Here is a 56,748-nt window from a genome sequence, read left to right as displayed (position 1 = left end):
CCGGCGCGCGCCGTCGGCGTACCGCTCGGAGGCGGCCGGCTACGCGGCGGTCGCGGCCGTGCTCACCGAGACGGTGGACGCGGGCCGCACGGTCGAGGCGCACCGTCTCGGGCCGGAGCGGATCGCTCTGTCGGAGCGCCGGATCTCGCAGTGGGTCGCGTGGGAGCGGTACACGCTGTTCCTGCGGACGGTCCTGTTCCCCGTCATCAACGTCACCTTCGTGACGATCCTCGGCTCGGTGCTGCTGATCGGCGGGTACTGCGTGCTGCAGGGCTGGATGTCGGTCGGTCAGCTGACCACGGGCGCCCTGCTCGCGCAGATGCTGGTCGATCCGATCGGCCTGATCCTGCGCTGGTACGACGAACTGCAGGTCGCCCAGGTCTCGCTGGGCCGGCTGGTGGGCGTACGGGAGATCGAGGCGGACGCCGGGGACGCGAAGGTGGCTCCCGAGGGCCGGAACGTGCGGGCCGAGGAGGTCCACTTCGGCTACCGGGAGGGCGTGGACGTCCTGCACCAGGTGTCGATGTCCGTGCCGCCGGGCACCCGGATGGCGCTCGTCGGGCCCTCGGGCGCCGGCAAGTCCACCCTGGGACGGCTGCTCGCGGGCATCTACGCACCCCGGACCGGCGAGGTCACCCTCGGCGGGGCACGGCTGTCGCGGATGCCCGCGGAGCGGGTGCGCGAGCACGTGGCGCTGGTCAACCAGGAGCACCACGTGTTCGTGGGCTCGCTGCGCGACAACCTCCGCCTCGCGCGGACGGGCGCCGACGACGCCGAGCTGTGGGCGGCGCTGGGCGCGGTCGACGCGGACGGCTGGGCGCGGGCTATGGAGGCCGGCCTGGACACCGAGGTCGGTTCCGGCGGCACGGCACTGACCCCGGCGCAGGCGCAGCAGATCGCGCTGGCCCGGCTGGTGCTGGCGGACCCGCACACGCTGGTGCTGGACGAGGCCACCTCGCTGCTGGACCCGCGTGCGGCGCGGCACTTGGAGCGTTCGCTCGCCCGGGTGCTGGACGGGCGCACGGTCATCGCCATCGCCCACCGGCTGCACACCGCGCACGACGCGGACGTGATCGCGGTGGTCGAGGGCGGCCGGATCAGCGAACTGGGCTCGCACGACGAGCTGGTCGCGGCGGACGGCGCGTACGCGGCGCTGTGGCGGTCCTGGCACGGGTGACCCCGGCCGGCGGTTCGCCGGCCGGCGGTTCGCCGTCCGGCGCTCCCGCCCGTCACCTGCCGGACGGATCCTCGGGGTCGGCCCCCTGCGGGCCGGCCACAGGGCCGCCGGTCACGGGGCCGCCGGTCACCACGAGGTTGCCGTCCGGGGTGCGCCGCGCGAGGTGGCCGGTGCGGAGGTGGCCGTCGGCGGTGAAGGAGCGTGCGTTGTGCCCGGGCGCCCGGTAGTAGCCCCGCGGGGTGTGCGGGCCCCGGGCGAGGAGCTCGCCGGGCTCGCCGTCGGGCACCTCCTTGCCGTCGGCGTCGACGAGGCGGATCTCGTCGCCGGGCGAGAGCGGACGGCCCTGTGTGGTGAACACGGTCTCGTCCGGATCGTCGGGCCGGGTGAGCACGAGCGGCCCCTCGGCCATGCCGAACACCTGCTGCAGGCGACAGCCGAGTACGGGACCCATCCGTTCGGCGGTCGCCCGGTCCACGGGCGCGCCGCCGATCTGCACGAGACGCAGACTGCTCACGTCGGCCCGGATCTCGGGCAGTGCGTCGAGCCAGAGACGGGCCACGGCGGGCACCAGTGAGGTGACGGTGACCCGCTCCCGCTCGATGACCGGGAGGCACTGCGCCGGTCCCGGGTCCTCGACCAGGACGACGGTGCCGCCGGCGGAGAGGGTGCCGACGATGCCGGGGCAGCCGAAGGCGAAGTTGGACTCGGCGGGCAGCGCGGCGAGGTACACGTCGTCCTCGGTGAGCGAGATCAGTTCGGCGGCGGTCTGCGCCTGGTGGAGGTAGTCGTTGTGGGTCCGCGGAACGATCCTGGGCTCCTCGCCGGCACCGCCGGACAGCAGGAGGAACGCCACCTGGCCGGCGCTCTGTGCGAGCGCCCGGTAGGGCGGGGAGTCGATGGAGCCCAGCGGGAAGTAGTGGCAGCCCGACGGGTCGGTCGTGAAGCCGCCGTACGGGGACGAGGTGCCCGGCGCCTCGAAGGGGAACACCCGCCGCAGGAAGGGTCCTCGGGCCGCGATGTCCGCGGCCATCGCCGTGTGGTCGAAGCCCTGGTGGACCGAGGGACCGACGTAGCCGACGGCCTGGGTGGTCCACGCGACGGGGGACACCTCGGACGCGCGGTGCGAGACCGGGCACAGGACGGGGACGATGCCGGCGCGCATCAGCGCGAAGACGGTGACGACGAACTCGGGCACGTTCGGCAGCTGGACGAGGACCCGCTGCCCGGGCCGCAGGCCGCGCAGGCGGAAACCTGCGGCCATGCGGTCCACGCGCCGGTTCAGGTTCGCGTAGGTGATGCGGGTGGCGCCGTGCACGAGGGCGGTCCGCGGTCCGTACTGCAGGGCCCAGCCGCGCAGCAGGCTGTCCAGCGTATGGCCGCGCCAGTGTCCGGCCATCCAGTAGCGGTCGACGAACTCCTCGGGCCAGGGCGTGCAGCCCTCGAGCATGCGTGTCATTCGCTTCCTTCCCCCGCCGTCCCGACCCTGGCCACCCAATCCGTCAACATCCCTGCGCACAATGCGCTTTCCTGACCATGGACGCTTAATTCGATCAGCAGAACGCCCAAGGCGCGCCTCTGACCAGGGGGAACGGTCCGGGCTGCCGGGCTGACGGACTGGCGGGACGGCGGGCTAGGAGCCGAGGAGCGGCAGGGCGGGGAAGGCGTGGTCCTGCCAGATCAGGCGGGAGGCCTCCTCCGGGTAGGCGGCGAGGGTCGGCCGGGTGCCGAAGAGCTGCACGAGGCGCTGCCCGGCGTCGTACGCGGGCCAGCCGGGGTCGCCGTGGGCCGCGAACGCCGTCCAGGCGCCCCGCATGCGCGCGGACAGCTCCTCCGCCTCCGGGAACGGGCTCTCACCGATCAGCACGGCGGGCTGGCCGCGCTCCAGGTTGCCGAAGACCAGCGGCACGTCGAGGCCGTGGCAGGCGCCGAGGGCGCCGCCCATGCCCGGGGCCGACCAGATCAGCTCGTAGACGTGGGCACGGCCGCCGGCGGCCGTCTGGGCCTGGGCGAGGTGGAGGGACGGCATGCGGAACAGCCAGTCGGAACCGACCAGCTCGTAGAGCTCGTCCGGGCCCGCGGCCGGATGGGCCTCGCGGTAGCGGAGTGCGGCGTCCTGACCGGGGCCGAAGACGCGCAGGGCGGTCTGCGCCTGCTCCGGAGTGACCTGACCGAGCAGTCCGTCGAGTGCGGTGAGCAGCCGCGTTTCGTCGCGGGTGTGGCCGACGAGGAGTTCGATGTCCCGGCCGGCGCCTTCGGCCAGGGCCTGCCACGGCGTGACGGGCAGGGTCTCGCCGTCGACGACCGGGGAGAAGGGGATCGCCCGGTGCGCGACGGGGCCCCAGCGATCCGTCCACCGGTCCATCTTGGCGCCGACCGCGTCACCGGCGGCGGACAGCCGGGCGGGGTCCACCCCGGCCAGATCGGCCGACGTGGGCCGCAGTCCCAGCTCGGCGGCGCAGGCGGCGGCGATGTCGGCGGCGAGCTCCGGCGAGAAGAAGGTGCCCTGCACGCTCTGCGCGACGGCCCGGCCGAAGAGACCGGCCGCCCGCGGCATCGCCAGCAGAGCGGCGACCGATCCGGCCCCTGCCGACTGGCCGAAGACGGTGACGCGGCCCGGGTCACCTCCGAAGGCCCCGATGTTGTCGCGCACCCACTCCAGGGCGGCGACCTGGTCCAGCAGGCCCCGGTTGGCGGGCGCTCCCTCGATCTGCCCGAACCCCTCCGGGCCCACGCGGTAGTTGAACGTCACCACGACGACACCGCCGTCACGGGCCAGGCGGCCGCCGTCGTACTCGGGAAGGCCCGACATGCCGATCGAGTAGGCGCCGCCCTGGATCCACACCATCACCGGCAGCCCCGCGCCCGGGCCCGGCTCGGGCGACCAGACGTTGACCGTGAGCCAGTCCTCGCCCGCCGCGTCCCGGGCGAGCGCGTCCATGCCGAAGTGGCCGCCCTGCGGGGGCGGCGGGCCGTACGACACCGCGGGCCGCACCCCGTCCCATCCCCGTACGGGCCTCGGTGCGGCGAAACGCAGCGGGCCGACCGGCGGCTCGGCGAACGGGATGCCGCGGAAGACCGCCACACCCTCCTCGCGGGCGCCTCGCAGCGCCCCGCCCGTCACGCGGACTTCCGGCTGGGACCCGGAGGCCTCGGACGCGACAACGCTCATCACAGCTCCCTCGCTGGGCGGCCCGGACGTTCCGGATCATCCCCGCCGCCGCACGCTGTGCGCCAGCGATTTAGGGAGCTGCCGGCGCGAGCCGGAAGGCGGATCTAGATGAACCCGAGGGCCGAGGCGCCGCCGAAGCCGCCCAGCAGGACGAAGACCGGCATGAGGACCTTGAGCTCCACCCAGCTGCCGGCGCGGAAGCGCATCATCTTCGGCGGGCCGATCGGGTACCAGCGCTTGCCCGCGATCGGGATGGGCCACAGGACCGGGCAGCCGGAGACGGTCAGCGCGTCGCCGATGTCGTGGACCAGGGCGCCGAGCACGATCGGCAGGCCCAGCCAGAGGTACTCCTGGCCCGGGCCGGTGAACAGCCAGCCCGCTCCGTTGCCGGGCTGGTCGAGCACTCCGGCCAGGATCCACGCGCTGGTCGCACCGAGCAGCCAGACCAGGACGTCGCTGGACATCCGGGCCGCCCGCCACAGCAGGCCTTCGACCGCCAGCACCAGGTGCACGAAGAGCAGGGCGAGCACGCCCCAGCGGTCGGCGGTGACGGCGAGCACGGAGGCTCCGCCGCCTATCAGGACGGCCCAGAGCCAGGTGTGCGTCAGCGTGCGGTGGCCGCCGGTGCGGCGGGCGTCCTTCTTGGAGCGGGTGGACTTGTAGACGGCGTAGGAGATCTTATCGACGACCTCGCACAGGCCCCTGGAGAGCGGGCCGAAGGCGCGCGAGATCGTCGCCGACTTGTGGTCGAGGTCCGGGGCCAGGGCCGCACCGGCGCAGATCAGCGCGCCGACGACGAGGACGGGCCACGGCATGGGGTGTCCGGCCGCCGCGGTCGCAGCCCCCACCCCCAGCCAGGCCGCTGCCCCGGACAGTGAGTGCGCCGGACCCATCATGGTCGTTTCCCGCCCCGCTGGTGTTGTGGTCGGGCCCCGTCGACCGTTTCGTTCGGGCCCCATCGACGGCACAGCGTACCGTCGACGATCTTCCTTCCGTCCGCCGGTTCCCTGATCCGGGGGGAAGCCAGGCAAGATGGGGGGTGTGACCCTCATTGATCAGCTCCCGCCGAACGCCGACCCCGACGCCCTCTTCGAGGCTTTCTCCTCGTGGGCGGAGGACCAGGGCATCACCCTGTACCCGGCTCAGGAGGAGGCGCTGATCGAGGTCGTCTCCGGGGCGAACGTGGTCCTGTCCACGCCGACCGGCTCCGGCAAGAGCCTCGTCGCGGCCGGCGCCCACTTCACGGCCCTGGCCCAGGACAAGGTCACCTTCTACACCGCTCCGATCAAGGCCCTGGTGTCGGAGAAGTTCTTCGACCTGTGCAAGCTCTTCGGCACCGAGAACGTCGGCATGCTGACCGGCGACGCCTCCGTGAACGCGGACGCCCCGGTGATCTGCTGCACCGCCGAGGTGCTGGCCTCCATCGCCCTGCGCGACGGGAAGCACGCCGACATCGGCCAGGTCGTGATGGACGAGTTCCACTTCTATGCCGAGCCGGACCGCGGCTGGGCCTGGCAGATCCCGCTGCTGGAGCTGCCGCAGGCACAGTTCGTCCTGATGTCGGCGACCCTCGGCGACATGAAGCGGTTCGAGGAGGACCTGACCCGGCGCACGGGCCGGCCCACCTCGGTGGTCCGCTCCGCGACCCGGCCCGTACCGCTGTCCTACGAGTACGTCACCACGCCGATCACCGACACGATCACCGAGCTGCTGGAGACCCGGCAGGCTCCGGTCTACATCGTGCACTTCACCCAGGCCCAGGCGGTCGAGCGGGCTCAGTCGCTCATGAGCATCAACATGTGCACCCGCGAGGAGAAGGACAAGATCCAGGACCTGATCGGCAACTTCCGCTTCACCACCAAGTTCGGCCAGAACCTCTCCCGATACGTCCGGCACGGGATCGGCGTGCACCACGCCGGCATGCTGCCCAAGTACCGCCGCCTGGTGGAGAAGCTCGCCCAGGCCGGTCTGCTGAAGGTCATCTGCGGTACGGACACCCTCGGGGTCGGGGTCAACGTCCCGATCCGTACGGTGCTGTTCACCGCGCTCACCAAGTACGACGGCAACCGGGTCCGGACGCTGCGCGCCCGCGAGTTCCACCAGATCGCCGGCCGCGCCGGGCGGGCCGGCTTCGACACGGCGGGCTACGTGGTCGCGCAGGCGCCCGAGCACGTCATCGAGAACGAGAAGGCCCTCGCGAAGGCGGGCGACGACCCGAAGAAGCGCCGCAAGGTGGTGCGCAAGAAGGCCCCGGAGGGCTTCGTCGCCTGGTCGGACACCACGTTCGAGAAGCTCATCGCCGCCGACCCGGAGCCGCTGACCTCGCGCTTCAAGGTCACCAACATCATGCTGCTGTCGGTCATCGCCCGGCCCGGCGATGCCTTCAAGGCGATGCGTCACCTCCTCGAGGACAACCACGAGCCCCGCAAGGCCCAGCTGCGGCACATCCGCCGGGCCATCGCGATCTACCGCTCGCTGCTGGACGGCGGTGTGGTCGAGAAGCTCGACACCCCGGACGCCGAGGGCCGCACCATCCGGCTCACCGTCGACCTCCAGCAGGACTTCGCGCTCAACCAGCCGCTGTCCACCTTCGCGCTGGCCTCCTTCGACCTGCTCGACCCGGAGTCGCCCTCCTACGCGCTGGACATGGTGTCCGTCGTGGAGTCCACGCTGGACGACCCGCGCCAGATCCTGGCCGCCCAGCAGAACAAGGAACGGGGCATCCAGGTCGGCCAGATGAAGGCCGACGGCATCGAGTACGAGGAGCGGATGGAGCGTCTCCAGGACGTCACCTATCCCAAGCCGCTCGAAGAGCTGCTCTTCCACGCCTACGACGTGTACGCCAAGAGCCACCCGTGGGTGCGGGACCACCCCGTCTCCCCGAAGTCGATCATCCGCGACATGTACGAACGCGCGATGACCTTCACCGAGTTCACCTCCTTCTACGAGCTGGCCCGTACCGAGGGCATCGTGCTGCGCTACCTGGCGAGCGCGTTCAAGGCGCTCGACCACACCATCCCCGACGACCTCAAGTCCGAGGACCTCCAGGACCTGATCGAATGGCTCGGCGAACTGGTCCGCCAGGTCGACTCCAGCCTGCTCGACGAGTGGGAGCAGCTGGCGAACCCGGAGGTGGAGACGGCGGAGCAGGCCCAGGAGAAGGCCGACCAGGTCAAGCCGGTCACCGCGAACGCGCGCGCCTTCCGCGTCCTGGTCCGCAACGCGATGTTCCGCCGGGTGGAGCTGGCCGCCCTCGACCACGTCAACGTGCTGGGCGAGCTGGACGCCGAGTCCGGCTGGGACGCCGACGCCTGGGGCGAGGCCATGGACGGCTACTGGGACGAGTACGACGACCTGGGCACCGGCCCCGACGCGCGCGGCCCCAAGCTGCTCCAGATCGAGGAGGACACGGCGCACGGCCTGTGGCGCGTCCGCCAGACCTTCGCCGACCCCAACGGGGACCATGGCTGGGGCATCAGCGCCGAGGTCGACCTCGCGGCCTCCGACGAGGAGGGCCGGGCCGTCATCCGGGTCACCTCGGTCGGCGAGCTCGGCGCCCTCTGACCCGATCCGGCATCCCGCCGGCCCGCCCGGACCCGACAGTGGAGATCCTCTGATGACGAACCCCGCCGAGAGACTGGTCGATCTGCTCGATCTGGAGCAGATCGAGGTCAACATCTTCCGCGGCGCCAGCCCGCAGGAGTCCCTCCAGCGCGTCTTCGGCGGCCAGGTCGCCGGCCAGGCGCTGGTGGCGGCGGGCCGCACCGTCGAGAGCGACCGCCCGGTCCACTCGCTGCACGCGTACTTCCTGCGCCCCGGCATCCCCGGGGTGCCGATCGTGTACCAGGTGGAGCGGGTGCGCGACGGGCGGTCCTTCACCACGCGCCGGGTCACCGCGGTCCAGCAGGGCAAGACGATCTTCAATCTCACCGCCTCCTTCCATCATCCGGAGGAGGGCGGCATCGAACACCAGCTGCCTCCTCACCATGTCCCCCACCCCGACACGCTCCCCAAGGTCGCGGACGAGATCCGCGAGCACCTCGGGGCGCTGCCGGAGACGCTGGAGCGGATGGCCCGCCGCCAGCCCTTCGACATCCGGTACGTGAACCGGCTCCGCTGGTCTCCGGAGGAGCTCAAGGGCGCCGACCCCCGCAGCGCGGTGTGGATGCGCGCGGTCGGCCCGCTGGGCGACGACCCGCTCGTGCACACCTGCGCCCTGACCTACGCCAGTGACATGACCCTCCTCGATGCCGTGCGCATCCCCGTGGAGCCCCTGTGGGGCATGCGCGGTTTCGACATGGCCTCGCTCGACCACGCCATGTGGTTCCACCGGCCGTTCCGGGCGGACGAGTGGTTCCTGTACGACCAGGAGTCACCCATCGCGCACGGCGGGCGCGGTCTCGCCCGGGGCCGCATCTACGACGTGGAGGGCAGGCTGCTGGTCTCCGTGGTCCAGGAGGGCCTGTTCCGTCCGTACGCCGCCAAGCCGTCCGATCCGGCCCGGTCGTCCGAGGCCGCCCCGAAGAACTGAGCGCACCCATGGCCACCTCCGCCGTCCCCTGCCCCTGCGGGCTGCCCGCCCCGTACCCGGAGTGCTGCGGCCGCTTCCACTCCGGCGCCCAGCAGGCACCCACCGCCGAGCGCCTGATGCGCTCCCGGTTCAGCGCCTTCGCCGTCGGCGACACCGCCTACCTGCTGCGCTCCTGGCACCCCTTGACCCGTCCCGCCCATCTCGACTTGGACCCCGGGCAGCGCTGGGAGCGGCTGGAGATCCTCGCCACCGAGCGCGGCGGGATGTTCGAGACGGAGGGCTCGGTGGAGTTCCGCGCCCACTACCGCGAGGGCCGGCACACCGGCTCGCTGCACGAGCACAGCAGCTTCTCCCGCGAGGCCGGGGCCTGGGTCTACGTCGGCCCCCTCTCCCCCGTCGACTTCGACTGATCCCGCGCGCCCGTCAGGGCGAAGTCCAGGCTGGTGCGGTACCAGTGGACCTCTTCCGGCGGCCCGGCCTCCAGCAGCCGCAGCGCCACCGCCGCGGACGCCGGGACCTGCGGATGCCCGTACGGCGGGGGCGGTGCGAGCGCGGCCAGGACGATCCGCTCCGCCGGGTCGGGCACGGCCTCCCGCAACTCGTCCTCCGGGAGTACCGAGGCCAGTACCGCGGCGCGCTCCCAGGGGTCGGCGGTCCGTCTCAGCAGCAGCCCGACGTGCCGCCCGCGCCACCGGCGCGGGCGCAGATCTGCCCTGGCCGCCATCAGCTCCCGGTCGGCCGGGGATGCGACCCCGCTCAGCATCCCGGGCTCCCGCGCCGCGAACGTTCGCAGTTCCGCGGCCAGGTAGAGCCACACCACGGCCCGGTACCGGTTGATCCGGTAGCCGACCGGGGTGACGTGCCCACAGCGTGCGAGGCGGGTGAACCGGCTGGGGCCGACCCCCAGCACCTCGGCCGCCGCCCCCGCTCCGGCCACGGCCTCGACCCGCTCGCGCAGCGCGTCCGGTCCGCCCGCTGCCGTCCTGGCCCGGTCCAGCTCCGCCCGTGCGTAGCGGGCGGCCCCGCCCGTCGCCGGCCGCCCCGCCCGTACGATCCCCAGTTGGACGGCCCTGGCGAACTCGCTGCGGCTCAGCCCCAGTTCCCCGGCGGCCTGCACGCCTCCCACCAGCGCGCCCGCCTCACGGCCGCCGCCTTCGACAGCCGCGGCCTGCTCCGCGGGCCCGGTCACCTCGGCGTGCCGCAGCATGGTCCCCATCTGCATCATCACGGTCCTCCCCCACGAGCAGCGATTACTCTGTGTGAAGACCGTAACTCAGTGCAACGACATCCTGTGCGGCCTGTGGACAACTCTCCGGGCCGGCCCCCGCCCCGCCCGAGTCAGCCGCCGGTGATGCGCCGCTCCGCGACGCCCAAGTGCTCGCCCACCCGGTTGACCAGCAGCGTCATCTCGTACGCGACCTGGCCGATGTCCGCCTCGGCCGCGCTCAGCACGCACAGGCTGCTGCCCGCGCCCGCCGCCATGACGAAGAGGACCCCCTCGTCGTACTCGACCATCGTCTGCCGGACCTCGCCGGCCCTGAAGTGGCGCCCGGATCCCTTCGCCAGGCTCTGCAGACCGGCCGCGACGGCGGCCAGGTGTTCGGCGTCCTCCCGCGCCAGTCCCGCGCTCGCCCCCGTCACCAGGCCGTCGTTGGACAGCACCACCGCGTGCCGCACCTGCTGGACCCTGCGCGTCAGGTCGTCCAGCAGCCAGTCCAGTTGCTTGTCCAGTGCCATTCCCAGCCCCTCCCCGTTGACGTGGCCTCCCGGCCGCGCCCCACCCCGCGCACTTGTGCCGCAAGCCTTCCCCACCAGGGCCTTTCGGGCAAGGAGGATGTCCCCATGGCGAAGAAGATGACTCAAGAGGAATGGCGGGCGTTCGTCTCCCATTCCACCCGCACCGGAAAGCTGTCCACCGTCCGGGAGGACGGCAGCCCGCACATCGCTCCCATCTGGTTTGTACTCGACGGCGATTCCTTCGTGTTCAACACCGGCAAGGACACCGTCAAGGGACGCAACCTGGCCCGCGACGGCCGGGTCGCGCTCTGCGTGGACGACGACCGGCCGCCGTTCTCGTACGTCGTGCTCCAGGGCCGCGCCGAGATCAGCGGATACTCCGACGACGCGGACGAGTTGCTCACCTGGGCGACCCGGATCGGCGCCCGCTACATGGGCGAGGAGCGCGCGGAGTCCTTCGGCCGCCGCAATGCCGTCCCGAGCGAACTCCTCGTCCGGGTCCCGATCGACAAGGTGATCGCCCTCGCCGCAATCGCGGACTGACCGGTCCAGGGCGGAGCCGCGAGCCGGTTCACACGGAATCGGCCTGCGGCTCCACCAAGTCCAGCAGCCGGGCGGTGTGCACCCGTCCGGCGTACTCGACCAGCCTGATCAGCACTTCCTTCCCCGAGTCCTTGTCCCGCGCGTCACACAGCACCACCGGCGTCCCCTGTTCCAGGTCCAGCGCCAGCGACACGTCGTGCGCCCCGTACCTCCGCGCGTCCGTGAAGCAGTTGACGGCCACCACGAAGGGGATGCGCCGGTGCTCGAAGTAGTCCACCGCCGGGAAGCAGTCCTCCAGCCGCCGCGTGTCGGCGAGCACCACCGCGCCGAGCGCACCCTGCGACAACTCGTCCCACAGGAACCAGAACCGGTCCTGCCCCGGGGTGCCGAACAGGTACAGGGCCAGCCCGGACCGGATGGTGATCCGCCCGAAGTCCATGGCCACGGTCGTCGTCGTCTTCTGGTCCACGCCGCCCGTGTCGTCGACCAGTTCGCCCGCCTCGCTCAGCAGTTCCTCCGTCCGCAGCGGACGGATCTCGCTCACCGCACCCACCAGTGTGGTCTTGCCGACCCCGAAGCCGCCCGCCACCAGGATCTTCAGTGCGAGCGAGGCCAGTTCGGCGTCCTCCTCGGGGTCGGGATCCACATCCACCTCCACGTCCACGTCGACGTCCGGGCCCGGACCCGGTCCGGCATGTCCGTTGTCGTGCTGTCCCATCAAAGCGCTCGCAATCCCTCGATGACTTCCCGCAGAATCCGCTCGTCCGGCAGCTGTGCCGGCGGTACCGGCCGGCTGACCTTGACGTGCCCGCCCTCCAGCAGGTCCCCCAGCAGGACCCGCACCACCCCCACCGGCAGGTCGGCGTCGGCGGCGAGTTCCGCCACCGACTGGGTCTCGGACCGGCAGAGTCCGAGCAGCGCCCGGTGTTCGGGGCCGAGCAGCGACTCGGCCGCCTCGTCCGCACCCTCCGGGTCCACGACGACCAGCGCGATCAGATCGAAGCGGACCCCGTGGGGTCCCGGCTTCGTACGCCCGCCGGTCATGGCGTACGGACGGACGAGCGGGCCCGCGTCGGCGTCGTACCACTGGCCGTTCATGTGCCGGACCGCCGCCCTCAGCCGGCGGCCGGCGGCCGCGCCGCGAACCGGGGCGGCGTGTAGAGGTGCTCGCCGACGCGCTTCACCAGCCGGGCCATCTCGTAGGCGATCAGGCCGATGTCGGCGCTGGCCGCGCTGAGCACGGCGAGGCAGGAGCCGTCTCCGGCGGCCGCGACGAAGAGGAAGCCCTCGTCCATCTCGACCATCGTCTGGCGCACGCCCCCGGCGTGGAAGTGCCGGCCCGCGCCCTTGGCCAGGCTGTGGAAGCCGGAGGCCACGGCCGCCAGGTGCTCGGCGTCCTCCCGGCTGAGCGCGCTGGAGGCGCCGACCGCCAGCCCGTCGTTGGAGAGGACCACGGCGTGCCGGACCTCACGGACCCGGCGCACCATGTCGTCCAGCAGCCAGTCCAGTTCGCCCGACCTGCGGACGCCGTCGAGGTCGATCCTCTGGTGTTCGATCATCACAGTTCTCCTTCGCTGCCTGCGTGGGGGGAGTTCTCCTCGGCGCCGCGGACCCACCCGGCCCGGTAGGCCGCCATCCGGTCCCGGGCCTGCTCCGGGCTGCGGCCCGGCGGGTCCTCGGGAACGCGGGCACCGGCGGGGGCCTCGGGGGCCGGGGCCTCCCGGAGCTGCGGGACGAGGCTGGCCTGGCGCACCCGGCGCGGCAGTTCCGTCACCGAGGCCGAGGGGGCCGACGCCGCCTGGGTACGGGCGACCGCGCCGCCGGGGGTGCGCGGCCGCAGCGGCGCCACCGGGGCCGGGCGCTGCTCCTCGGGGGCGGGGGCGGGGGTCCGGGCCGGAGCCGGGGCCGAGACCGGTGCAGGGACCGGGCCTGGCGCCGGGATGCCGCGCGGGTCCTCCCGTACCGCCGAGCCGGGCGTGTCCTCCCGTACGACGGTCATGGTGTGCGGCGGCGCCGCCGGCTCCGGTGGCCGTGCCGCCGCCGGACGCTCACGGCCGGGGGCGGTGGCGGGGCCGTCGGCGCCGACCGTGAGGGCGCCCTGGAGCATGGAGTTCGGCAGGAGCACCACCGCGGTGGTGCCGCCGTAGGGCGACGTGCGCAGGTGCACCTTCACTCCGTGACGGGCCGCGAGGCGGCTGACCACGAAGAGACCGAGCCGGTCGCTGTCGAAGAGGTCGAGCGCCTCGGACTGCTCGATGCGCCGGTTGGCGTCGGCGAGGGTTTCGCGTCCCATGCCGAGCCCGCGGTCCTCGACCTCCAGGACGTAGCCGGCACCGACGGGTTCGCCGCTGACCCGGACCTTGGTGTGGGGCGGGGAGAACTGTGCGGCGTTCTCGATGAGTTCGGCGAGCAGGTGGGTGAGGTCGGCGACGGCGCCCCCGACCACGGCGGCCTCGGCGAGCTGGCGGACCTCGATGCGCGGGTACTCCTCGATCTCGGAGACCGCGGCCCGTACGACGTTGGTGAGGGGGACCGGCAACCGCCAGGCCCGGCCCGGGGCCGCGCCCGACAGGATGATCAGACTTTCCGCGTGCCGGCGCATCCGGGTGGTGAGGTGGTCGAGGCGGAAGAGGTCGCCGAGCTCGCTCGGGTCGTCGGCGCGCCGCTCCATCGAGTCGAGCAGGGTGAGCTGCTTGTGCACGAGGACCTGGCTGCGGCGGGCGAGGTTGACGAAGACGCCGGAGATCCCGCTGGCGAGCTCCGCCCGCTCGACGGCGGCGCTGAGCGCGGCCCGGTGGACGGTGCCGAGCGCCTCGCCGACCTGGGTGATCTCGTCGTCGGCGGGCGGCCCGGGCGGGGTCTCGGCGGTGACGTCGATGTCCTCGCCGGCGCGCAGCCGTTCCATCGCCTGCGGGAGTTTGCGGTGGGCGATCTCCAGGGCCGTGTTGCGCAGCGAGACCAGCTCCACGACCAGCGCGCGTCCGATCCGTACGGAGATGACGAGCGAGGCGGCGACGGCCGCCAGGCCCAGCAGTACGGCGGCGCCGGCCGGGCTCAGCGCCCCTTCGGCGAGCGGGTCGGCCCGGTCGGTGGCCGCGGCGTGCGCGGCCTCCTCGATCTCCAGCATCGAGGCGCCGATGGCGGTGTGGGCGGCCTCCCAGCCGGCGGGCGCCCCCCGGCTGTCCTTGGAGGTGCCGGTGGCCAGCGCCCGGTCCTCGGCGCCGGTGAGGTCGGCGTAGGCGGCGCTCTTGGCGACGGACTGCCAGGCGGCCTGCTGCGCGGTGGGGAGGTCGCGGGCCGCTGACTCGGTCAGCGCACGGCGCGCCTCGACGGCGCCGGTCAGCTGCCGAAGCGTTTCGGCGCTACGCGGGCCCGGTACGGCGAGCAGGGCGTCCTCACGCGACAGGAGTTCCCCGGCGCGGGCGAATTCGAGCAGGACGCGGGCGTCGGGGCCGAGTTCGGCGTCCTCGCCACCGGTCAGGGCGCCGCCGACGGCGAGGGCGGAGTCGACCACGCGGGTGTAGATCTCGTAGGCCGCCTCGGGGGTGGCGCGGCGGTCGGTGATGTCCTTGCGGGCCGATCCCAGGTCCTCGGCGGCGGCGACGAACGTGCCGAGGCGGACCACGATGTCGGAGCGGTAGTCGCCGGAGTCGGCGACGGTGTGCCGGTCGCCGAGCCGCAGCCGCCGGACGGCGGTGTCGGTGCGGCGGGCCTGCTGGTCCAGGGTGCCCGGGTCGGCGGTGGGGTCGGCGAGGAGGCGGACGGCGGCCCGGCGCTCGGCCTGGAGTTCGGTGACGGCAGCGGCGACGGGGGTGCGTATCTCGGCGTCGGCCTGGTGGATGCGGCTGAGACGGGCGATGTCCTGGGCGGTGGTGACGGTGGCGAAGGCCCAGAGGGCGAGGAGCGAGACGACCGGGACCATCAGCAGCGAGACGATCTTCGCGCGGACGGTGGCGGGGCGCAGCCGCAGGCGAGGTCCGCGTTCGCTCGGGGCGGCTCGGGTGCCCGGGAGGGGCTGGTGGGCGCGGTGCTCCGCCGTTTCCTCGGCCGGCGGTCCGGCGTGGGCCCGGCGGCCGCGTGCCGGGGGCGCGGGCAGCCGCGGCGCCGCTGCTTCCGGTTTTCTGCGGGGTGTTCGCATGGGCTCCTCGTTCCGGGCGGTGCCTACGGGTGCGGTGGCGGGTGTGGGGGTGAGTGGGGGGCGAGGGTCCGCGGGGGGCGGCGGCGGCTCCGGACGGGACAGTGCAGGAGGCCGGCTGCTCAGTGCGCGGTTGCGGTGTGCTCCCCGAGGTGCTGGGCGGCCGAAGCGGAAGCGGCCCGCTCGACGGCCGTCGGGGAGAGCGCGACGAAGGCCGCCGTGATGAACAGGTAGGAGCCCAGGCCCACGGCGAGCGGGAAGATGAACTGCATGGCCGTGGCGCCGGGCAGGGCCGCGTCCGAGGGGCTGACGCTGACCGCGACGGCCATCATCCCGGTGTAGTGCATGCTGCTGACCGCGGCGCCCATGACGAGCGAGGCGACGGCGACGGCCACCGGTGACTTGATGTTGAGCGCGGCCCACAGGGCGGCGGTGGCCGCGATCACGGCGATGGCGACGGAGAGGCCCACGGTGAGCGGGTCGTAGGAGACCTCGCCGTGCAGGCGCAGGGCCGCCATTCCCAGGTAGTGCATGCTGGCGACGCCCAGCCCGGTGGTGAGGCCGCCCAGGACGAGCGACCGCCCGCGGTCCTTGTCGTAGCCCACGGCGAAGACCCCGGCGCCGACGACCAGCATGGCGACGAGCAGGCTGAGGATGGTGAGCGGCACGTTGTAGTGGATCTCGGTGCCGCTGACCTCGAAGCCGAGCATCGCGACGAAGTGCATCGTCCAGATGCCGGTGCCGATGGCGGAGGCCGCGGTGAGGAGCCAGTTGCGGCGGGAGGCGCCCGTCGCGGCGAGCGCGCGGACGGTGCAGCGCAGCCCGAGGGCGGCGCCGATCGAAGCCATCACGTATGACAGCGCGGGTGTCAGCCACCCGTAGGCGGCGTGGTCCAGATGTCCCAGGTGTCCCATGGCCAACGGACGCTAGTCCGGGTGAGAGCGCGAACTGGGGGCGCATTTCGAAACACGCTGGAACTGCTGGAATATGACAGAGCTACGTTCATCTTCGATCACACCACGTGCCACCTTGCGCACGGTCCGCAGGCACACCGGCGTACGCCGGTGCGGGATCATGGGCGCATGAGCGAAGACCAGACACACGTGCAGGAGTTCTTCGGAGCGCGCGCCGCCGACTGGGACCGCAAGTTCCCCGGCGACGGGCCCGCCTTCGCCGCCGCCGTGGCCGAGTTCGGACTGCGGCGCGGGGAGCGCGTGCTCGACGCGGGCTGCGGCACCGGCCGGGCCCTGACCGCGCTCCGGGCCGCCGTGGGGCCCTCCGGAACGGTGCTCGGCGCCGACCTCACCCCGCAGATGCTGGCCGCCGCGCAGCGGGCCGGGCGGGGCGCCGAGGGCGCCCTGCTGCTCGCCGACGTGGCCCGGCTGCCGCTGCGCGACGGGGTGCTGGACGCGGTGTTCGCGGCCGGGCTCATCGCCCACCTGCCGGACCCGGGGGCGAACCTGCGCGAGCTCGCCCGGGTGGTCCGCCCCGGCGGCCGGCTCGCACTCTTTCACCCGATCGGGCGAGCGGCCCTCGCCGCTCGCCACGGCCGCGAGCTGACCTCCGAGGACATGCGGGCCGAACACAACCTCGGCCCGCTGCTGGCGGGTTCGGGCTGGGATATGACCTCGTACGCCGACGAGGACGCCCGCTTCCTCGCGCTGGCCGTACGCCACCCGTGACATGCGTGCGTACGTCGGCCCCGCGCCCGGGATCCGCGGACGCCCCCGGGATCACGCCGGAGGCTGTGCCTCCGCTCCGGCGGGCCGGCGGGGATGCGGTACGGGGCAGCCGCCCGAGCCGGGCACCGGAAACGTGCCGAGCTCACCCACGTCGTAGCCGCCGGGGTAGCCCTTGATCTCCGGGTTCTGGCGGGCGTAGTGCGGGTCCCGGCGCGGGGGCAGCAGGCGCACCGCGCGGCCGCGCAGCCGCAGGGCGCCGCGGACCAGCCGCCGGACCGGGGGGCGCGGGGCCTCGTACCGGAAGGCGCCCAGCAGCGGCTCGTCGAGGAGCGCGAGGCTCGCGCGGCGCACGGCGGGTGCGAGCGGCGTCGGGTACCAGGAGGCCATCAGGTCGAGCGTGGAGTCGGCGACCTTGCGGGCGCCCTCGTCCCACCCGAAGTGGGCCTCCTCGTAGGCGTTCAGGGTGTCCTCGAACTCCTCGTAGGAGTCCGGGATGTCCGTGATGCCCAGGTGGCGGCCGAGGGTTGCGTAGTAGTTCGCGCAGGCCCGGCGCTCGTGGTGGGTCAGCGGGCGCCAGCCGTAGACGTCGAGCCACCGCGCCGGGATCACCACGAAGGTGCAGAGGACGTAGCGCATGTCCTCGTTGGAGATGTCGTAGCTGCGGTGCATCTGGTTGACGCGGCGGATCGCGGTGCGCGCGGTGTCGCTGTCGAAGCCGTGCTCGACGACCGCGTCGAGGAGCAGCGCCGTGTCGTCGTAGCGCTTCTGGGGCCGGTCGGTGAACTCGGCGGTCTCGGCCAGCAGACCGCCGATGCTGGGCACGGCATATGTCCGGAAGAGGGCGAGTTCCAGAGCCCGGGTGAAGTCCCAGGGGAACTCGTAGGTGGCGGTGAGCCGGTAGATGGCGAGGAAGTCCTTGTCGGGGTCGAGACGGAGGATTTCCCTCAGCCGGTCGTAACGCTGCACCGGGTGTCCCTTTCTGTGGCGGGTTCCCAACTCTACGTGCAGGTAGCAGCCTTGGAAATCGTCGCCCGCCAGCTCTCGACGCACGGGTTACCCGCTGGTTAAGGTGCGCCGACGAAAGAGCTACCAGGAGGCCAGGTGTCCGACGACGAGGGTGACGGCTCCCTGTATGTGCTGACCGCCGTGCTACTGACGCCCGCGCAGTTCCCCAGCATCCTGGGCGACGACTTCCCCGAGGCCTGCTCCCTGCTCGGCGTGGCGCCCAAGGGTGACGGGTACGGGCTGGTGCTCGGCCAGGACGAGGAGGGTGCGCGCTGGACGGTCGTCGTGGACGACGTCTCGCTCGTGGCCACGGCCATCGCCTCCTGGGACTGCGGGATGGAGTACGACCTGTCCCCCGACGAGCGGTCGATCGTGGTCTCGCTGGCGGGCTGGCCGCTGGAGCTGTCGGTGGCGGCGGCCGGGATCCCCGAGCCGCACGATCCGGAGCAGGGCGCCGACGGCACGGGGCGGGTACCGCTGGCGCCGCCTTCCGCCGAGGCGTGGGGACCGGTGCAGCGACGGATGGGCGCGGACCAGATCGCGCGGGAGTGGTCGGACTGGCGCGAACGCGTGGCCACGGACGGCGGGGCGGCCGCTGCCGCGCACCCCGGGCTCGCACGGGCGCTGGAGGAGGCCCTGGCGTACACGCGGACCCCGCCGCCGCCCGGCCGGGTGCGGTCCTCGTTCGCCGGCGAGGGGGCGCGGACCCTGCGGGTGGACGGGCCGGGCTGGTCGCTGGTGGGGCGGACCGGCGATGCGGCCTTCATCCTGCTGGACGAGGAGCCGAGCGAGGTGCTCGCGGTCCCCCAGGAGGGGGATCCCGGCCTGCCGGAGCTGCTGACGGCACTGGACCGGATTGCGGTCCGCCCGGCGTGACGCGGCCGGCCCGGCAGGGCGCGGCGCGGCGCGGCTCAGCCCGGCAGGGCGGGGCCGGCAGGGCGGGGCCGGCAGGGCGGGGCCGGCAGCGCGCCGTCCGGACGTCCACGTGGTGGGACCGGACGGGCTCGATCGCACGCCGGTCCTCCGACTGACGGCGTACGTGGGCGAGTTCGGGCCACGGGGTGAGCCGCGGCAGCCGGAGGGGGCGACGGCCTTGATCCACGGCCCTTGCCGAGCGGTCGGCCGGCGCCTGGCGAGCCGGCGCGACCAGCGACAACGACCCATGATCGAAAAGAACCGGCCAGGCGGGCCGAAAATCGCTCTGGATCCCCTTCCTCCGGAATGATCGAATCGGCCAGTCACGCGGCTCAAAGGGTGCGCACCTCACCCCTTCAGCCCATTCCACGACGGAGGCCGCTCTTGAATTCCATGTCGTACCTGGACCTGCACCGGGAAGTCTCGCAGGACATCGATGCGGAGATCGAAACCGCCCTGGAGCGGCTCGGTCCGCTTGCGGGCACCACACGGAACACAGTGGCCAAGCTCCTGGAGCAAAGGAAACTGAGACATCCCCTCTCGGTGCTGCCTCTGCTCACGCACGCCATAGAAACGGGAAATCCGGGGCCAGCCATTCCGCTATCCGCCGTCCACCTGCTGTGGTGGACCTCGGCCTGCTACCTCGACGACCTGGCCGACGCCAACGGCGCGTCCATCTCCGGCCAGCTCACCGACAACGAGGCCCTGCTCGCCTCCGTCATCACCGGCAACGCGCTCCCGATTCAGATCATCCTGTCGCAGGCGCTCCCAGAGGAGGCTCGCAGCGCGCTCGTAACGGAACTCCTGCACGGGTGGATCATTGGCGTCGACGGACAGATCGACGACATGCGCGGGGACATCTGCAGCGCCTCGCGGAAATCGGTGATCGAGACGTATCGCGGCAAATCCGGCGCGCCTTTCGGAATGATCACGGCAATGGCCGCGATCTTTTCGGGAACGACCACCGAGAAGGTGGAGCTGTGGCGTGAATTCGGCTACGTCTTCGGCATCCTGTGGCAGATTTTCAACGACCAGGAAGACATCCTTTCCGGTCGGGACGAGGACCTGCTCAACGGCACGGTGACGTACCTGCTCGCCTCCGTGATCGAGGACGCCTCTCCCGCTTCCCGCGAGCACCTGCTGGGGCTGTGCACCGCCGCCGGACGCTCCATTCCGGCCAGGGCGGAACTCGCGAGCCTCCTGCGGACGCCCATCGCCCTCGACCGCTACCGGGCGGAGATCGACGGATTCCGCGCCGAGGCGTACCGCATCCTGGAGGAGCTGGGCGGCGACGAGACCTACTTGCAGGTGCTCCGGCACCTCGTGGACCACGCGTCGCAGATGCTGCTCGAAGCGGACCTCGCGCCGGCCGCCGCCAGCGACGCCGCCTGATCCCGCCGCCCGGGCGGGCCGCCCCGAAACGCCCGCCCCGCGGCCGCACCTGCCGGGCTCCGCACCGCATCCGGAGCCCGGCCTCTCCGCCGGGCGACCGGGCAGGAACGTACGGCCCGGGCCGCCACCCGGGCCGGTTGTATCCCGGCCGGCCGCGTCCCGGCCTACTGTGTCCCGGCCTGCCGTGTCCCGGCCTACTGTGTCCCGGCCTGCCGTGTCCCTTCCGGATGCGCCCGCGCCAGGTGTGTCCGTGCCGCTGCCGCCGTCAGCGGCCGATCTGCTTCCTGGATATTCCCCGCACCCGACGCCGCTGGGAGGAGTCCAACAGGAAGTAGGCCGCAGCCGGCACTCCGATCAGGACCAGCAGCCCGGCCCAGAACCCCACCGTCCAGAACAACACGATGGCTGCCACGACTCCGGCAACCGCGACTTTTCCGCTCGTGGACATCTGCGGACACCTCCTCCTGGGGTCGACCACTACCCCCCTCAACGTGCCGCCGCGACCGCGCGTTCCCCGACACGCGAACGGTCTTCGAAGTCGGCCGGTTCGCGGCCCCGCCCCCGCCGCCGGGCCGCCGCGGTGGGGTACTCTCGGCCGCCCTGCCCCCGGTAGTCAACTTTGAGGAATGCGTGCGCTCCGAGATCTCCGGCCTCCTCCACCGCTCCGCCGTCTTCCTCCCCGGCGAGCCGGCCCGCACCGGCCGGATCGCCCTCTGGCCAGTGGACGGGGAGTTCCTCGACGCCGCCCGCGTCAGTGCCGAGACCGCCGCCCGCACCGGTGACGATGCCGGCGGGGTCCAAGGCGGGGTCCAAGAAGTCACCGTCGTCACCTCCGACCTGCGCCGGACCCCCGTGACCGCGCTCGTGCTGCCCGTGGCCGAGGCCCTGCCCCTGCTCACGCGCGCCCGGGCCGCCGCCGCGGCAGCCGAGGCCCAGGCCGACAGCGACGGCTCCGGCGACACCGGCCCCTCCGGTGCGGCGTTCTGGGGCGCCGCAGCGCTGCTGGCCCTGCGGTTCGCCGCGCAGGGCCGGCTCCTGCCCGGGCTGAGCCCCGCCGGCCACGACGCCTGGCGGATCGGCCCGCTGGAGGCCGCCGACCTCGACGAGGTCCGGGAACTGGCCGCCGCCATGCCGCCCGGCGCCCACTGCCTCCCGCTGGACGTGGACGGGCCGCCCAGGCTGCCCACCCCGGAGCCGCTGCTCCGCGCCTTCCTCGACGCCGTCGCCGACACCCTGCCCCGCTCCCCCGCCGCCGCCGAGGCCGCCGGCGGGCCCGCCTTCGCCGCCCGGCCGCCGCGGCTCCACCCCGAGCTGCGCGACTGGGCCGCCGAGGTGGCCGCCGGCCACGACGCCGGAGTACGGATCTCCCTGCGGATCGAGCTCGACCGGCCCCTCGACCCGACTCTCGCCCCGACTCTCGACCGGCCCCTCGACCAGGGCAGCGGCCTCGCGGCCGCCCGCGCGGCCGCCCGCTCTCCCGCCTTCCGTGCCGTTCTCCAGATGCACAGCCTGGGCGACTCCGCCCTGGTCGCCGATGCCGCCGACGTCTGGGCCGGGGCCGGAGCCGCCGCGGCCGCCTTCCCGCCCGGCGCCCGGCTGGACGCCCTCCGCGCCCTGCGCCGCGCCGCCCGGCTGTGGCCCCCGCTCGCCCCGCTGCTGGGCGCGGCCGTCCCGGACTCCGTCGACCTCGCCGACGAGAGGTCACCGAGCTGCTCGGCGGAGCCGCCGACGCGCTCGCCGCCGACGGGGTCCAGGTGCACTGGCCGCGCGGGCTCGCCCGCAGCCTGAGGACCCGCGCCGTCGTGGGCTCCCCCGACACCGTGGGGCCCGGGCTTCCCTCCGGTCTGCTCTCCCCCGGCGCCCTGCTCTCCTTCAGCTGGCGCCACGCCCTCGGCGACCAGGGCGATCTCACCCGCGCCGAGCTCGACCGGCTGGCCGAGGCGAAACGGCCACTGGTCCGGCTGCGCGACCAGTGGGTCCTGATCGACCCGGCCGAGGCCCGCCGCGCCCGCGCCCGCCAGGACCTCGACGTGGCGGCCGCGGACGCGCTGGCCGCCGTACTCACCGGGTCGGCGGAGATCGGCGGCGCGCGGGTCGACGTAGAGGCCGCCGGTGCGATGGAGCGGCTGCGCGCACAACTCACCGCCGACCCGCGGGACGCCGGTCCGCAGGCATCCGACGACCTCCCCGCACCGCCGGAGCTGCGGGCCACCCTGCGCGCGTACCAGCTGCGCGGCCTGCGCTGGCTGGCCCGGATGACCTCGCTCGGCCTCGGTGCCTGCCTCGCCGACGACATGGGCCTCGGCAAGACCATCACCCTCATCGCGCTCCACCTGCACCGCAACCGGCAGGACGCGGCCACCGCCGGGCCCACGTTGGTGGTGTGCCCTGCTTCGTTGCTGGGCAACTGGCAGCGGGAGATCGAGAGGTTCGCGCCCGGCACCCCCGTACGCCGGTTCCACGGTCCCGGCCGCAGCCTCGCGGGCCTCACCGCTTCCGCCGGTCCCACCGCTTCCGCCACTCCCACCGGTCCCACCAGTCCCACCAGTCCCACCGGGGGCTTCGTGCTCACCACGTACGGCACGATGCGTCTGGACGCGCCCGCACTCGCCGCCATCGGCTGGGGCATGGTCGTGGCCGACGAGGCGCAGCACGTCAAGAACCCGCATTCCTCGACCGCCAAGGCCCTGCGCACCATCCCGGCCCGGGCCCGCGTGGCCCTGACCGGCACCCCCGTCGAGAACAACCTCTCCGAGCTGTGGGCCGTCCTCGACTGGACCACGCCCGGGCTCCTCGGCCGCCTCGGTACCTTCCGCTCCCGCTACGCCGAACCCGTCGAGAGCGGCCGCGACCCGCAGGCGGCGGCGCGGCTGGCCTCGCTCGTCCGGCCGTTCCTGCTGCGGCGCAAGAAGTCCGACCCCGGCATCGCCCCCGAGCTCCCGCCCAAGACCGAGACCGACCACACCGTGGCCCTCACCAGCGAACAGACCGCGCTCTACGAGGCCGTCGTACGCGAGACCCTCGCCGCGATCTCGGAGGCGGACGGGATGGAGCGCCGCGGTCTGGTCGTCAAGCTGCTGACCTCCCTCAAACAGATCTGCAACCACCCGGCCCACTTCCTGGGCGAGCACGGTTCGGGGGAGCACGCGGACCGGGGAACCGCCCAGGCCGCCCGCTCCGGCAAGCTGGAGCTCCTCGACGAACTCCTCGACACGATCCTGGCCGAGGGCGGTTCGGTCCTCGTCTTCACCCAGTACGTGGCGATGGCCAGGATCCTGGAGAAGCACCTCGCCGGACGCGGGATCGCCTCCCAGCTGCTGCACGGGGGGACTCCCGTGCCGCGCCGTGAGGAGCTCGTCGACCGCTTCCAGGCGGGCGAGGTCCCCGTCTTCCTGCTGTCCCTGAAGGCGGCGGGCACGGGGCTGAACCTGACCCGGGCCGGCCACGTCGTCCACTTCGACCGCTGGTGGAACCCGGCCGTCGAGGAACAGGCCACCGACCGCGCCTACCGCATCGGCCAGACCCAGCCCGTACAGGTCCACCGGATCATCGCCGAAGGCACCGTGGAGGACCGCATCGCCCGGCTCCTGGAGCGCAAACGCGCGCTGGCCGACGCCGTCCTCGCGGGCGGTGAGGGCGCGCTGACCGAACTGACCGATGCCGAACTGGCCGAACTCGTGGCGCTCCGCGCGCCGCACGGGGAGTGAGCGATGACCACCCACGACCCGCACGGGCGGCACGAGAAGCACGGGCAGCGCGGGCAGCACGAGAAGCGCGGGCAACAGGAGAAGACGTTCCCGGCGCTCCCGCCCGCCCCCGGCCGCGCCTTCGCCCGCACCTGGTGGGGCCACGCCTGGCTGCGCGCCCTGGAGGACAGCGCGCTGGACGGGGAGCAGGTCAGGCAGGGCCGCCGGTACGCGCGCTCGGGCGCGGTGGGCGCGGTCTCGGTGCGCCCCGGCGGGCTCACCGCAGTGGTGCGCGACCGGGACGGCACGGCGCACCGGACGGACGTACTGGTGCAGGAGTTCACGGAAGCGGAATGGGACCGGCTGCTGGGTCTGGCGGCCGAGGAGTCGGGGTACATCGCGGCACTGCTCGACCGGGAGGTGCCACCGGAGCTGGCCGAGGGCGCGGCGGCCGCCGGAGTGGAACTGCTGCCCGGCATCGGGGACCTCGATCCGCGCTGCGACTGCGGCGAGTGGGACCACTGCCCGCACACGGCCGCGCTCTGCTACCAGGTGGCCCGACTGCTGGACCAGGACCCCTTCGTGCTGCTGCTCCTGCGCGGGCGCGGCGAGCGCGACCTGGTGGGCGAGCTGGAGGAGCGCAGCACGGCGGGCGCGCAGGCCCCCCGGGTGCCGCCCGCCGACGGTGGTGTCCCGGCGGCGCAGGCGTACGCGGCGCGGCGCCCGCTGCCGCCGCTGCCCCCGCCGCCCCGGCTGCCGGACGCGCCGGGGCAGCCGCCGACGCTGGACACCGAGGGCGGGACGGAACCGGAACTCGACGTGGACGCGGTGGAGTTCCTGGCGCAGGCGGCCGCGGACGAGGCGTACCGGCTGCTGGCGCAGGCGCTGGCTCCGGGCCACGCCGACCGCACCGCGCCGGCCCCGCTCACGGTCGCCGAAGACGCCGTACGACTCACGGGCGAGGCCGATGACGTCCGGGTCCGCTCCCGCCTGGCCGCGGCTACCGGACGCAGCCGGGCGGACATGGAACTGGCCGTACGCGCCTGGGGCTTCGGTGCGGCCCCTGGCCTGGCCGCGCTGGAGGACGACTGGACGCCGGACCGGACGACGCTGGCCCGAGCCCGGGCGGCCCTGGCCGCGGCCTGGGCGGACGAGGAGGCTCCGGTGCTCCGCCGGGTCCGCGCCCGCTGGACGGAGGCGGGCACCGGCCGCCAGCTCCGGCTGGGCCGCGAGGGGCGCTGGTGGCCGTATCGGCGTGAGGGGGGCCGGTGGATCCCGGCGGGCCCGTCGGCGCCGGACCCGGCCTCGGCGCTGGAGGCCCGTCCCGCCGGGTGAGGTTCCCGCTCGCACCGGCCGGCGTGGCGCGGGGCAGCGGCCGGCCGGCCCGAGACTGTCGCCGTGGCCGACGCGGTGCCAGGCAGTGGCCGACGCGGCGCGGAGGCAGTGGCCGACGTACGGCTTGCCGCGGCCCCGTGCCGGGACGACGATGGAGCGCTCCGGGTACGGCGGCAGGCGGGAGGGTGACATGGGCGATCCGTCGGTGGCGCTGGCGGGCGGGGCGGATCCGGCCGCGCGTACGCGCGAACTGCGGCGGGCGCATGCCGCGTTCACGCGGGACGGCCGGGTCGAGGCGCCGGTCCGGGCGGTCATCGCGCGGTCCTGGCGGCGGTGCGCCCGGGCCCGGCTGAGCCCGGAGTGCGCACCACGGGTGGAGCTCGCGGAGGCGGAGCTGAGGTCGTACCGCGAGGAGCACCCGCTGGCCCGGGCGATGCCGCTGTTCCGGGACCTCGTCGGGGCGTTCGCCGCGCACGGGGCGCATCTTCTGGCGGTGTGCGACGCGCGGGGCAGCCTGCTGTGGGTCGAGGGCGAACCGGGCACGCTGCGGCGGGCGGAGCGGCTCGGCTTCGTGCCGGGTGCGCGCTGGGCGGAGACGGCGATGGGCACCAACGCGCCCGGCACCGCGGTCGCGGTGGGCGAGCCGGTGCAGGTCTTCGGGGCCGAGCACTTCAGCCGCCGGGTGCACCCGTGGACCTGCGCGGCGGCCCCGGTACGGGATCCGCGGACGGGCGGGGTGCTGGGCGCGGTGGACATCACCGGCGGCGACGGCCTCGCCCACCCCCACTCCCTCGCCTTCGTGCAGGCGGTCGCCCGGGCTGCGGAGGCCCAGCTGACGCTGCTCTCCCCCGGCCCGCCGACCGCCGGGGACACGCTGACCGCCCTGGGCCGGGACCAGGCGCTGCTGGTCGCGGGCGGGCGCAGGGTGCGGCTCGGCCGGCGGCACAGCGAGATCATGGCCCTGCTCGCACACCATCCCGAGGGCTTGTCGGGCGAGGAGCTGGCGATCGCCTTGTACGAGGACGAGTCGGTGTCACCGGTGACGTTGCGCGCCGAGATCTCCCGGCTGCGCGCGCTGCTCGGCCCCGCGGCGCCGCTCTCGCGCCCCTACCGTGCGGCCGGTCCGCTGGCCGCCGATTTCACCGCGCTGACCCGGCAGTTGGCCGCCGGAGCGGTCTCCGCGGCGCTCCACCACTACCCCGGTCCGCTGCTGCCCGCTTCGACGGCGCCCGGCATCGTGCGGCTGCGCCGCCGGATCGAGGACCAGGCGCGGGCCGCCGTGATCGCCCGGGCCGATGCCGGACTGCTGACCGACTGGGTGTGCAGCCCGTGGGGCGCGGACGACCCGGAGGCCTGGCGGGCGCTGGCGGCGGCGCTGCCGCCCGCAGGCCGGTCTGCCGCACTGGCCCGCGTACGAGCCCTGGACCGTGAGCTCGGTGCGCGGGGGGACGGCGTGGCAGCGGCGGCGCGGCCTCGCGGACGGCGTGCAACGTATCCGCAACCTGCCCGCTCCTAGCCTCCACCCGAGCGCCGTCCGACGGTGGGCGGCGCCCGGCAAAGGGGAGGACACCATGGCCCGTTACGCTGCGCCCGGTACCGAGGGGGCGCTCATGTCGTACGCGTCCCGCTACGGCCACTTCATCGGCGGCGAGTACGTCGAGCCCGCCCTCGGCCGCTACTTCGACAACCCCTCTCCCGTCAACGGGCAGCCGTTCACCGAGGTCGCGCGCGGCAGCGCCGAGGACGTGGAGCGGGCGCTGGACGCGGCCCACGCGGCCGCGCCGGCGTGGGGGCGCACCTCCATCACCGAGCGGTCGACGATCCTGCTGCGGATCGCGGACCGGATGGAGCAGAACCTGGAGTCGCTCGCCCTCGCCGAGAGCTGGGAGAACGGCAAGCCGATCCGCGAGACGCTGGCCGCCGACATCCCTCTCGCGATCGACCAGTTCCGCTACTTCGCGGGGGCGCTGCGCGCACAGGAGGGGGCGCTCAGCCAGATCGACGAGGACACGGTCGCCTACCACTTCCACGAGCCGCTGGGCGTGGTCGGCCAGATCATCCCGTGGAACTTCCCCATCCTGATGGCGGTGTGGAAGCTGGCCCCGGCGCTGGCGGCCGGCAACACCGTGGTACTGAAGCCGGCCGAGCAGACCCCTGCCTCGGTCCACTACTGGCTGAGCCTGGTGGCCGACCTGCTGCCGGCGGGCGTGGTGAACATCGTCAACGGCTTCGGCGAGGAGGCAGGCAAGCCGCTCGCGTCCAGCCCGCGCGTGGCGAAGATCGCCTTCACCGGGGAGACCGCGACGGGGCGGCTGATCATGCAGTACGCGGCCGAGCACCTGAAGCCGGTCACCCTGGAACTCGGCGGCAAGAGCCCGAACCTCTTCTTCGACGACATCTGGTCGACGGACGACGACCTGCGCGACAAGGCCCTGGAGGGCTTCGCCATGTTCGCGCTCAACCAGGGCGAGGTGTGCACGAGCCCGTCGCGGGCCCTGATCGAGCGGGGCCGGTACGGGGACTTCCTCGACGCGGCCGTGGCCCGCACCGAACTGATCGTGCCGGGGCACCCGTTGGACACGGACACGATGATCGGCGCGCAGGCCTCCGAGGAGCAGCTGAAGAAGGTCCTGTCGTACGTGGAGATCGGCCAGCAGGAGGGGGCGAAGATCCTCACGGGCGGCGGCCGCATCGACCACGGCGGCGACCTGGCCGGCGGCTACTACGTCCAGCCGACCATCTTCGAGGGCGACAACCGCATGCGGATCTTCCAGGACGAGATCTTCGGCCCGGTGGTGTCGGTGACGTCGTTCCAGGACTTCGACGACGCCGTACGGATCGCCAACGACACGGCGTACGGCCTGGGCGCGGGCGTCTGGACCCGCGACATCAACACGGCCTACCGCGCGGGCCGCGCGATCCAGGCGGGCCGGGTCTGGACGAACTGCTACCACGCCTACCCGGCCCACGCCGCCTTCGGCGGCTACAAGCAGTCCGGCATCGGACGCGAAACCCACAAGATGATGCTGGAGCACTACCAGCAGACGAAGAACATTCTTTGCAGCTACTCCCCCAAGAAACTTGGGCTCTTCTAGGGAGCGAAGTTACCCGGGGCGGGTACGTCGTCGCACCCGCCCCGGCCGAATTGGGTCACCCGGTCGATCGCGCGAGGAACTTGTCGATCGCCGTGGCGACTTCCGGGTGGGCGAGGTACTCCTCGATGCTGTGGGCCCGGTCGCTCGCGTTCACCACGGCGTGCTCCTCCGTCAGCTTGCCCCAGACGCGCTCCAGCGGGCAGCCGATGGCCACCGCGTCGGTCGGGCACCAGGCGTTGACCCACTCGCTGACGGTCCCGGGGCGGTTGGTGCCCGGCGGGGCAAGCCGGCTGTTGACCGCGTTCATCCCCAGCGGGCTTCCCGCGGTGACGAGAAGGGTGACCTTCATGCCCGGGGGGAGCCGGTTGGCGACGAGGTCCATGCCGACCACCGTGCCGAGGCTGTGGGTCACCAGGACCAGCTCGCCGTCTTGCGGGATCTCCTCGAATACACGGTCCAGGACGGCATTGCGGACCGCCTGATCACTGAGGTAGGCGTCCACGTCACGGAAGATGGTAGCGATGGCCAACGCGTCCACGTCGGTCTTGGCCGCCAGCCAGCTCAGGGCGCCCTGGAGGGATCCGACGAGCGTACTGCCGAGGTTCTCCGTGGCCGTCTGCCCGTCCTGCGGCATGCCGGCCAGGACCGCCGCCTCCATGACGAGCTGCTCGTATGTCCCCTCCTCGGACCGGGCAGCGAAGGCCTCCGCCGCCGCCACGGCGGGCGCGTCGGCGTAGGAGGCGGAAAGCGCCTCGTGCTGCCCGATGACTTCGACGATCCGGTCACCGTAATACGGGAACCAGACGTTCGCCGGGTCGACGGTGGGGAGCCCTGCGCGGGTGAGTCCGTGGTTGAGTCCCCCGGTCCAGCCGCGGCGGAGCAGCTCAGGATTCTTGCCCTGCTGGCTCCGGCCGTGCAGGAAGACCATGTGCCGCTCGCCTCCGAAGGCGTCCTTCGGGGCGCTCAGACCGACGTGGGCCCCGGCAGGCGCACGGACGGCGCCGGGGGCCGCGAGGCCCGGGGCGGCGACGACCGCGACGGCCTCCTGCGGGGTGGGGGCTTGGGCTACGGCCGGTGCGGCCGGCGTCTCCACCGGGCCGACGGCGGCGTCCTGCCGGAGCCCGGATTCGGGGCCCATCTCCGCCAGCAGCGCACGCCGCTCGGGTGGCAGCGGCAACGTGGCAAGGTGCTTGAGGATCGAGCTGGTGCGGGCGCCTTCGTTCGAGACGTAGTCGATGGTGTCGTCGCTGTCGACGCCCCTCCGCCAGATCTGGCCGTCCTTGCGCAGGATGCGGTTTTGGGTGTCCGTGTTCGGCACGCCCATGTGGTGCAGCGCCACGACCTCCCACTGATCGTTGAAGACCGGGGATCCGGAATTGCCGGGCTCGGTGTCGGTCCGGTAGTGGAGGAAGTCGTCCAGCCGCTGCACGAGGGAGTTGTCACGGAGCGCGATTTCCTTGAGGCGGCCCATCGGGTGGCCGATGATGTTCACCGGTTCGTTCTGGACCAGCTTGCCCTGCTGATTGCTGAGCTGGTTCCATCCGAATCTCGTGCCTGCGAGGCTGCCGTCGGCGGCGGGATTGACCGCCACCAGCGCGTAGTCGAGATGCTTGTCCGCCGCGAAGAACGTATCGGGGGCGAATTCGAACCGGATCGCGGCGTCGGGTGCGTTGCCGATGGTGACCTGGGCGTTGAACTCCAGGAAGCAGAGCCGTGCTGTCTCCGCGTTCGGCACCACGTGGTGGTTGGTGAGCAGCAGCCGGGGCGAGACCAGGAAGCCGGTGCCGTGCGGCCGTTCGAGGCCGTTGCGGAGGATCGAGATCCGGGCGACGGTGGCGGCCGCGCGGGCACCCCGTGGCAGGAAGCTCCACGGCTGGAGATCCTTGGTGAGACCGATGACCCGCTCCAGGGTTTCGGGCACGTCCAGCGCCTCCGCGTGGACACTCTCCACCGCCGCCGCCGGTGGAACCCCGCCCCGCTCGAGCAGCCGGTTGACCCGGGAGGCGATCCGCTCCGGGGTATCCGGGTACCGCACCCCGGCTTCCAGCTTCGCCTCGATCTCCTTCCGCTCCACGGCCGCCTCGCGATACCGCTGCGCTGCCGCGGTCCGTTGTTCCTGCTCTTCCCCGGATTCATTGGTTGGGAGCACGTCACTCACCGTTCTGTTCCTGAGGTTTTGCCGACGCCTTCCAGAAGGCGGACATGCTCCTCGATGCCGCAACAAGAACGGGTGCGGCCACGACTCCGGTACGCGGGGCGAACCGCAAGCACCGCTCCCGGTCCCCTGGGCGATGCCCTGCCGCGGAAAGATCCGGGGCGCTGCGCCGGACGGGTGGGGACGGGCGGCGTTGCACCGTGGTGCTCCACCGCCCCGGGATCACTCCGGCCGCCGGCCCCGGTCGTCCTCCCGCAGCTCGCGGACGCCGGAAGCCGCCGGCAGCACCAGAACCAGCAGCGCCGACCGGCCCAGCCGGCCACGGGCGCCGGGGTCGAAGGCCATCAGCACGAGTACCAGCACGATGCCTGCGACCTCCACCCACGAGAGATTCGGGAAGCCGCGCATCCGCGCTACCAGCAGGTGCGGCGCCTCGCGCTCCAGGCGACGCCGCAGCACCGGATGGATTGCCGCCACCGTAAGCCACGGGTAGAGCATCGCTCCCCCATGGCCTTGGCCAGGAACGGCAGGATCTGCTCCGGCCGGCGTTGATCGTGAGGCTCCGAAAAGCCCGCGTACGCCGACCGATCCGTTCCACACCTCGCGCGCACGGCTTCCTGATGTGCCGTTCGCAGACGACGAAGTCCGCGTACCCGGGCGCGCAGGACAGGCCGTCCCGGCGTTCGCCCGTCTGCCCGGCTCCGCACGACAGCGGCCCTGGGCTGGGGCAGCGTCGTGAGGAGTGCACGGAAATCCCCCGGGAAGAGGCTCGCATGGACGAGGTCGAACAGTACGAGCGCTACGCCGGCGGCAGCCCGGAGGCGGAGCGGCTGGTCTTCGAGCGGCTGGCGCGTGAGCTCCTGCGGGTGCAGCTCAAGGTGAGGAGGCGCAGCGGCGCCGCCGCTGTCGACCGCACCTTCCACGCCAAGGCGGTCCTCGGCGTGGAGAACGCCCGGCTGAGGTTCCGCGAGGACCTTCCCGAGGCCCTGCGGGCGGGTTTCGCCAGGCCCGGAGCCGAGTACCCGGTCACGGTCCGGCTGTCCAACGCGAGCGGGGTCCGACAGCCCGACTTCGCGCCAGATCTGCGCGGGGCGGCGCTGCGCGTCGAGGTGGGCCCCGGTGAGACCCACGATCTGCTGATGACGAGCTTCCCGGTCTCCCACGCCCGCGACGCGGGTGAGTTCGTCGCCTTCGCCAAGGCCATGGCAGGTGCCGACTCGCGGCTGCGCAAGGGATACGCCCTGTTCCTCAAGCTGCCCCTGGCGGTCGGCTGGCCCGCGGCCGCCCGTATGCGGCGCAACGTCGTCGCGGGAACCAGGCGCAGCGTACGCAGCCTGGCCCTGGAGACGTACTGGAGCCGCGGCGCGATCCTGTGGGGCGGCAGCGGACCGGTGCGCTATCAGCTGCGGCCCGCCGCGGACGCCCCGCCGGCCCCAGCCGCGTCGGGCACCGATCCCGACTACCTGCGGCGCGAGCTCTCCCAGCGGCTGCGTCAGGCGGACGTCGTCCTCGAGCTGTGCGTGCAGCGCTACGTAGACGCCCGGCGCACCCCCGTAGAGGACGGCGCGGCCGAGTGGCGGGAGGAGGTCACACCTGTCCTGCCGGTCGCCACCCTGACCATCCCGCGCCAGGACATCCACACCGCCGAAGCCCGCGCCTGCGCGTCGCGGGTCGACCTGCTGGCGTTCAACCCGTGGCACACCGCGGAGGGCTTCCGGCCCCTGGGCAACCTCAACCGTGCGCGCAAGGCCGCCTACGAGGCCAGCAGCGCCCACCGCCTGGGCCGGCGCTTCCTGACCGTCGAGCCACGGCGCAACGCCGTGCTCGGGGCACCGCTGCGGGCCGTCTTCCGCACCGTCAACCGCTTCGTCCCGTGGCACCGGCTGCCCACCCCGCTCGGACTGCTCAACCTCATGGCCTTCCGGCAGACGCTGCGCCGGCACAACCTCATCGACACCGAGGTCCACGAGGCTCCACCCGAAGCCGGTCCGGTGGAAGCCCCGCCCGAGGAGGAGCTGCTGATCAGGCGGAGTTACGACGGCTCGTACAACGATCTGTCGGCGCCGCGGATGGGCGCTGTCGGCGCGACCTTCGGCCGCACCATGCCGCCCGTTTACCGACCGGACCGATTCGACACCCCCAACCCGGTCACCGTCAGCAGGGAGCTGCTGCAGCGCGACGCGTTCATCCCCGCGACGTCGCTGAACGTCATCGCCGCGGCGTGGATCCAGTTCCAGGTGCACGACTGGGTCAACCACAGGAGGTTTCCGGTCGGCACCAGGAGCGTCGAGGTGCCGATGCCGCCCGGCGCCACCTGGCAGAACACCCCGGGCGGGACTCGGGAGAAGGTGATGCGCTTCGGCGAGGACGAGTCGGTGCTTCCACCCGGCGGCGGGCGGCCGCCGATCCTGTTCGCCAGCGGCGTCTCCCACTGGTGGGACGGTTCGGAGGTCTACGGCGGCGACCAGTCCGTTGCGATGTCCCTGCGTGAGCCTGATGGCGGCGCCGGACTGCGGCTGGAGGACGGACATCTGCCGAGCAGCCCGGACGGCCTCCCGATCACCGGGTTCAGCGACAACTGGTGGCTCGGCCTCAGCGCCGTGCACACCCTGTTCGCCCGTGAGCACAACGCGGTGTGCGAAGCCCTGCGGCACGAGTATCCGCACATGGGCGAGGACCGCGTGTACCACACGGCGCGGCTGATCGTCTCCGCCCTGATCGCCAAGATCCACACGGTCGAGTGGACTCCCGCGATCCTCGCCACCAAGACGCTCGACATCGGCATGAAGACCAACTGGCAGGGGCCGCCGAAGAAGTGGCTCGACCAGCTGGGCGTCTGGTTGCTGGAGGCGAACGGGCAGGGCGGCATTCCCAAGACCCTGCCCGACCACCACGGTGCCCCGTACTCCCTCACGGAGGAGTTCGTCACCGTCTACCGGATGCACCCGCTGATCCCCGATGACTACGAGTTCGTCGACCACCGGTTCGGCCGCAGGCTCGACACCCTGGGCTTCGACGACCTGCAGGGCGCCGCCGCGGAGCCGCTCATGCGCAAGACCGGTCTCGTGAACTCCCTGTACTCGCTGGGCATCGCCAACCCGGGAGCCATCACCCTGCACAACTTCCCGCGCGCACTCCAGACGTTCCGGCGGAACGGGGAGGTGATCGACCTGTCCGTGGTCGACCTGGTGCGCACACGACGCCGTGGCGTCCCGCGCTACAACGACTTCCGGGCCGGCCTGCACAAGCCGCGGATCCGGCGGTTCGAGGACCTCTCCTCCGATCCGGAGACGGTCGCACGACTGCGCGACGTCTACCGATCGGTGGACGACATCGACACCGTGGTGGGGCTTTTCGCCGAGAACCCGCCCGCGGGATTCGGCTTCAGCGACACCGCCTTCCGCGTCTTCATCCTGATGGCCAGCCGGCGGCTGCAGAGCGACCGTTTCCTCACGGTGGACTTCCGGCCGGAGATCTATACGCCGCTCGGCATGGACTGGATCGAACGGGGCGGCATGACCAGCGTCATCCTGCGGCACTGCCCCGAGCTGGCAAGCGTCCTGCCGCGCGCGGCCAGCGCGTTCGCGCCCTGGCGCCCGGTCCAGCCCGTCCGGAACAACACCGGCCCCGGCCGCGGCTGAACGGGAGAAGACCATGCCCTCACCCGACCGTGCCGGTCACCCCGGCCTGGAAGCCCTGCTCGCCCGTCCACTGCTGGAGACGGTCTTCAAGCGGCGCACCCACCGTGTCAGCAGAGGCGCCTCCGTGCCGGCCGGGTCGATGAGCCATCGGTCCCCGCACCGGCCAGAGCCGCTGGGCGAGCTGGAGGAGGCGGTCATCATCGCCCTCACCGGCTGCTCGGGGCTCACCATGCCCGACCGGCCCTTCGAGGACCCCCGCGATCACAAACCCATCATGTCCAAGCCCAACCTGAACATGGCGGGGCGGACCGCGGGCAGCCCGGACAACGCGCAGGCCACCCACTTCTTCATGATCAACGACAGTGGCACGTACTACCTGCGGAAGCTGCCCCCTTCCCCGGGGGATGCCTTCGACCCCGGCACACTGATCGAACGGGCGCGCCAGTCGAAGGTGCGGGTACTGGACCACCGGCTGGACGTCGCCGAGGGGATGCGCGACTTCCCGGCCTACCTCGACTCCAACCGGTTCCTGTCCAATCTCCCGGGCACCACGCTCTTCCTGCCGGTGGTCGACCTCTCCCATCAGTACATCAACGCGCTGATGTACCTGCTGACCCAGCCCGAGGGAGCGCGGCCCACGCTCGTCGACGACCGCAACTTCTACCGCCCGGCCGGGGTGCAGAAGTGGATCAAGAACGGCTTCCTCAACCCCGCCGTCAAACTGCCGCTCGGCGCCATGGGACCGATGCGTACCCAGGTCGAGGCCGATCTGCTGCTACAGAACATGATGCTGGTCGCGGACGCCATGGGACTCGGTGCCTGGATCCACGCGACGATCAGCCCCCAGATCATGCTGGGCGACCCGAAGTTCTCGCGGGCCTACGGCCGCATGCTGGGCTTCGACTTCGTCACCCCGAAGTTCCGTCCCGCCGACATCCTGCGCTGGCAGGTGCCACTGCCGAAATACGCCGCGCTGCGTGCCCACCCCGTGGGACTGCGGGCCGGCGGTGAACACCTCATCAAGGGTGCCTGCCCTCCCAACTACCCGTCGATGCAGGACGCCGTCGACTCGGTCATCCGGTCGAAGTTCGGGGAGGACGGCATCTACGCGGACAAGGAACTGTTCGCCCGCATCTACAAGAACGACTACGCGCAGCGCTATCTCGCCGAAGCCAGTGAGTACGACCAGCGGGTGATCGACTGCGCGCGGGACATCTGCGTGTACATCCACGAGACCCACGGGCGGTTTCCCGCGCACACCGACGCCATCCATGTGCCGGGCATCTGGCTGCAGGCACACCATGTCGAATCCGAATACTACGACCGGTTCTTCCAGGGCGGCCTGACCGAAGCTCACCGTCGGCACGCCTCGCACTGGGACGGCTGAGGGAGGCTCCATGCGCGTCTACGAGGCCATCGTCAAGGGGCTGGAAGGCATCGGGGTGCGAGCGGCCTTCGGCGGTGCCGGGGAGAACGCGGCCGGTCTGATGCTGGCGCTGAAGCATTCGCAGCAGATCCGGCCGGTCATCACGCGGCACGAGCAGGCCGCGTCATTCATGGCCTGTGGTTACGCCATGTACACCAACCAGTTGGGCTTCTGCTTCGCGACGGCCGGGCCCGGCGCCTTCAATCTGTTCTCGGGGCTGGCCGTAGCCATGTCGGACTCCTATCCGGTCCTCGCCGTCTCGGGATACGCGACGATGAAATGGCGCGGATGGGGCTCGCTCAACGAAACATCGGGCCTGAACCGCACACCCGACTCCCAGGCCATGTTCGCGGCCACGACCAAGAAGTCCTTCCTGCTCACCGATATCGCCGACACCTGCGATGTCCTTGAGGAGGCGGTCAACATCGCCTTCGAGGGAAGGCCCGGGCCCGTGCACATCCACGTGCCCGAGGATCTGACACACCGCGGGGTCGAGGTAACGAACTTCCGGCCGCTGAGGCTCGACGTGGCACCGGTCCTGCCCGACCCGGCACAGGTCGAGAAGATCGCGGCAGTACTGGCGGATGCCCTCGCGCAACGGAAGCAGATCGTCACGCTCGTCGGCTTCGGTGCGGTGCGGAGCGGGGCGGGACCTGAGATCAAGCGGCTGATCGAACGATTCCAGATCCCGCTGCTCACCACCTTGGACGGCAAGGGCATCGTGCCCGAGGGACATCCGCTCGCTGTCGGCGTCTTCGCCGACAGCGGCCACTCCAGTGCCTGGAAGGCCTTCCGCCAGGCCGACGTCGTGCTGTGCGTCGGCAACTCCCTCAATCAGCACGCCACGTTCAACTACCGCGAGGACCTCTTCGAGAACAAGGTGCTCATCCATGTGAACATCTCCGAGAGCGAATTCCACAAGGCCTACCGGCCCGACCACACGCTGTTGTCCGACGCACGTCCGGCCGTGGCCGCCCTGGTCGACGCCCTGGAGCAGAAGGTCGGCGAGGTGCCGCCGGTCGAGGTCGACGGCCGGGACTACGAGGCCCGGCACATCACCCACCTGACGGGAAAGATCCACCCCGGAGAACTCGCGCAGTCGATCGGCCGGATGCTCCCGCCGCAGGGGGTTCTGCTCGCTGACGCGGGGGCCCATCTGGCGTGGCTCGGGTATTACGTCGAGCTCGAGGAGGGGCAGAACTTCCGCAAGGCGGGCTCCTTCGGGCCGATGGCCGGACACGTCAATGGAGCCATCGGCCTGAAGGTCGCCCACCCCGAACGGACCGTTGTCGTCGGCTGCGGGGACGGATGCTACTCGCTGTCCGGTTTCGAGCTGATGACTGCCGTCGAGAACGACATCCCCGTCATCTGGGTCATCTTCAACGACGGGCAGTTCAAGCTGATCAAGCTCTTCCAAATCGTGACCTACGGCGAGTCCGGGCTCGTCGAATTCCAGAACCCGGACTTCGCCTCGTACGCCCGTGCGTGCGGCGCCGACGGCTACCAAGTGGAGACGCTCGAAGAATTCGAGGATGCGTTCCGCGCGGCACTGGCCTCCGGTCGGCCCACGATCATCGACGCCAAGATCACGCGATGGGCTGTGCCGCACTACAGCCCGTCACCCGACGGCGTGATCGACGGTCTCGTCGAGACCATCGAAGCACGCTTCCGGGACTGACAGCCCTTCGGCACGGGCAGCCGACGCGGAGGAGATCGCCCAGCTCAAGGCCGACGCCGAGGCGCTGGTGGCCCGGTGCGGGCCGGGGACCTCATCTCGGGCAGAGCCGACGAGTCGCGCCTCGTGCCAAGGCGGCCGTGCGGACGGGGATCAGGGGTTCCAGCGCCACCTCCGGCCCCGCGAGGTGATCGGATACGCGATGGCGGGGGACCACCCCCGCACCTGGCTCATCGACGACGCGCGCACAGCCCGCTGACCACGGGTACCACAGCGCCCAGGACGACCCCCCGCTCAACAGTTCCTGAACGTGACGAACGTATCGGGGCCGACTTCTGCAGACCTACTGGGGGGAACCGTGAGATTCCGGCCCCTCACCACAGCGGGTACGTGGGTTCGCACCAATCTGCCGTTTGACGGTACGCCCGTTCATCGACGCGCAAGGCGTTGCAGACCGCCGGGAAGTACCGCTTCTTCACGAACGTGCAGGTCTTCACCGACGCCGGCACGGTACCGGGCTGGAGAGGCAGTTGCGGAGCGTTGAGCACGGCAGCCGGGGTACCTGACCGGGGTACCCCGGCGCGCCACCGTTTCGCAGGACGCCACAGCCTGTAGGGGAAGGGTGGCAGGCGCGGCGGCGAGGCTTTCTGGAGGACGGATGACGTCGGTGGACCGTTCACCGGAAGAGGCACTACCTGACGACCGGACCGGGCCGAGGACCGCGCGGCGGACCGGCCAAGGCTCCGCCGTCCTGGGGTGGCTCTCGACCACCGACCACAAGGTGATCGGCAACCTCTACCTGGTGACGGCCTTCGCCTTCTTCCTCTTCGCCGGCGTGCTGGCCATGCTCATGCGCGCCGAACTCGCCCGCCCCGGGCTGCAGATCATTTCGAACCAGCAGTACAACGAAGCATTCACCATCCACGCCACGATCATGATGCTGCTGTTCGCCACCCCGACCTTCACCGGATTCGCCAACGCCATCATGCCGTTGCAGATCGGCGCGCCGGATGTCGCGTTTCCCCGGCTCAATGCCTTCACCTACTGGGTATACCTGTTCGGGGGCCTCCTGGTGGTCTCCGGCTTCCTGACCGCGGACGGAGCGGCTTCCTTCGGATGGTTCGCCTACGCACCACTGAACGGCGCCCGGTACTCCCCGGGAACAGGCCCCGACCTGTGGGCCATGGGGCTGGCCGTCTCGGGCCTGAGCACAATCCTGGGATCGGTGAACTTCATCACCACCATCGTCTGCCTGCGCGCCCCCGGCATGACCTTGTTCCGCATGCCGATCTTCACCTGGAACGTGCTGTTCACTTCGATTCTGGCGCTCCTGGCCTTTCCGGTCCTCACAGCGGCACTACTCGTCCTGGAGGCGGACAGGAAATTCGGTGCGCATGTCTTCGATCCGGCCAATGGCGGCGCTCTGCTGTGGCAGCACCTGTTCTGGTTCTTCGGGCATCCGGAGGTTTACATCGTGGCCCTGCCGTTCTTCGGGGTGGTGAGCGAGATCCTCCCCGTCTTCAGCCGGAAGCCGATGTTCGGCTACGTGTCCCTGATCGGTGCCACGATCGCCATCACCGGACTGTCCGCGACCGTGTGGGCGCACCACATGTTCGCGACGGGCGCCGTTCTGCTGCCCTTCTTCTCCCTGCTGTCCTTCCTGATCGCCGTACCGACCGGCGTGAAGTTCTTCAACTGGATCGGGACGATGTGGAAGGGATCGCTCTCCTTCGAGACACCGATGCTGTGGTCCATCGGCTTCCTCGTCACCTTCCTCCTCGGCGGCCTGACGGGTGTTCTGGTGGCGTCACCGCCGCTGGACTTCCACCTGACGGACAGCTATTTCGTCGTCGCCCATCTTCATTACGTCCTCTTCGGCACCATCGTCTTCGCCACCTTTGGCGGCTTCTACTTCTGGTGGCCCAAGCTGACCGGGCGGATGCTGGACGAGCGGCTCGGCAGAATCCACTTCTGGACCCTGTTCATCGGCTTCCAGACCACCTTCCTGGTCCAGCACTGGCTCGGCGAAGCCGGCATGCCGCGCCGGTACGCGAACTACCTCGCGAGCGACGGCTTCACGCTCCTCAACACGGTCTCCACCCTCGGGTCCTTCCTCCTGGGCCTGTCGACGCTGCCCTTCCTCTACAACGTCTGGAAGACCCTCCGCTACGGCGAGCGGGTCACCGTCGACGACCCCTGGGGATGGGGCCGCTCCCTGGAGTGGGCGACGAGCTGCCCGCCACCGCGGCACAACTTCCACGTCCTGCCCCGGATCCGCTCGGAATCCCCCGCCTTCGACCTGCACCACCCGGAGGTGCCCCGTGAAAGGTGAGGCCTGGCTCTTCACCGGCACGGCCCTGTTCTTCGCGGCGACCGCCATCGTCTACGGCTGGTTCTCCCGGGAGCCGGCGGGCAGCGCCGCACTCTGCGTCTCCTTCGTCATGGCGAGCCTCGTCGCCGCGTACCTCTGGCGCCAGTACCGGCGCGGCGGAGAGCGGCCGGAGGACCGTAAGGAGGCCGAGGTACAAGAGGCCGGCGGCCGGCATGCCTTCTTCCCGGCCCGCAGCTACTTTCCCGTACTGACAGCCGCGGGCAGCGCGCTGATCGGCCTGGGGGTGGTCCAGGGCCTGTGGCTGTGCCTCATCGGCTTCGGCGTCCTGCTGCCGGGGGTCCTGGGATTCGCCTTCCAGAACCTCGGCCACGAAGAGTAGTTCAGCCGTCGTCGGTGGACCCGTGAGCATCCGGTCCCGCGGTGGTCGCGTCGATCTTCCGGCGCTGTTCTGCGGTCGTGGGGTAGACGATACGGTCCTGGTAGTACCAGGCGCTGATCGCCGACCGTGCTCTGTCCAGCCGGCGGCGCATGCCACGATGGCCGGCGTCGGCATCGTCGTCGACGGGGCGCAGCGGCCACGGCCGCTCCCTGGCGAGCACCGCGTACCGCTCGACGGCCGTGAGAGCCCGGTGCTGCGGGTGGAAGCCGCCCTCGGCGCTCTGACGCACCAGGCCGGACGCCTCCCCCTCGTCCAGCAGTCGGCGCTCTCGCGACTGGAGAGCCAGGCACAGCCGCCGGGTGAGCCAGAAGACGGTCACCGGTACCGCGAAGAACCCGATGCGCAGCACCCAGGTGAGTGCGTGCACGGGCACGTCGAAGACGAAGGCGAGGATGTCCTGGCCCCCGGCGAGGAGCAGCACGGCGTAGCAGGAGAGTGCCGCCACACCCAGGGCTGTGCGGACAGGCCGGTCACGCGGACGGTCGCACAGATGCCGCTCCCCCGGCGCTCCGGTGATCCAGCGTTCGAAGAAGGGGTAGGCGTAGAGAAGCGCGAAGAGGATGCCGGGCAGGACTACCGCCGTCAGCAGGGGGTTCCACATGATCGTATGCCCCCACAGGCGTGTTTCCACACCGGGCATCAGCCGCAGCGCCCCCTCCAGGAACCCGACGTACCAGTCGGGCTGGGCACCGGTGGAGACCACGTCGGCGCGGTAGGGGCCATAGGTCCAGATGGGGTTGATCTGCGCGACGGCTCCCAGGACGGCCATCAGTCCGAAGACGGTGAAGAACAGTCCGGCGGACTTGGCCACGTACTGAGGGAAGAAGGGCAGGCCCACTACGTTGCGGCCGGTCCGGCCGGGCCCCGGCCAGTGCGTGTGCTTCAGGGTGAAGACGAGGAGGATGTGCACCGTGATCAGGCCCAGGAGCAGGCCGGGGACCAGCAGGATGTGCACAGGGTAGAGGCGGGACACGATGTCTTCCCCGGGGTACTCGCCGCCGAAGACGAAGAAGCTCAGATAGGTGCCTGCGAGCGGGATCGACAGCGTGATCCCCTGGGCGATCCGCAGTCCGGTGCCGGACAGCAAGTCGTCGGGCAGGGAATATCCCGTGAAGCCTTCCAGTAGTGCCAGCAGGAACAGTGTCACGCCCACCAGCCAGTTGGCTTCGCGGGGCCGGCGGAAGGCCCCGGTGAAGAACACGCGGAGCATGTGTGCACCGATGGCGGCGAGGAAGAGCAGGGCGGCCCAGTGATGGATCTGACGGATCATCAGCCCGCCCCGTACATCGAAGCTGATCCTCAGTGTGGAGAGGTAGGCCTGCGACATGAGCACGCCGCGCAGCGGCTCGTAGGAACCCTGATAGGGCGTCTCCCGCATCGACGGATCGAAGAAGAGGGTCAGGAACACACCGGTCAGCAACAGCACGATGAAGCTGTACAGCGCCAGCTCGCCCAGCAGGAACGACCAGTGGTCGGGAAAGACCTTGCGCACGACCGACCGGGCCAGTTCCGACAGCGGCAGCCGCGCGTCCAAGCCGTCGGCCCCCCGCACCACCGCACGCCGTGCCGTGTTCCTCGGCCGCACTTCTCGCCTCGAACCCGGCACCGGCCCGCACCTCCTGTACGAACCCTCGCTACTGGGTCAAGCAAGTCATCCGGAGTGTGCACACAAAACTACCGACAGCCACCATTCACTATCAATTTAGACACGGCGTCGGACGGCTCCGCTCGGCGGGATCGCCGCCCGTTGCGTCACTCCCGGCGCCCGAGCCGTTCCAACAGCGCGGGAAGGTCGGCGAAGGAGTCGAGGACGTGGTCCGGTATGCCGTCGGCCGCCCGGTGCGTCTCGGGCAGGTACTTGCCGGTCCTGACGAGTACGCCGGTGATTCCGCCGCGCTGGGCCGCCAGCACGTCGGATTCGATGTCGTCGCCCACCATGAGCGCTTCGGACGGGGTGGCACCCATGTGCGTGAGGGCGGAAGCGAAGAACGCTTCAGCGGGTTTGCCGGTGATCTCCGCCTCGACTCGGGCGGCCCGTTCCAGCCCCAGGAGGAAGGCCCCGGTGTCGAGGTCGAGGCCCGCGGCGGTGCGCCAGTACAGATTCCGGTGCATGGCAACGAGGCGAGCACCATGCTGCAGATGCCGGAAAGCCCGGTTGAGGGCTTCGTAGCTGAATCCTCCACCCGCGCCACCGAAGACGACCACATCCGCGGCGACACCCGCTGCATCCGATTCCGCTTCCTCGACGATCGGCACGCCCGCGAGATCGTCACGGACGTCACCGGTGTTGACCAGCAGGCAGCGCGCGCCCGGGTAGTGCTCCCGCAGGTATGCGGCGGTGGCGGCGGGTGCGGTGAGGATGTCGTCGACGCCGACGGGGAATCCCGCCCCGGCCAGTTTCGCGGCGATCGAGGCACGGGTCCGCGAGGTGTTGTTGGTGACCAGCGCCAGCGGGATTCCCTCGGCGCGGAGCTGCCGCATGGCCTCTACGGAGCCGGGCAGCGGCTTCCAGGACACCGTGAGCACGCCGTCGATGTCGATCAGGACCGCTCCGATTCGTTCCATACGACAGACCGTCCCCGACTTGCGCAGAAGCCGCAAATGGGGTTGTTGCGGAATAGGTGCGCACAGGGTTTCCGACTCCTCTGTGTTTGAGGGTGACCCACCGTGATGTTCACTGATCGCGCGGACGCGGGACAGCGCCTTGCCGAAGCACTCCGTCACCTGGAGGGGGTGAATCCTGGCCGCCCCGACCTCGCCGGGCCATGGCTCGCCGACGTACGGGCGCCCACACTCCTCATCGTGGGCGGCCACGACACGACGGTGCTCGACCTCAACGAGCACGCCCAGCGGGAGCTGCGCTGCGAGAACCGGCTCGCCATCGTCCCCGGCACCACGCATCTTTGCGAGGAGCCGGGAGCACTGGACGAAGTCGAGACCGGGCCATTCACGGACCGGCACTTCACCACCCGGCTCGGATTCGGTCGATCTGGCTGGTCAGGGAAGGTACGAACCGCGTACCACCAGCAGACGAAGAACATGCTGGTCTCCTACTCCCCGAAGAAGCTCGGCTTCTTCTAGAGGCCCGCAAGAAGGCGCCTGACCTGGGCTTTTGCCCGTCAGGTGCCTTCCGTGCACCCCTCTCACAGCGAGGACCGATTCATGCACCCCATCCCGGTCTCTCCCACCGTCATCCCACCGCTGAGCAGCGGTTCCGGACCAGTCACGGACCAGATCTGGTGATCATCCTTCTGCAACAGTCTCACCGGCACGTCGGTTCCACTCCTGCAGGGACTGCTCAACGAGCCGGTTGGAGTGCTCCTGGACGCCGGCCCGGAACAGGCGACCTCGACCACGCCCCGACGCCACTGCGGACAGCAATCGAGCCACCTGTGTCGGGTTGGGAACGCCAGCCGGGTCTACCTCTTCGTTGGCCTCCGGGGCGGAGCACCGAACCCCATTCAGCGGGTTCTCGGCGAAGTAGCCTTCCTCAAGAGCGGTTCCGAGGACCTCGCTCAGAGCCGCTCGCTTGCGCCTCTTGGTTTTCGCCGAGGGCAGCCTGCCCGTCGAGCTTTCGACTCATCGCGTCAAGCGCCCGACGCAAGACATCGACTTCGGCGAGGGAGCTGACAGGTACGAGTTCTTCCTCATCCAGCAGATGGCCCCCTTCCACTCCTCCGGCGGCTGCGTTCCCCATGCCTTCTTGTTGAACGCCCACGAGTAGAGCGCACGCCGAAGAATGCGCGGCTCAGGAGAGGAGGCCCCGGGGCGTGCGAGTGCGGGTGTAATGGTGGCCAGCGCGTCTGCCAACGTGCGTCGGGTTTTGCCCTGGGTGCGATCCCGGCGCCGGTCGATGTACTCGTGGGCCGGGTCGTACCAGGTGGTCCGCGGGGCCCCGCGTGCGCTCGCGCGCCGGCGGGTGGCCCGTACCGTCCTCGTGCATCCCAGTGACCTCGGCCCTGTGTCGCGCGATGAAGTTCCCCGCGAAACCGCGAGCTGCTTGGGCAGAGCAGGCACCTGGCAGGCACCCACTCCGCCGGGCTTCAGCGCGAGCACAAGTTGGGCTGTCGACCGCACGGCGCAGTCCGCCGAGCCCCTCGGGCCAGGTGGTCAGAGACCGGCGAACTGCCACTCAATCCACCTGGCGCCCCATCGAAATGAGCGTCACGAGCGTCATTTCAGCGTCAAGATATCGCCTGTAACGCCCACAACGCACACATCGTCGGCCCAGCCACCGGCTGGCCCGGTCCACACTGCGACGAGCCGGGTTCGGCCGCGTGCCGACGCAAGTCAGGTGTTCAGGAGGCGGTTGAAGAACGAGCGGTAGTGTTGCAGCGCTAGCCGCAGGTCTTCGGTCGCGACCTGCTCGCCCTGACCCCACTGCTCCTCCAACCCCTGCTTGTGGGCGGAGAAGCTACGGGCAAGGGTCTGCATCACTTCGGCGACCAGTGCGTCCGCCGACCTGACTGCCTCCTGCGGGTCGTCGACAAACCGGCCCTGTATCTCGCTCCATGCCTTGTGGTACTCCGCGGTGTCCTCGGCACCCAGCAGCGGCTCGTCGGCGCCGGCGTGCGCCGGGTCGGCCTCCGATCCGCGATCCGTCGGGAGTTCCTCCCCGCTTTCACGCGTCTCGCGCTCCTCGGCAGCCGCGTCCCTGGTGGCCTCCCCGGGGTACAGTGGCGGCGTCCGTCCCGGCGCCGTCGCACCGCCGGATTCGGCGTCCGTACCGGCCTCCGAAGCCGATACCGGATGGGCGATGTCCTCTGTCGTGATGCCGGCGTCGCCGGCTCGTTCGTCGCTGCTTGCGTGGTTCTGCATCTCACCGGCTCCTCTGGTCACTCAGTAGGTCGTCGAACAGGGCGCGGTAGTGCACCATCGCCCCTCGGAGTTCCTCCGTTGTCGTCTGTTGATCAGCGCTGCGGACCTTGACGTCGTGGGCGGCCCGGTAGTGCTCCAGAGTGCGGCCGTGTTCGACCGAGAGGTCACGCAGCTGACCGCGGTAGTCGTCTGTGGGGTATCCCCGCTCGCGCATGAGTCGCGACACCAGTTCGTCGGCCTCCTCCACTGAGCCTTCCGGTCGGTCGACGAAATGCTCTTGGACGCTGCTCCATTCGACGGCGTACCGGTCTCGCCGTTCGGGAGGCAGCTCCTTGATCTCAAGCTTGTCGTGGCGTTCCTCGCGGGCCCGTAGCTCGCGTTCGGCGGCACGGCGGCCGCCCTCCGCCTCGACCGTGCGGTCGTACTCCGGTCCGAACTGGTTCTGCAGACGCCGTCGGCGCGCCGCCATCCACAATCCGACCACGAGCGCGATCACGACAACCGCTGCAATGGCAATGACGGCTATGAGCGTGCTGTTTGACATGTTGGCCTCCGTTCCCGGGTTTCGCTTCCTCCGGTCAGGTCCATCGCCGGGCTGTCAATCCGGAGGTTCTGACACAGGCGGCCGTTCGGTGGGAGACGGCGGCTCCGCGGGCCGATCGGCTTGGTGCGACCTGTCCCCGGGGCCGGTGGGGTGCGGGTCGCGGGGTACCGGATCTGGTCCTTCCGGAGTGGGCCCGGGGCCTTCGGGTTCCGGCTCGGTGGACAGTTCCATGCAGCTCACCTCGTCGCACAGAGTGTTCTCGTATGCCTTGCGCCTACCCGGCCGGTCACGGCTCAAGCAGAGTGAATCGGCGGCGATGCGCCCCGTGCTGTCCTGGCCCGCGTCACATGCCGGCCGACGTACTGCCGGGTGCCGGCGCGGCTGCCGGATGCGGGCTCATTCGCCGGGCTCGCGTCCACGGGTCGGGCTGGGATCGGCGCTGTCGGAGTTGTCTGCGAACGGGCTGATGTCGAGGCGCGCGAGCAGGTCGGCGGGGTGCCGGTAGACGGCTCGGGCCCCGGCCTCTTCGAGGTCGCGCCGCGGGATGCCGCCGCAGAGCAGTCCCACGCACGCGACATCGGCGCGGGTGCCCGCCCGCATGTCCCAGACGGTGTCGCCGACGAGTACGGAGCCGCGCGCGGGTGCGTCGGCGAGGTCGAGGGCGTGGTGCACAGGTTCCGGTGCGGGCTTGCCCTCGCTCACGTCGTCGGAGCTCGCCGTCGCGGTGATGGCGTCGTCGGCATCGACGGCCCGCCTGAGGGCGTCGAGCTCGGCGTCCTTCGCGGAGGTCACGAGCACGACCCGCCACCCCCGTCGGTCGAGCTCGTGCAGCAGGTCGGCTGCGGCGTCCAGCGGTGGGAGCCGGTCGAAGTAGGTGCCGTAGAGGGTGGTGTGGGCGGCACTCAGCGTGTCGTCCTCGCTCGTGTCCCGATCCTTGCCCAGCAGATGCGCGAGGAGGTCCTCGCCGGGAAGTCCGATCGCCCGGTGGATGTCGTGCATCGCGACGTCGTGGCCCGCCTGCCGCAAGGCCTCCCACCAGCAGACGACATGCAGGTGATTGGTATCGGCCAGGGTGCCGTCGACATCGAACAAAGCGGCACGGTTCATGTCCGCCTCCCGCAGGGCTCTGCACCCGGGCTCGCGCCTGAGCTCGGCCGTTCTCACAGCTCCCGCAGCGCCGGCAGCAGCTTCGTCTCGGACCAGTCCAGGAAGGACTCCTGCTGGTCGCCGCCGATCTGGATCAGGGCGATCTCGGTGAATCCGGCGTCGGCGTAGGGGCGTACCGCGTCGACGAAGGCGTCCACGTCGTCGCCGCAAGGGATGGAATCTGCGACGTCCTCGGTTCTGGTGTGCTGCGAGGCCTGCGCGAAGCTCGCGGGGCCAGGGAGTTCCGCGTTGACCTTCCAGCCGCCGAGCGCCCAGCGGAACTGGTCGTGCGCCCGGGCCACCGCCGCGTCGCGGTCGTAGGAGACCGGGAGCTGGCCCACTCGTGGTTTGGCGGAGCCTCCGTACGCGCCGAACGCGGTCAGCAGCTCCTTCCTCGGTTCGGTGGCGACGAGCAGGTCGCCGTAGCGGCCCGCGATCTCGCAGGAGCGGTCTCCGGAGACCGCGATCCCGATGGGAGGCGGATCGTCGGGGAGGTCCCAGAGTCTGGCGTTCTCGACGTCGAAGTGAGCGCCGTGGTGGCTGACGAACCCGCCGGCGAACAGGGAGCGGATGATCCCCACGGCTTCCTCGAGCATGTCCAGCCGGACGTGGGCGGCGGGCCAGCCCGCGCCGACGATGTGCTCGTTGAGATTCTCACCTGAGCCCAGGCCCAGCCGGAAACGCCCCTGGGACAAGAGCTGCATCGTCGCCGCCTTCTGGGCGATCACCGCAGGGTGGTAGCGGAAGGTCGGGCAGGTCACGTACGTCATGAGCGGGATTCGGGAGGTGGCCTGCGCGGCGGCGCCCAGGACGCTCCACGCGTAGGGCGCGTGCCCTTGTGCTTCCAGCCAGGGGAAGGAGTGGTCAGAGATGACGGAGAAGTCGAATCCTGCACGCTCCGCCGCCACCACGTGGTCGACCAAGTCCCGCGGGCCGGCCTGCTCGGTCATCATCGTGTACCCGATTCCCACCATGCCGGGCGCCTTACCGCTCCGGCGAGCTCGAAACGTGCCGGCTCGACCGGGCGGGCGGGGCCGCGGCTCGTGGTCGATCCGGCGGAGCACGCCGGTACCGGTCCACAGCCCCCGTCCGTAGCCTCAAGCCGGGTGTCCGGGCTCAATGTCCCCCAGCTCCCGGTACCGGAGCAAGGGAGGCGGCGGGCCCTCGGACGGCGGGCACACCGCTACGGGCGCCAGGAGGAAGCCCACGTGGTCGCCGCCCTCGATACGCCCCTCGATCCGGCCGGTGAACCACGTTGAAACCTGCTCCAGTACCGGACTGCCTGCTTCGCCCGGCCGCCAGCCGACCCGTGCGAACTTGTCCACCCGGTCGCCAGTCTCCTCTCCGAAGAGCTCCGCGAGCACCCGGTCGTGCCGGTGGAGCAGGTGGACGGTGAGGTACTCCGCCTCGCGCGCGACGCGGTAAGTGTGGTTGGCGACGGACAGCCAGACAACGAACCTCGGCGGATCGATGGAGCACTGCGAGGCGAATCCCACCAAGCAGCCCGCCCGCTCGCCGCCGGAGGCGGCCGTCACCACGTACATCGGGCCGTCAAGCACGTCGGTCAAGGGGTCCAGCTCCGTCACGGCGCCTCCTCGTGCTCCGGATGGTCGAGTGTCCCGTCAGGCGGCTGCCCCAAGCGTCGGCGAGGAACCAGACGTGGCTCGAGCCGCGGCCGGACCGGGCAGGCGCGGAATGTGCGCGGCAGAGGACCGCACGGGAAACGCCCGCGACGGGGCGTTGGGCCGACCGCTGAACTCCCTCCGCTCGCGGGCGGGGCTCACAGGCGGAGGTCGAGGAGTGCCTTCTCCACGACCTCGGTGAGCGCGGGGTGGATCCAGTACGGGGACTTGGCGAGGGTGACGGCGTCGATGCCCATCGTCGCCGCCAGGACGAGGGGCTGGATGAGAGTAGGGGCTTGCGGGCCCATCAGGTGGGCGCCGAGGAGCCGGCCGGTACCGGGCTCGGCGAGCACTTTGCAGAAGCCGGTGGTGTCCTCCATCGCCCAGCCGTGGGCGATATCGCTATAACTGGCCATGCCCGCCCGGTAGTCCAGCCCCTTCTCGCGGCAGTCCTGCTCAGTGGCGCCGACGGAGGCGATCTGCGGCTGGGTGAATACCGCCGCCGGCACCAGGCCGTGGTCGGCTGAGATCAGGCCGTCCGGGTTGCGGAGGTTGTGCGAGACCACCTCCGCCTCACGGTTGGCCACGTGCTTGAGTGGCACCGGCGAGCAGATGTCACCGAGCGCGAACACGCCTGCCGCGGTCGTGCGTTGGTGTTCGTCGACGATCACCCGGCCGTCGTCGTGGGTGGCGATACCGGCCGCTTCAAGGTTCAGCCGGTCGCTGTTCGGGGCACGGCCCACGGCGACGAGCAGCATGTCCGCCTCGACCGTCGATCCGTCGTCCAGGGTCAGCCGGAGCCCGCCCGGCCGACCGCCGACCGCCGTGACCTCCCTGCCGAGCCTGAGATCGTAGCGGTTGCGGACCAGCTCGGTGAACCGCTCCGCAACCGTCTCGTCCTGCGGGCCCAGCAAGCGCTCCTCCTTCTCCACGATGGTGATGGAGCTTCCCGCCTCGGCGAACACTTCAGCCAGCTCCGCAGCGATGTAGCCCCCGCCGAGGATCGCCAGGTGCCGGGGCGGAGCCTCGATACGCATCACGGTGTCGGACGTCTCGTACGGCAGGCCTGCCTCCGTGACGGGCCCGGGGACCAGGGGGCGACCGCCCGCCGCGATGACGATCTGCCCCGCGCTGACGTCGAGGGCTCCGTCCGCCCGGTCGATCCGCAGGGCCCGTGGGCCGGTGAACCTTGCCCTGCCCTCGTACACAGTGACCGCGTCGTCTGCCATACGGCTCCTTCGACCGCTGTCCCGTTCAGCGTCCAGCCGCCCGAAGACCCGGTCGCGGGCTTCGCGCCACCGCACCGCTCTCAGCTCGGCGTCCACGTCGTACGCTCCGGCTTCCCGGACGGTGCGGGCGACGTGCGCGGTGTAGGCGAGCATCTTGCTCGGAATGCATCCGGCGTTCAGGCAGGTTCCGCCGAACCAGCGCTCCTCGACGATGGCCACGTCCAGATCGGCGAACGAGTCGTCGACAACGGCGTTGCCGGATCCCGCACCGATGACGACAAGATCGTGGTGACGCATCCGGCCAGCCTACGAGGGCAATGCCAAGCCGGCGCGCTGGCTTCCGACTGTGGCGAGCAGGGGGCGCTGGCGCGCGCGGTCCACGTAGCGGCCGTACCCGAGGGCAAGATCCAGGTCGGCCATGAGGTCCGCGAAGGGCTTCGCGTGGATGCGGTCGGCGCGACCGGCGCCGAACTGATGCGCCCGGTGAACCGGGGGTGCGGGGCGACCTCCCTGAGGTGTTGGCCGCCCGCGGGCAGGTGCGTGACCGCCCGCGTCAACGGCTGCTCCCACATGGACGGCCTGGTTCACACTGACGTCAGCGGTCCTCGGAGTCCGCCCGCCGAGGGTCATCCCGGTAGATCTGCTCCTCACGGCCGATGCCCGGACGGTGGCGCTTGGCACGGTGACCCCCGGCATTCGCGTCGGCATTCGCGTCGGCATCCGCTCTGCCCGAACACCGCACGACGGCATCATCCGCCTGCTGCCTGGCCTCAGGGTCACCGCTCTCGCCCACAGCCTCGGACGGCGTGGCCCGCGGAAGACGGCTGGGCTTCGCGTCTGCCATGGTGTCCTCCCTCGATGGTGTGTGTCTCCAGCGACTACCCCGCCCCGTGGGACACCATGACCGAGCCGCTGTGCGGCTCGGTCTGGAAGGCACCGACCGATGCGTTCGGTTGCCGTGCGGGGGTTTCGCCTGACGGAGAACGTGTGGGCCTACCGCGTCGGCGTCGACTATCTGGCGGGCGATCTCACCGGTTACGGGGTCGAGGCGCTCGACGGCAGCATCGGCAAGGTCGACAAGCACTCCGACGAGGTCACTGATGCCTATCTGGTCGTCGACACCGGTGTGTGGATCCTTGGCAAAGAGGACGAGAACCTCGGGAACGCCAACCACCGCGAAGCCCTCGGCACGCACTACCTCTCCGGCATGCCGTTCGGCGTCCCGCCCGCCTGACCTCGTGCCGGAAGTGGTCTCGCGGCGTACGTTTGCCAGTCGCGATAGCGGTCAGACGCGAAGAGCAAGGGTAGTTCCCGAGCCCCAGGGAGTGATCAGCTGTGTCGAAGGACGAGAAGGCCCGAGCCAAGGCCGAGCAGGCCAAGGGCAAGCTCAAGGAGAAGGCCGGCCGCCTGGTGGGCAATGAGGAACTGACTGCCGAAGGCCGCGCCGAAGGGGCGAAGGGCGATGCCCGCCAGGCCAAGGAAAAGATCAAGGACGTCTTCAAGCGGTGACCTTGCGGCGCCGCAGATGTGCCTCGGTCCCGAACCCGTTGGGGTTCGGGACCGAGGCACATCCGTACGAACCGACCGGCACGGAGGGGAGAGAGACTGACCGGTCCCTCGGTCTCTGGGGCCATCTCCCGGTTCCCGCAGCTGGGGCAACGTCGGAGAGCGACGTCGTGCCGCCCTTGCACCCGGTCTGCCGCGCCCACGCTCACGAACAGGCACCCTGATTGCCGGCGTGTCAGCGGGCCAGGAACTCGTCGAGGAGCCTGTCGAGGTCGAGGAACTCCTCCCCCGCGCCGGTGACGGCGTACGTCTGCTCCAGAAAGCCAGTGAGAGCGCGGGCCGCCACGAAGAGCACGGCGTTCCCTTGACCCTCCGCGCCGGGGCCCCGCAAAGCAACGCGGAGTTCGTCAGCGCCGGCTGTCCCGCAGGGGCTGAAGGTGACGTCTCCCTCGCCCACCGGGCGATGCAGTCCCTCGGCAAGCATCTGCCGGTCGAAGTGCCAACAGGCCAGGACTATGGGGCCGTCAAAGAACGTGACCTGGACCACGTACGGATCTTCGCCGTCATACGAGAGGCGGGCCAGGAGCGGCACACGGCCCCTCGCCGCGTCGAGGCGGACAACGGTCTGAGCAGACACACAGGACATCGACAGGCCTCCGGGGTGGGCTGCACGGTGACACTCGTCTGCCCCGCTTCCCCCTTGACACACTGGTGCGATCGAGGGAACGGCCGGGAAGACCGCACGGTTCGAAGGCCTTTGGTACCCAGAGCGGTCCCTCGGTCCGGCCCCTGACCCGGCGCCGGGCCCGCACCGACACAGTGTCGGCCGCACGCGCGCCGATCACCACCGCGTCAGGCAGGGCGGGTCTCCGCGTGACCGTGTTCCACGATCCTGGCCAGGCGGGCCAGCATCCCTCGGTGCCGGAGCTGGAGCAGGGCTTCCATGGCGTTGTGAAGGGTCGCGCCCACGCCGCGCAGGGGGTGGTCGTCGCAGACGACGAGGGTCTCCTCGCCCCAGGGCCGGAGCTGAAGGAAGATCCTCACGGTGCCCAGCGACTTGAACGACGCCTCCAGTTCCAGCTCCCGGCCGGTTTCCCGGTGGCGTACGGTCGTCACCCCTTCGGCCGACCAGGGGCCCAGCTGCACGGTGTAGCGGAGCCGGGATCCGACCTCCGGCCAGAGCTGATCGAGCGGCGTCGACTCGGAGGGTCCCACCACCCACTCCCCGTACAGGGTCGGCTCGGCGAGCACCTGCCACACTGCCTGCGGGGACCGGTGAATCAGCCGATTACGGACGGCCATGGAGGAAGCCCTTCTACCGGAAGGGAGAGCTGCACCACGAGGAACTACAGGCGCCCTCTGGCGAGCCGTACGGGAGACACATCACGCCCAGGCTGCGCTACCCGCGGCCGCGCTTGCCGGGCGGCTCCTGAGGGTCCACGCCCGTCGAGGCGGAAGCGTCCTTCGTTCCGCTGGGACGCTGCGACCGGCCCCGGGGGCCCAGGTCGTGCATGCCCTTCTCCCCAGAGCCCTTGCTCTGGTCCTCCCCGCGTGCTCCCCTGCTCTTCACCGGTTTGCCGTGGGGGTTTCCGGCCTCTTCCTTGGAAACCGTCCGGCCGGGCCCCTTGTCCGGAGCGTACTCGTCCGGGTGGAAGGAACGGCGGGCACTCGGGTTCTCCTGCTGACGGGTCTCGTCCACGTCCGGCGACCAGCCGTGCTGCTTGGTGCCCTCGTGGCGACTCGGGCCCTTGCCGTGGGCGGGCTGGGACGGTCTCGGCTGCTTCGTCATTGGCCTGGCCTGCTGTCCGCCTCGGGATGGGCGCACGGGTACAAGCGCCTCTACCGCTGGTCCTGCCATCGTCCCACCGTTCGCGGAAGTGGTCGCGCCGGGCTCCGGAGGGCTCAGCCCGCTTCTCGGGTCGGGGAACAGCTTTCACGTCCTGGCAGAACGTTCAGGATATGAAGGCTGCGGTGGCGCAGCGGGACCATGGACCCGATGTAGACCAGGCCCACGGGCGCTCTGCCTTTGTCCGAATCGTGGTAAGGCCGTGTCAGTCGGCGGCGGTGGCGCGGACCAGTTCGCTCACGACGTCACCCAGGCGCCCCCGCCGCAGGTACGCGGCGCGCTGACGGGCAGCCCCGCCCCCGGAGCTCCGCACTCGGTGGAACAACTCGTCCGCGAGCTCGAGGTCTCCCGCAGCTGCCAGCCCAGGCGCGGCACGGGCCAGGAGCCGCTCCGTCAGTGTCAGGGCCGGTACGTACTCCTCTCGCGCGGGATCGAGGCCTTCGCCCGCCAGCCCGTGCCGGGCGGCGAGCCGGTGGGCAGCGTGCAGGAGTCCGGCGGGCAGGTCGGGCGGCGGCCGCCCGTCCTCGATCTCGGGCAGCAACGCGGTGGCCAGGCCTCGCACCAGGGCGGTGAGCAGCAGCACCACGTCGAGGTCGGCGTTCACGTCGCAGACCCGGATCTCCAGTGTCGGTACGTGCTCGGAGGGGCGCGCGTACCAGTAGATCATCCGGCGGTCCAGGAGGGTGCCGGTCTTCACCAGGTGGCCTGCGAGGCGCTCGTAGCCGACTTCGTCGAGGAGGGGCGCGGGCCCCACGCCGGGCCAGCGCGCGTGTTCGAGAGATCGCCGGCTCGCCCACCCGCTGTCCCGTCCGAGGGAGAAGGGCGAGTTGGCGGCGAGGGCCTGAAGTGCCGACAGCCAGGGGCGCATGTGGTTGGCCAGCGCGAGGGCTTGAGCGTGTCCGGTCACCCCGACGTGGATGTGGCAGCCGCACACCATCCCGTCGTACGACCCGACCAGGGAGGGCCACCGGGCGGCCATCCGCCCGTACCGCTCTCCCGGGGTCACGGTCGGCGGGCTCCCCGGTGGGATCACGGGAGTGCCGGTCGCCACGAGCAGGCATCCCTCACTGGCTGCCACCTCGCCCATCACCTTACGCAGTAGGGCCAGTTCGGACCTCAGCTCCACCAGATCCGGCGTGGGCCGGGTGCACACCTCGACCTGCGCGGTGAAGAACTCCGCCTGCACCTGTTCGCCCAGGGCCGCGGTCGCGGCTTTCACCACACAGGGACCGCGGGCCACGGGTAGTCCCGCTCGCCGGTCCACGAGCAGGAACTCCTCCTCCACCCCCACCGTCAGACTGCGTCTGCCCTGCGGCAGGGTTGTACGTGCACGATCTATACCGCAGACCGGGGCGATCACCATCGAAGACATGAAGGAGCCCTTCGTCGAGCGAGCCAGAACAGGCCAGAGCTGGTTCTCCCGCAGCACCTCGCGCCTACCCCACTGCTCGGCCGCCAGTCACTGCGGAGCTGCCTCCCTTCGTTTCGCTGATCGAGGAGGACCGGCAGATCCTGCCCGGACTGATCGGTCTGCCGGAGTCCTGGGCGACGAGCCGGGTACTGCCACGGTCGCACTCGCTCTGCTGGTACGTGGTGGCCTCCGGGCAGCCCCTCATCGTGCCCGACGCCCGTGCCGACGACCGGCTCCGTACCCACCTCGCCGTCACGGCTCTCGGGGTCGTCGCGTATGCCGGAATGCCGCGGCCTGCTCTTCCGAGCCGCGCCTGCGCATCCTGTCGTCACAGAGCCGGTCCGCACAGAAGGTGCTGGAGACCGCACGGGCCGCCGCCGAGCGCGCCCGTAACGACGCGCAGCGCATGGAACAGGTGGCCCAGGCTGGATTGGACCATGCCGAGCTGCTGCTGCGAGCGTCGGAGGAGCTGGCCCAGACGTCCGGACTGGAGGACGTCCGACGTCGCTGCGGGACCTCTTCGTCGGCGTCGGGAAACCCTCGTACGTCGGCCTGCTCGTCGCCGACAAGGACGAACTGCACCGGGTTGCCGACCCGGACATCGAGCACTGTGGAACAGGAGGTCCTCACGCTGCCCGTGAACGCGGCGTTCGCCAGCACTCGGGCCATGCGGGAACGGCGGGCGGTCTTCGTGCCCGACCGTGAGGCGCTCGTCGCCGAATACAGCCCCGAGGCGGTCGGCTTCTTCGACCGCATGGGCTTCTCCACCGTGCTGTGCCTGCCGCTCTGGGGCAGCCGCGTCCGGTTCCATCGCGTACGACGCCTCGCCCCTACCACCAGCCTCACCCGGCGGCGTGCCCGAAGGACTCATGGTCACGGCGGGCGACACACCGGTCACGACATGCGCGCCGCAACGATCACGGGCCAGATCCGCAGCATGCTGCGGCAGGCCGCCATCGCACAACTCGTCGCCCTGCTCGCTCGCCACGGCGACCGTCCGCTGGCCGAACTGCTCCGCCAAGTCAGTAGCCGGCTGCCCGACCCGGCTCCCGGAGACGACGACGTGGTGGTGCTTGCCCTGCCCGTTCCCTGATGGCGCTACCAGTAGTGCCGGCGGCCGCCTACGGCAGCATGACCAGAACGATCCCAGTGGTCCACAGGATCGAAATTCCCCTCAGGAATCCGATGATCAGGAGAATTCCGCTGCGGAGGAGCATGACGTCTCCGTTTTGGCTTGACGGGTCACAACGGGGGTAGGCGCCAGCCTTGTCCGGCGGCTCGTCCAGGCCCATCCTCGGACTCATCATTCTGATCGCCGCCATCGTCGTCGGCCTGGCCGGAATCCTCGGCAATACCGGCGCGGGGCACGATCTCGGCATCGGCGGCGATTTCTCGATTTTCGGCTATCACGCCACTGGTTCGACCGGGTGGCCCTCGTGGGCCTGACGCTGGTCGTGATCGGCGCTCGCCGGTCGGCCCGTCGCTCCGCGCAGGCTCGACGGGAACTCGGCGCGTCGCGCCGTGAGGCCGTCGCTGTCGACCGCGAGCGCGACGAGCCGGTCCAGCAGCGCGACGACGTCCGCGCCGACACCAGCGCTCCGGTGGCCGACACCCGCCGCAGCCGAGGACACTGGTTCGGCCACCGAGCCGCGCCCCGCTGACGTCAGCGCTCCCCCGCGGGCAACTACCCTGACCCGCAGAGCGTCGGGGAGAGGCGGTGCCGATGCGATTCCCCTTCCGCTCCCGATCCTCCCGGGCCACGCGCCTGCGGCACGGCCGACGGCCGACCTACGGTTCCTGGCTGGCGAGCACGCTCGGCGGGACGGGCGTTACTCAATCGCCCGACCATGGGGACGGCGTTCTTGTCCTCGTCCTCGCCGGGGAGTTCGACAGCGGAACCATGCCCCGGTTCCGCAGGGCCTTGGCTGACGCCCAATCGGCACGGACCGTGCGGACGATCATCGACGTGTCTGGAGTCGTCTACGCAGACTCCGCTCTGATCCGGCTCCTCGTGCAGGCGCATCACCGGCTCCCCCGGTTCACGGTCGCGGGTCCTCTTCCACCTCAGCTGCGCCGACTCCTGGTGCTCAGTGGGGCTGCGGCGATCCTGCGCATCACGCCGGACGTCGAAACCGCGCGACGGCCCTGAGACCGAGGCGCCCCTTCCCCCTTCCGTGACCCGACGCTCGCTCCTCACCCCTCACCGGCCAGGCGGCACCGTCCGCAATGCGCTGCGCCCCTCGTCTCCCGTCCCGTCCCCTCCGCCTTCTGGCGGCGCGGCTTCGGCACACCGGCGGATGTAGGTGACGGCCTCGTCGCCGGGGATGGTGTGTCGCCAGACGCGGCAGGCCAGGGGGATCCTCCTTCCGCGATGGTCCGGCTACGGCGTAGCCGGACCTCTGGGTGTTCTGCTGTCACTCGCACAGGCGAAGAGGTACTTCTTCGTCCGGGGCCGGGGGTGCGGCGCGTCTGGTTCAGCCCTGGAGGGTGGTGAGCCAGTCGGTCAGCAGGCGGTTGACCTCGTTCGGGCGTTCCTGCTGGATCCAGTGGCCGCAG

At 71.3% G+C, this 56,748-nt stretch carries 50 protein-coding genes and 2 pseudogenes (1 of these 52 only partly in view); 25 read left to right on the top strand and 27 right to left on the bottom strand.

The genetic code is table 11. The features are described 5' to 3' along the window. On the top strand, positions 1-1,177 hold the 3' portion of the coding sequence (locus tag ACIPYQ_RS34265) for an ABC transporter ATP-binding protein (protein ID WP_401257986.1). 605 nt of this gene lie to the left of the window's left edge; 1,177 of the gene's 1,782 nt are visible here — the last part of the coding sequence; its start codon lies off the left edge, out of view; its stop codon occupies positions 1,175-1,177. A 52-nt stretch (positions 1,178-1,229) separates the two neighbouring features. Here the strand turns inward: ACIPYQ_RS34265 and ACIPYQ_RS34260 are convergent, their stop codons facing one another. From ACIPYQ_RS34260 to ACIPYQ_RS34250, 3 genes are all read right to left on the bottom strand, one after another. Next, complete coding sequence (locus ACIPYQ_RS34260; RefSeq protein WP_401257984.1) at positions 1,230-2,633, bottom strand: (2,3-dihydroxybenzoyl)adenylate synthase; 1,404 nt, start codon at positions 2,631-2,633, stop codon at positions 1,230-1,232. Positions 2,634-2,807: 174 nt separating this feature from the next. Beyond that, entirely contained in the window at positions 2,808-4,346 is a 1,539-nt protein-coding gene (locus ACIPYQ_RS34255) for a carboxylesterase/lipase family protein (protein ID WP_401257982.1), read from the bottom strand. A 104-nt stretch (positions 4,347-4,450) separates the two neighbouring features. Further along, positions 4,451-5,242: a metal-dependent hydrolase gene (locus tag ACIPYQ_RS34250; protein WP_361755609.1), complete on the bottom strand. Its 792-nt coding sequence runs from the start codon at positions 5,240-5,242 to the stop codon at positions 4,451-4,453. A gap of 145 nt (positions 5,243-5,387) precedes the next feature. Between ACIPYQ_RS34250 and ACIPYQ_RS34245 the strand changes: the two genes are divergently transcribed. From ACIPYQ_RS34245 to ACIPYQ_RS34235, 3 genes are read left to right on the top strand one after another with little or no spacing between them, the layout of a single operon-like run. Continuing rightward, on the top strand, positions 5,388-7,910 hold the full coding sequence (locus ACIPYQ_RS34245; RefSeq protein ID WP_361755612.1) for a DUF3516 domain-containing protein: 2,523 nt from the start codon (positions 5,388-5,390) through the stop codon (positions 7,908-7,910). Between the two features lie 52 nt (positions 7,911-7,962). Continuing rightward, positions 7,963-8,877: an acyl-CoA thioesterase gene (locus tag ACIPYQ_RS34240; protein ID WP_401257980.1), complete on the top strand. Its 915-nt coding sequence runs from the start codon at positions 7,963-7,965 to the stop codon at positions 8,875-8,877. A gap of 8 nt (positions 8,878-8,885) precedes the next feature. After that, on the top strand, positions 8,886-9,287 hold the full coding sequence (locus tag ACIPYQ_RS34235; RefSeq protein ID WP_401257978.1) for a YchJ family protein: 402 nt from the start codon (positions 8,886-8,888) through the stop codon (positions 9,285-9,287). Here ACIPYQ_RS34235 and ACIPYQ_RS34230 read toward each other — a convergent pair. Both ACIPYQ_RS34230 and ACIPYQ_RS34225 read right to left on the bottom strand, forming a co-directional pair. Then, positions 9,251-10,102, bottom strand: coding sequence for a DUF6397 family protein (locus ACIPYQ_RS34230; protein ID WP_401257976.1), 852 nt, complete (start codon positions 10,100-10,102; stop codon positions 9,251-9,253). The genes ACIPYQ_RS34235 and ACIPYQ_RS34230 overlap by 37 nt on opposite strands. Before the next feature lie 113 nt (positions 10,103-10,215). Next, the gene (locus ACIPYQ_RS34225) at positions 10,216-10,614 is read right to left on the bottom strand and encodes a roadblock/LC7 domain-containing protein (RefSeq protein WP_030384197.1); all 399 of its coding nucleotides are present in this window, start codon (positions 10,612-10,614) and stop codon (positions 10,216-10,218) included. A gap of 105 nt (positions 10,615-10,719) precedes the next feature. On the opposite strand from ACIPYQ_RS34225, the gene ACIPYQ_RS34220 reads away from it, so the two are divergent. Next, the gene (locus tag ACIPYQ_RS34220; protein WP_362238759.1) at positions 10,720-11,157 is read left to right on the top strand and encodes a PPOX class F420-dependent oxidoreductase; all 438 of its coding nucleotides are present in this window, start codon (positions 10,720-10,722) and stop codon (positions 11,155-11,157) included. A 28-nt stretch (positions 11,158-11,185) separates the two neighbouring features. Here ACIPYQ_RS34220 and ACIPYQ_RS34215 read toward each other — a convergent pair whose 3' ends face one another. The 5 genes from ACIPYQ_RS34215 to ACIPYQ_RS34195 form a co-directional block, all read right to left on the bottom strand. Further along, a complete protein-coding gene (locus ACIPYQ_RS34215) occupies positions 11,186-11,875 on the bottom strand; it encodes a GTP-binding protein (protein WP_401257974.1) in 690 nt (229 codons plus the stop codon). Beyond that, complete coding sequence (locus ACIPYQ_RS34210) at positions 11,875-12,255, bottom strand: DUF742 domain-containing protein (RefSeq protein ID WP_327417858.1); 381 nt, start codon at positions 12,253-12,255, stop codon at positions 11,875-11,877. Before ACIPYQ_RS34210 ends, ACIPYQ_RS34215 begins: the two co-directional genes overlap by 1 nt. Before the next feature lie 17 nt (positions 12,256-12,272). After that, positions 12,273-12,716 (bottom strand): roadblock/LC7 domain-containing protein, encoded by a 444-nt coding sequence (locus tag ACIPYQ_RS34205; protein WP_319733760.1) that lies wholly within the window; start codon positions 12,714-12,716, stop codon positions 12,273-12,275. After that, positions 12,716-15,295, bottom strand: a complete 2,580-nt coding sequence (locus ACIPYQ_RS34200; protein ID WP_401257973.1) for a nitrate- and nitrite sensing domain-containing protein — start codon at positions 15,293-15,295, stop codon at positions 12,716-12,718. Before ACIPYQ_RS34200 ends, ACIPYQ_RS34205 begins: the two co-directional genes overlap by 1 nt. 119 nt (positions 15,296-15,414) lie before the next feature. Continuing rightward, positions 15,415-16,197: an MHYT domain-containing protein gene (locus ACIPYQ_RS34195; RefSeq protein WP_401258128.1), complete on the bottom strand. Its 783-nt coding sequence runs from the start codon at positions 16,195-16,197 to the stop codon at positions 15,415-15,417. Between the two features lie 177 nt (positions 16,198-16,374). Between ACIPYQ_RS34195 and ACIPYQ_RS34190 the strand changes: the two genes are divergently transcribed. Continuing rightward, positions 16,375-16,974 (top strand): class I SAM-dependent methyltransferase, encoded by a 600-nt coding sequence (locus ACIPYQ_RS34190; protein WP_401257972.1) that lies wholly within the window; start codon positions 16,375-16,377, stop codon positions 16,972-16,974. 51 nt (positions 16,975-17,025) lie between these two features. On the opposite strand, the gene ACIPYQ_RS34185 is transcribed toward ACIPYQ_RS34190, so the two are convergent. Continuing rightward, positions 17,026-17,940: an oxygenase MpaB family protein gene (locus ACIPYQ_RS34185; protein WP_401257970.1), complete on the bottom strand. Its 915-nt coding sequence runs from the start codon at positions 17,938-17,940 to the stop codon at positions 17,026-17,028. 135 nt (positions 17,941-18,075) lie between these two features. Here ACIPYQ_RS34185 and ACIPYQ_RS34180 point away from each other — a divergent pair, with 135 nt between their 5' ends. Beyond that, complete coding sequence (locus ACIPYQ_RS34180; RefSeq protein ID WP_401257968.1) at positions 18,076-18,855, top strand: hypothetical protein; 780 nt, start codon at positions 18,076-18,078, stop codon at positions 18,853-18,855. 432 nt (positions 18,856-19,287) lie between these two features. After that, positions 19,288-20,286, top strand: coding sequence for a polyprenyl synthetase family protein (locus tag ACIPYQ_RS34175; protein WP_401257966.1), 999 nt, complete (start codon positions 19,288-19,290; stop codon positions 20,284-20,286). 265 nt (positions 20,287-20,551) lie between these two features. Here the strand turns inward: ACIPYQ_RS34175 and ACIPYQ_RS34170 are convergent, their stop codons facing one another. Then, positions 20,552-20,734 carry a hypothetical protein gene (locus tag ACIPYQ_RS34170; RefSeq protein ID WP_319721643.1) on the bottom strand — a complete coding sequence of 61 codons (183 nt, stop codon included), beginning with the start codon at positions 20,732-20,734 and terminating at the stop codon, positions 20,552-20,554. A 182-nt stretch (positions 20,735-20,916) separates the two neighbouring features. On the opposite strand from ACIPYQ_RS34170, the pseudogene ACIPYQ_RS34165 reads away from it, so the two are divergent. The 4 genes and pseudogenes from ACIPYQ_RS34165 to ACIPYQ_RS34150 all read left to right on the top strand — a co-directional run bounded on the left by ACIPYQ_RS34165 (position 20,917) and on the right by ACIPYQ_RS34150 (position 28,402). Then, positions 20,917-23,993, top strand: a pseudogene (locus ACIPYQ_RS34165) (DEAD/DEAH box helicase). Positions 23,994-23,996: 3 nt separating this feature from the next. Further along, positions 23,997-25,307, top strand: coding sequence for an SWF or SNF family helicase (locus tag ACIPYQ_RS34160; protein WP_401257965.1), 1,311 nt, complete (start codon positions 23,997-23,999; stop codon positions 25,305-25,307). A gap of 190 nt (positions 25,308-25,497) precedes the next feature. Next, positions 25,498-26,823, top strand: coding sequence for a GAF domain-containing protein (locus ACIPYQ_RS34155; RefSeq protein WP_401257964.1), 1,326 nt, complete (start codon positions 25,498-25,500; stop codon positions 26,821-26,823). A gap of 55 nt (positions 26,824-26,878) precedes the next feature. Further along, on the top strand, positions 26,879-28,402 hold the full coding sequence (locus tag ACIPYQ_RS34150) for an aldehyde dehydrogenase family protein (RefSeq protein ID WP_401257962.1): 1,524 nt from the start codon (positions 26,879-26,881) through the stop codon (positions 28,400-28,402). A gap of 55 nt (positions 28,403-28,457) precedes the next feature. Here the strand turns inward: ACIPYQ_RS34150 and ACIPYQ_RS34145 are convergent, their stop codons facing one another. Next, on the bottom strand, positions 28,458-30,551 hold the full coding sequence (locus ACIPYQ_RS34145; protein ID WP_401257961.1) for a trypsin-like serine peptidase: 2,094 nt from the start codon (positions 30,549-30,551) through the stop codon (positions 28,458-28,460). A 228-nt stretch (positions 30,552-30,779) separates the two neighbouring features. Continuing rightward, on the bottom strand, positions 30,780-31,055 hold the full coding sequence (locus tag ACIPYQ_RS34140; protein WP_401257960.1) for a hypothetical protein: 276 nt from the start codon (positions 31,053-31,055) through the stop codon (positions 30,780-30,782). A gap of 275 nt (positions 31,056-31,330) precedes the next feature. On the opposite strand from ACIPYQ_RS34140, the gene ACIPYQ_RS34135 reads away from it, so the two are divergent. The 5 genes from ACIPYQ_RS34135 (at position 31,331) to ACIPYQ_RS34115 (ending at position 40,010) form a co-directional block, all read left to right on the top strand. Next, positions 31,331-34,198 carry a peroxidase family protein gene (locus tag ACIPYQ_RS34135; protein ID WP_401257959.1) on the top strand — a complete coding sequence of 956 codons (2,868 nt, stop codon included), beginning with the start codon at positions 31,331-31,333 and terminating at the stop codon, positions 34,196-34,198. Between the two features lie 13 nt (positions 34,199-34,211). Beyond that, positions 34,212-35,585, top strand: coding sequence for a hypothetical protein (locus ACIPYQ_RS34130; protein WP_401257958.1), 1,374 nt, complete (start codon positions 34,212-34,214; stop codon positions 35,583-35,585). Between the two features lie 10 nt (positions 35,586-35,595). After that, positions 35,596-37,302: a thiamine pyrophosphate-binding protein gene (locus ACIPYQ_RS34125; protein WP_401257957.1), complete on the top strand. Its 1,707-nt coding sequence runs from the start codon at positions 35,596-35,598 to the stop codon at positions 37,300-37,302. Between the two features lie 655 nt (positions 37,303-37,957). Further along, complete coding sequence (gene ctaD / locus ACIPYQ_RS34120; RefSeq protein WP_401257955.1) at positions 37,958-39,631, top strand: cytochrome c oxidase subunit I; 1,674 nt, start codon at positions 37,958-37,960, stop codon at positions 39,629-39,631. Continuing rightward, positions 39,621-40,010 (top strand): cytochrome c oxidase subunit 4, encoded by a 390-nt coding sequence (locus ACIPYQ_RS34115; protein ID WP_327738986.1) that lies wholly within the window; start codon positions 39,621-39,623, stop codon positions 40,008-40,010. Before ctaD ends, ACIPYQ_RS34115 begins: the two co-directional genes overlap by 11 nt. A 1-nt stretch (position 40,011) precedes the next feature. Here the strand turns inward: ACIPYQ_RS34115 and ACIPYQ_RS34110 are convergent, their stop codons facing one another. Beyond that, complete coding sequence (locus ACIPYQ_RS34110) at positions 40,012-41,604, bottom strand: cytochrome bc complex cytochrome b subunit (protein ID WP_401257954.1); 1,593 nt, start codon at positions 41,602-41,604, stop codon at positions 40,012-40,014. A 218-nt stretch (positions 41,605-41,822) separates the two neighbouring features. Further along, complete coding sequence (locus ACIPYQ_RS34105) at positions 41,823-42,794, bottom strand: HAD-IIA family hydrolase (RefSeq protein ID WP_401257952.1); 972 nt, start codon at positions 42,792-42,794, stop codon at positions 41,823-41,825. Between the two features lie 18 nt (positions 42,795-42,812). Here ACIPYQ_RS34105 and ACIPYQ_RS34100 point away from each other — a divergent pair. After that, positions 42,813-43,151 (top strand): annotated as a pseudogene (locus ACIPYQ_RS34100) (alpha/beta fold hydrolase); the annotation flags it as partial. Between the two features lie 457 nt (positions 43,152-43,608). Continuing rightward, positions 43,609-43,794, top strand: coding sequence for a hypothetical protein (locus ACIPYQ_RS34095; RefSeq protein ID WP_401257951.1), 186 nt, complete (start codon positions 43,609-43,611; stop codon positions 43,792-43,794). Positions 43,795-44,360: 566 nt separating this feature from the next. Here the strand turns inward: ACIPYQ_RS34095 and ACIPYQ_RS34090 are convergent. The 6 genes from ACIPYQ_RS34090 to ACIPYQ_RS34065 form a co-directional block, all read right to left on the bottom strand. Next, on the bottom strand, positions 44,361-44,888 hold the full coding sequence (locus tag ACIPYQ_RS34090) for a hypothetical protein (protein ID WP_401257950.1): 528 nt from the start codon (positions 44,886-44,888) through the stop codon (positions 44,361-44,363). Position 44,889: 1 nt separating this feature from the next. Continuing rightward, positions 44,890-45,432 (bottom strand): hypothetical protein, encoded by a 543-nt coding sequence (locus tag ACIPYQ_RS34085; RefSeq protein ID WP_401257948.1) that lies wholly within the window; start codon positions 45,430-45,432, stop codon positions 44,890-44,892. A gap of 396 nt (positions 45,433-45,828) precedes the next feature. Next, a complete protein-coding gene (locus ACIPYQ_RS34080; RefSeq protein ID WP_401257947.1) occupies positions 45,829-46,539 on the bottom strand; it encodes an HAD family hydrolase in 711 nt (236 codons plus the stop codon). Between the two features lie 53 nt (positions 46,540-46,592). After that, complete coding sequence (locus ACIPYQ_RS34075) at positions 46,593-47,552, bottom strand: LLM class F420-dependent oxidoreductase (protein WP_401257946.1); 960 nt, start codon at positions 47,550-47,552, stop codon at positions 46,593-46,595. Positions 47,553-47,675: 123 nt separating this feature from the next. Then, a complete protein-coding gene (locus ACIPYQ_RS34070; RefSeq protein WP_401257945.1) occupies positions 47,676-48,164 on the bottom strand; it encodes a flavin reductase family protein in 489 nt (162 codons plus the stop codon). Positions 48,165-48,358: 194 nt separating this feature from the next. Continuing rightward, the gene (locus ACIPYQ_RS34065) at positions 48,359-49,726 is read right to left on the bottom strand and encodes a mycothione reductase (protein ID WP_401257944.1); all 1,368 of its coding nucleotides are present in this window, start codon (positions 49,724-49,726) and stop codon (positions 48,359-48,361) included. A gap of 646 nt (positions 49,727-50,372) precedes the next feature. On the opposite strand from ACIPYQ_RS34065, the gene ACIPYQ_RS34060 reads away from it, so the two are divergent. Continuing rightward, the gene (locus ACIPYQ_RS34060; RefSeq protein ID WP_401257943.1) at positions 50,373-50,663 is read left to right on the top strand and encodes a hypothetical protein; all 291 of its coding nucleotides are present in this window, start codon (positions 50,373-50,375) and stop codon (positions 50,661-50,663) included. Between the two features lie 101 nt (positions 50,664-50,764). Beyond that, the gene (locus ACIPYQ_RS34055) at positions 50,765-50,938 is read left to right on the top strand and encodes a CsbD family protein (protein ID WP_401257942.1); all 174 of its coding nucleotides are present in this window, start codon (positions 50,765-50,767) and stop codon (positions 50,936-50,938) included. Positions 50,939-51,170: 232 nt separating this feature from the next. Here the strand turns inward: ACIPYQ_RS34055 and ACIPYQ_RS34050 are convergent, their stop codons facing one another. The 4 genes from ACIPYQ_RS34050 to ACIPYQ_RS34035 all read right to left on the bottom strand — a co-directional run bounded on the left by ACIPYQ_RS34050 (position 51,171) and on the right by ACIPYQ_RS34035 (position 54,153). Then, positions 51,171-51,572: an SsgA family sporulation/cell division regulator gene (locus tag ACIPYQ_RS34050; protein ID WP_401257940.1), complete on the bottom strand. Its 402-nt coding sequence runs from the start codon at positions 51,570-51,572 to the stop codon at positions 51,171-51,173. Positions 51,573-51,787: 215 nt separating this feature from the next. Then, positions 51,788-52,237: an SRPBCC family protein gene (locus tag ACIPYQ_RS34045; protein WP_401257939.1), complete on the bottom strand. Its 450-nt coding sequence runs from the start codon at positions 52,235-52,237 to the stop codon at positions 51,788-51,790. A gap of 97 nt (positions 52,238-52,334) precedes the next feature. Next, positions 52,335-52,724 carry a hypothetical protein gene (locus ACIPYQ_RS34040; protein ID WP_401257938.1) on the bottom strand — a complete coding sequence of 130 codons (390 nt, stop codon included), beginning with the start codon at positions 52,722-52,724 and terminating at the stop codon, positions 52,335-52,337. 262 nt (positions 52,725-52,986) lie between these two features. Then, positions 52,987-54,153 (bottom strand): glutamate--cysteine ligase, encoded by a 1,167-nt coding sequence (locus ACIPYQ_RS34035; protein ID WP_401257937.1) that lies wholly within the window; start codon positions 54,151-54,153, stop codon positions 52,987-52,989. Positions 54,154-54,544: 391 nt separating this feature from the next. On the opposite strand from ACIPYQ_RS34035, the gene ACIPYQ_RS34030 reads away from it, so the two are divergent. The 4 genes from ACIPYQ_RS34030 to ACIPYQ_RS34015 all read left to right on the top strand — a co-directional run bounded on the left by ACIPYQ_RS34030 (position 54,545) and on the right by ACIPYQ_RS34015 (position 56,341). Further along, the gene (locus tag ACIPYQ_RS34030) at positions 54,545-55,285 is read left to right on the top strand and encodes a hypothetical protein (protein WP_401257936.1); all 741 of its coding nucleotides are present in this window, start codon (positions 54,545-54,547) and stop codon (positions 55,283-55,285) included. Positions 55,286-55,458: 173 nt separating this feature from the next. Continuing rightward, positions 55,459-55,638 carry a hypothetical protein gene (locus ACIPYQ_RS34025; protein WP_401257934.1) on the top strand — a complete coding sequence of 60 codons (180 nt, stop codon included), beginning with the start codon at positions 55,459-55,461 and terminating at the stop codon, positions 55,636-55,638. After that, positions 55,629-55,853 (top strand): hypothetical protein, encoded by a 225-nt coding sequence (locus tag ACIPYQ_RS34020; protein ID WP_401257933.1) that lies wholly within the window; start codon positions 55,629-55,631, stop codon positions 55,851-55,853. The genes ACIPYQ_RS34025 and ACIPYQ_RS34020 overlap by 10 nt, the downstream gene beginning before the upstream one ends. A 62-nt stretch (positions 55,854-55,915) precedes the next feature. Then, positions 55,916-56,341 (top strand): STAS domain-containing protein, encoded by a 426-nt coding sequence (locus tag ACIPYQ_RS34015; RefSeq protein WP_401258126.1) that lies wholly within the window; start codon positions 55,916-55,918, stop codon positions 56,339-56,341. 325 nt (positions 56,342-56,666) lie between these two features. On the opposite strand, the gene ACIPYQ_RS34010 is transcribed toward ACIPYQ_RS34015, so the two are convergent. After that, on the bottom strand, positions 56,667-56,748 hold an 82-nt coding region (locus ACIPYQ_RS34010; protein WP_401258124.1), incomplete at its 5' end, for an alpha/beta fold hydrolase.

This window comes from Streptomyces sp. NPDC090045, from assembly GCF_044747975.1.
Classification (GTDB): domain Bacteria; phylum Actinomycetota; class Actinomycetes; order Streptomycetales; family Streptomycetaceae; genus Streptomyces.
This window is presented reverse-complemented; position numbering and strand designations above follow the sequence as displayed.

Excerpts from the sequence above, each read along its gene's own strand:
- ACIPYQ_RS34260 (WP_401257984.1), bottom strand. The coding sequence starts at position 2,633 with ATGACACGCATGCTCGAGGGCTGCACGCCCTGGCCCGAGGAGTTCGTC.
- ACIPYQ_RS34255 (WP_401257982.1), bottom strand. The coding sequence starts at position 4,346 with ATGAGCGTTGTCGCGTCCGAGGCCTCCGGGTCCCAGCCGGAAGTCCGC.
- ACIPYQ_RS34250 (WP_361755609.1), bottom strand. The coding sequence starts at position 5,242 with ATGATGGGTCCGGCGCACTCACTGTCCGGGGCAGCGGCCTGGCTGGGG.
- ACIPYQ_RS34240 (WP_401257980.1), top strand. The coding sequence starts at position 7,963 with ATGACGAACCCCGCCGAGAGACTGGTCGATCTGCTCGATCTGGAGCAG.
- ACIPYQ_RS34235 (WP_401257978.1), top strand. The coding sequence starts at position 8,886 with ATGGCCACCTCCGCCGTCCCCTGCCCCTGCGGGCTGCCCGCCCCGTAC.
- ACIPYQ_RS34230 (WP_401257976.1), bottom strand. The coding sequence starts at position 10,102 with ATGATGCAGATGGGGACCATGCTGCGGCACGCCGAGGTGACCGGGCCC.
- ACIPYQ_RS34225 (WP_030384197.1), bottom strand. The coding sequence starts at position 10,614 with ATGGCACTGGACAAGCAACTGGACTGGCTGCTGGACGACCTGACGCGC.
- ACIPYQ_RS34220 (WP_362238759.1), top strand. The coding sequence starts at position 10,720 with ATGGCGAAGAAGATGACTCAAGAGGAATGGCGGGCGTTCGTCTCCCAT.
- ACIPYQ_RS34215 (WP_401257974.1), bottom strand. The coding sequence starts at position 11,875 with ATGGGACAGCACGACAACGGACATGCCGGACCGGGTCCGGGCCCGGAC.
- ACIPYQ_RS34210 (WP_327417858.1), bottom strand. The coding sequence starts at position 12,255 with ATGAACGGCCAGTGGTACGACGCCGACGCGGGCCCGCTCGTCCGTCCG.
- ACIPYQ_RS34205 (WP_319733760.1), bottom strand. The coding sequence starts at position 12,716 with ATGATCGAACACCAGAGGATCGACCTCGACGGCGTCCGCAGGTCGGGC.
- ACIPYQ_RS34200 (WP_401257973.1), bottom strand. The coding sequence starts at position 15,295 with ATGCGAACACCCCGCAGAAAACCGGAAGCAGCGGCGCCGCGGCTGCCC.
- ACIPYQ_RS34190 (WP_401257972.1), top strand. The coding sequence starts at position 16,375 with ATGAGCGAAGACCAGACACACGTGCAGGAGTTCTTCGGAGCGCGCGCC.
- ACIPYQ_RS34175 (WP_401257966.1), top strand. The coding sequence starts at position 19,288 with ATGTCGTACCTGGACCTGCACCGGGAAGTCTCGCAGGACATCGATGCG.
- ACIPYQ_RS34170 (WP_319721643.1), bottom strand. The coding sequence starts at position 20,734 with ATGTCCACGAGCGGAAAAGTCGCGGTTGCCGGAGTCGTGGCAGCCATC.
- ACIPYQ_RS34160 (WP_401257965.1), top strand. The coding sequence starts at position 23,997 with ATGACCACCCACGACCCGCACGGGCGGCACGAGAAGCACGGGCAGCGC.
- ACIPYQ_RS34155 (WP_401257964.1), top strand. The coding sequence starts at position 25,498 with ATGGGCGATCCGTCGGTGGCGCTGGCGGGCGGGGCGGATCCGGCCGCG.
- ACIPYQ_RS34150 (WP_401257962.1), top strand. The coding sequence starts at position 26,879 with ATGGCCCGTTACGCTGCGCCCGGTACCGAGGGGGCGCTCATGTCGTAC.
- ACIPYQ_RS34140 (WP_401257960.1), bottom strand. The coding sequence starts at position 31,055 with ATGCTCTACCCGTGGCTTACGGTGGCGGCAATCCATCCGGTGCTGCGG.
- ACIPYQ_RS34135 (WP_401257959.1), top strand. The coding sequence starts at position 31,331 with ATGGACGAGGTCGAACAGTACGAGCGCTACGCCGGCGGCAGCCCGGAG.
- ACIPYQ_RS34130 (WP_401257958.1), top strand. The coding sequence starts at position 34,212 with ATGCCCTCACCCGACCGTGCCGGTCACCCCGGCCTGGAAGCCCTGCTC.
- ACIPYQ_RS34125 (WP_401257957.1), top strand. The coding sequence starts at position 35,596 with ATGCGCGTCTACGAGGCCATCGTCAAGGGGCTGGAAGGCATCGGGGTG.
- ctaD (WP_401257955.1), top strand. The coding sequence starts at position 37,958 with ATGACGTCGGTGGACCGTTCACCGGAAGAGGCACTACCTGACGACCGG.
- ACIPYQ_RS34090 (WP_401257950.1), bottom strand. The coding sequence starts at position 44,888 with ATGCAGAACCACGCAAGCAGCGACGAACGAGCCGGCGACGCCGGCATC.
- ACIPYQ_RS34085 (WP_401257948.1), bottom strand. The coding sequence starts at position 45,432 with ATGTCAAACAGCACGCTCATAGCCGTCATTGCCATTGCAGCGGTTGTC.
- ACIPYQ_RS34080 (WP_401257947.1), bottom strand. The coding sequence starts at position 46,539 with ATGAACCGTGCCGCTTTGTTCGATGTCGACGGCACCCTGGCCGATACC.
- ACIPYQ_RS34075 (WP_401257946.1), bottom strand. The coding sequence starts at position 47,552 with ATGGTGGGAATCGGGTACACGATGATGACCGAGCAGGCCGGCCCGCGG.
- ACIPYQ_RS34065 (WP_401257944.1), bottom strand. The coding sequence starts at position 49,726 with ATGCGTCACCACGATCTTGTCGTCATCGGTGCGGGATCCGGCAACGCC.
- ACIPYQ_RS34060 (WP_401257943.1), top strand. The coding sequence starts at position 50,373 with ATGCGTTCGGTTGCCGTGCGGGGGTTTCGCCTGACGGAGAACGTGTGG.
- ACIPYQ_RS34045 (WP_401257939.1), bottom strand. The coding sequence starts at position 52,237 with ATGGCCGTCCGTAATCGGCTGATTCACCGGTCCCCGCAGGCAGTGTGG.
- ACIPYQ_RS34040 (WP_401257938.1), bottom strand. The coding sequence starts at position 52,724 with ATGACGAAGCAGCCGAGACCGTCCCAGCCCGCCCACGGCAAGGGCCCG.
- ACIPYQ_RS34035 (WP_401257937.1), bottom strand. The coding sequence starts at position 54,153 with ATGTCTTCGATGGTGATCGCCCCGGTCTGCGGTATAGATCGTGCACGT.
- ACIPYQ_RS34015 (WP_401258126.1), top strand. The coding sequence starts at position 55,916 with ATGCGATTCCCCTTCCGCTCCCGATCCTCCCGGGCCACGCGCCTGCGG.